Source organism: Streptomyces sp. NPDC059788 (assembly GCF_042732265.1).
Taxonomy (GTDB): domain Bacteria; phylum Actinomycetota; class Actinomycetes; order Streptomycetales; family Streptomycetaceae; genus Streptomyces.
Genome location: NZ_JBHWHY010000061.1, coordinates 1 through 57,671 on the forward strand (window position 1 = coordinate 1; position 57,671 = coordinate 57,671).

Annotated in this window: 46 protein-coding genes; 30 read left to right on the plus strand and 16 right to left on the minus strand. The window is 72.0% G+C overall.

Annotated elements, in window-relative coordinates; translation table 11 throughout:
• Positions 1 to 119 precede the first annotated feature (119 nt).
• The 3 genes from ACFV57_RS37045 to ACFV57_RS37055 are packed head-to-tail and all read right to left on the minus strand — an operon-like array spanning position 120 to position 3,758.
• Complete coding sequence (locus ACFV57_RS37045) at positions 120 to 731, minus strand: TetR/AcrR family transcriptional regulator (RefSeq protein WP_385241734.1); 612 nt, start codon at positions 729 to 731, stop codon at positions 120 to 122.
• 35 nt (positions 732 to 766) lie between these two features.
• On the minus strand, positions 767 to 2,974 hold the full coding sequence (locus ACFV57_RS37050; RefSeq protein WP_385241736.1) for a YhgE/Pip family protein: 2,208 nt from the start codon (positions 2,972 to 2,974) through the stop codon (positions 767 to 769).
• The gene (locus tag ACFV57_RS37055; protein WP_385241738.1) at positions 2,946 to 3,758 is read right to left on the minus strand and encodes an ATP-binding cassette domain-containing protein; all 813 of its coding nucleotides are present in this window, start codon (positions 3,756 to 3,758) and stop codon (positions 2,946 to 2,948) included. The genes ACFV57_RS37050 and ACFV57_RS37055 overlap by 29 nt, the downstream gene beginning before the upstream one ends.
• A 227-nt stretch (positions 3,759 to 3,985) precedes the next feature.
• Here ACFV57_RS37055 and ACFV57_RS37060 point away from each other — a divergent pair, with 227 nt between their 5' ends.
• From ACFV57_RS37060 to ACFV57_RS37070, 3 genes are all read left to right on the plus strand, one after another.
• Positions 3,986 to 4,471 (plus strand): SAV_6107 family HEPN domain-containing protein, encoded by a 486-nt coding sequence (locus tag ACFV57_RS37060; protein WP_385241740.1) that lies wholly within the window; start codon positions 3,986 to 3,988, stop codon positions 4,469 to 4,471.
• Positions 4,472 to 4,657: 186 nt separating this feature from the next.
• Positions 4,658 to 5,413, plus strand: a complete 756-nt coding sequence (locus ACFV57_RS37065) for a methyltransferase (protein WP_385241742.1) — start codon at positions 4,658 to 4,660, stop codon at positions 5,411 to 5,413.
• A gap of 259 nt (positions 5,414 to 5,672) precedes the next feature.
• A complete protein-coding gene (locus ACFV57_RS37070) occupies positions 5,673 to 6,086 on the plus strand; it encodes a DUF3040 domain-containing protein (RefSeq protein ID WP_385241744.1) in 414 nt (137 codons plus the stop codon).
• A 404-nt stretch (positions 6,087 to 6,490) separates the two neighbouring features.
• Here the strand turns inward: ACFV57_RS37070 and ACFV57_RS37075 are convergent, their stop codons facing one another.
• From ACFV57_RS37075 to ACFV57_RS37090, 4 genes are all read right to left on the minus strand, one after another.
• Positions 6,491 to 9,028 carry a transglutaminaseTgpA domain-containing protein gene (locus tag ACFV57_RS37075; RefSeq protein WP_385241746.1) on the minus strand — a complete coding sequence of 846 codons (2,538 nt, stop codon included), beginning with the start codon at positions 9,026 to 9,028 and terminating at the stop codon, positions 6,491 to 6,493.
• Entirely contained in the window at positions 9,025 to 10,461 is a 1,437-nt protein-coding gene (locus tag ACFV57_RS37080) for a DUF58 domain-containing protein (RefSeq protein WP_385241749.1), read from the minus strand. The genes ACFV57_RS37075 and ACFV57_RS37080 overlap by 4 nt, the downstream gene beginning before the upstream one ends.
• Complete coding sequence (locus ACFV57_RS37085) at positions 10,461 to 11,519, minus strand: AAA family ATPase (RefSeq protein WP_385241752.1); 1,059 nt, start codon at positions 11,517 to 11,519, stop codon at positions 10,461 to 10,463. The genes ACFV57_RS37080 and ACFV57_RS37085 overlap by 1 nt, the downstream gene beginning before the upstream one ends.
• A gap of 318 nt (positions 11,520 to 11,837) precedes the next feature.
• On the minus strand, positions 11,838 to 12,395 hold the full coding sequence (locus ACFV57_RS37090; protein ID WP_385241755.1) for a beta-class carbonic anhydrase: 558 nt from the start codon (positions 12,393 to 12,395) through the stop codon (positions 11,838 to 11,840).
• Positions 12,396 to 12,888: 493 nt separating this feature from the next.
• Here ACFV57_RS37090 and rsmH point away from each other — a divergent pair, with 493 nt between their 5' ends.
• The 16 genes from rsmH (at position 12,889) to ACFV57_RS37170 (ending at position 31,187) form a co-directional block, all read left to right on the plus strand.
• On the plus strand, positions 12,889 to 13,848 hold the full coding sequence (gene rsmH / locus ACFV57_RS37095) for a 16S rRNA (cytosine(1402)-N(4))-methyltransferase RsmH (protein ID WP_385241758.1): 960 nt from the start codon (positions 12,889 to 12,891) through the stop codon (positions 13,846 to 13,848).
• Complete coding sequence (locus tag ACFV57_RS37100) at positions 13,845 to 14,492, plus strand: septum formation initiator family protein (protein WP_385241761.1); 648 nt, start codon at positions 13,845 to 13,847, stop codon at positions 14,490 to 14,492. Before rsmH ends, ACFV57_RS37100 begins: the two co-directional genes overlap by 4 nt.
• Positions 14,493 to 14,590: 98 nt before the next feature.
• Positions 14,591 to 16,732 carry a peptidoglycan D,D-transpeptidase FtsI family protein gene (locus tag ACFV57_RS37105; RefSeq protein ID WP_385241764.1) on the plus strand — a complete coding sequence of 714 codons (2,142 nt, stop codon included), beginning with the start codon at positions 14,591 to 14,593 and terminating at the stop codon, positions 16,730 to 16,732.
• 18 nt (positions 16,733 to 16,750) lie between these two features.
• A complete protein-coding gene (locus ACFV57_RS37110; protein ID WP_385241767.1) occupies positions 16,751 to 18,454 on the plus strand; it encodes a UDP-N-acetylmuramoyl-L-alanyl-D-glutamate--2,6-diaminopimelate ligase in 1,704 nt (567 codons plus the stop codon).
• A gap of 62 nt (positions 18,455 to 18,516) precedes the next feature.
• Complete coding sequence (murF, locus tag ACFV57_RS37115) at positions 18,517 to 19,950, plus strand: UDP-N-acetylmuramoyl-tripeptide--D-alanyl-D-alanine ligase (RefSeq protein WP_385241770.1); 1,434 nt, start codon at positions 18,517 to 18,519, stop codon at positions 19,948 to 19,950.
• A gap of 5 nt (positions 19,951 to 19,955) precedes the next feature.
• Entirely contained in the window at positions 19,956 to 21,020 is a 1,065-nt protein-coding gene (gene mraY, locus ACFV57_RS37120; RefSeq protein WP_385241773.1) for a phospho-N-acetylmuramoyl-pentapeptide-transferase, read from the plus strand.
• Positions 21,017 to 22,438 carry a UDP-N-acetylmuramoyl-L-alanine--D-glutamate ligase gene (gene murD, locus ACFV57_RS37125; protein WP_385241776.1) on the plus strand — a complete coding sequence of 474 codons (1,422 nt, stop codon included), beginning with the start codon at positions 21,017 to 21,019 and terminating at the stop codon, positions 22,436 to 22,438. Before mraY ends, murD begins: the two co-directional genes overlap by 4 nt.
• 58 nt (positions 22,439 to 22,496) lie before the next feature.
• Positions 22,497 to 23,834: a putative lipid II flippase FtsW gene (gene ftsW / locus ACFV57_RS37130; RefSeq protein WP_385241779.1), complete on the plus strand. Its 1,338-nt coding sequence runs from the start codon at positions 22,497 to 22,499 to the stop codon at positions 23,832 to 23,834.
• A gap of 6 nt (positions 23,835 to 23,840) precedes the next feature.
• Complete coding sequence (murG, locus tag ACFV57_RS37135; RefSeq protein WP_385241782.1) at positions 23,841 to 24,926, plus strand: undecaprenyldiphospho-muramoylpentapeptide beta-N-acetylglucosaminyltransferase; 1,086 nt, start codon at positions 23,841 to 23,843, stop codon at positions 24,924 to 24,926.
• A 63-nt stretch (positions 24,927 to 24,989) separates the two neighbouring features.
• Positions 24,990 to 25,892 carry a cell division protein FtsQ/DivIB gene (locus tag ACFV57_RS37140; protein WP_385241784.1) on the plus strand — a complete coding sequence of 301 codons (903 nt, stop codon included), beginning with the start codon at positions 24,990 to 24,992 and terminating at the stop codon, positions 25,890 to 25,892.
• 275 nt (positions 25,893 to 26,167) lie between these two features.
• On the plus strand, positions 26,168 to 27,397 hold the full coding sequence (gene ftsZ, locus ACFV57_RS37145; protein ID WP_385241787.1) for a cell division protein FtsZ: 1,230 nt from the start codon (positions 26,168 to 26,170) through the stop codon (positions 27,395 to 27,397).
• A 13-nt stretch (positions 27,398 to 27,410) separates the two neighbouring features.
• On the plus strand, positions 27,411 to 28,160 hold the full coding sequence (gene pgeF / locus ACFV57_RS37150; RefSeq protein ID WP_385241790.1) for a peptidoglycan editing factor PgeF: 750 nt from the start codon (positions 27,411 to 27,413) through the stop codon (positions 28,158 to 28,160).
• 3 nt (positions 28,161 to 28,163) lie between these two features.
• On the plus strand, positions 28,164 to 28,898 hold the full coding sequence (locus tag ACFV57_RS37155) for a YggS family pyridoxal phosphate-dependent enzyme (protein WP_385241793.1): 735 nt from the start codon (positions 28,164 to 28,166) through the stop codon (positions 28,896 to 28,898).
• Positions 28,899 to 29,022: 124 nt separating this feature from the next.
• Positions 29,023 to 29,643 (plus strand): cell division protein SepF, encoded by a 621-nt coding sequence (locus ACFV57_RS37160; RefSeq protein ID WP_030024677.1) that lies wholly within the window; start codon positions 29,023 to 29,025, stop codon positions 29,641 to 29,643.
• A gap of 70 nt (positions 29,644 to 29,713) precedes the next feature.
• Positions 29,714 to 30,007 (plus strand): YggT family protein, encoded by a 294-nt coding sequence (locus tag ACFV57_RS37165; RefSeq protein ID WP_030676138.1) that lies wholly within the window; start codon positions 29,714 to 29,716, stop codon positions 30,005 to 30,007.
• Between the two features lie 49 nt (positions 30,008 to 30,056).
• A complete protein-coding gene (locus ACFV57_RS37170) occupies positions 30,057 to 31,187 on the plus strand; it encodes a DivIVA domain-containing protein (RefSeq protein WP_385241796.1) in 1,131 nt (376 codons plus the stop codon).
• A 420-nt stretch (positions 31,188 to 31,607) separates the two neighbouring features.
• On the opposite strand, the gene ileS is transcribed toward ACFV57_RS37170, so the two are convergent.
• Positions 31,608 to 34,748 (minus strand): isoleucine--tRNA ligase, encoded by a 3,141-nt coding sequence (gene ileS / locus ACFV57_RS37175; protein WP_385241799.1) that lies wholly within the window; start codon positions 34,746 to 34,748, stop codon positions 31,608 to 31,610.
• Positions 34,749 to 35,360: 612 nt separating this feature from the next.
• Here ileS and ACFV57_RS37180 point away from each other — a divergent pair.
• The 4 genes from ACFV57_RS37180 to ACFV57_RS37195 all read left to right on the plus strand — a co-directional run bounded on the left by ACFV57_RS37180 (position 35,361) and on the right by ACFV57_RS37195 (position 39,881).
• Entirely contained in the window at positions 35,361 to 36,263 is a 903-nt protein-coding gene (locus ACFV57_RS37180; protein WP_385241802.1) for a TraR/DksA C4-type zinc finger protein, read from the plus strand.
• Between the two features lie 160 nt (positions 36,264 to 36,423).
• Complete coding sequence (lspA, locus tag ACFV57_RS37185) at positions 36,424 to 37,107, plus strand: signal peptidase II (protein ID WP_385241805.1); 684 nt, start codon at positions 36,424 to 36,426, stop codon at positions 37,105 to 37,107.
• 80 nt (positions 37,108 to 37,187) lie between these two features.
• Positions 37,188 to 38,129 carry an RluA family pseudouridine synthase gene (locus ACFV57_RS37190; RefSeq protein WP_385241808.1) on the plus strand — a complete coding sequence of 314 codons (942 nt, stop codon included), beginning with the start codon at positions 37,188 to 37,190 and terminating at the stop codon, positions 38,127 to 38,129.
• Positions 38,130 to 38,279: 150 nt separating this feature from the next.
• The gene (locus ACFV57_RS37195; RefSeq protein ID WP_385241810.1) at positions 38,280 to 39,881 is read left to right on the plus strand and encodes a Na+/H+ antiporter; all 1,602 of its coding nucleotides are present in this window, start codon (positions 38,280 to 38,282) and stop codon (positions 39,879 to 39,881) included.
• Positions 39,882 to 39,918: 37 nt separating this feature from the next.
• Here the strand turns inward: ACFV57_RS37195 and ACFV57_RS37200 are convergent, their stop codons facing one another.
• Positions 39,919 to 41,034, minus strand: a complete 1,116-nt coding sequence (locus tag ACFV57_RS37200) for a mechanosensitive ion channel family protein (RefSeq protein WP_385241813.1) — start codon at positions 41,032 to 41,034, stop codon at positions 39,919 to 39,921.
• 105 nt (positions 41,035 to 41,139) lie between these two features.
• Between ACFV57_RS37200 and ACFV57_RS37205 the strand changes: the two genes are divergently transcribed.
• Positions 41,140 to 41,754: a dienelactone hydrolase family protein gene (locus ACFV57_RS37205; protein ID WP_385241816.1), complete on the plus strand. Its 615-nt coding sequence runs from the start codon at positions 41,140 to 41,142 to the stop codon at positions 41,752 to 41,754.
• 25 nt (positions 41,755 to 41,779) lie between these two features.
• Here ACFV57_RS37205 and ACFV57_RS37210 read toward each other — a convergent pair whose 3' ends face one another.
• From ACFV57_RS37210 to ACFV57_RS37230, 5 genes are all read right to left on the minus strand, one after another.
• Positions 41,780 to 43,423 carry an alkaline phosphatase D family protein gene (locus ACFV57_RS37210; RefSeq protein ID WP_385241818.1) on the minus strand — a complete coding sequence of 548 codons (1,644 nt, stop codon included), beginning with the start codon at positions 43,421 to 43,423 and terminating at the stop codon, positions 41,780 to 41,782.
• A 105-nt stretch (positions 43,424 to 43,528) separates the two neighbouring features.
• Positions 43,529 to 44,383 (minus strand): thioredoxin domain-containing protein, encoded by an 855-nt coding sequence (locus ACFV57_RS37215; protein ID WP_385241821.1) that lies wholly within the window; start codon positions 44,381 to 44,383, stop codon positions 43,529 to 43,531.
• Between the two features lie 317 nt (positions 44,384 to 44,700).
• Positions 44,701 to 45,540 carry a thioredoxin domain-containing protein gene (locus tag ACFV57_RS37220; protein WP_385241824.1) on the minus strand — a complete coding sequence of 280 codons (840 nt, stop codon included), beginning with the start codon at positions 45,538 to 45,540 and terminating at the stop codon, positions 44,701 to 44,703.
• 61 nt (positions 45,541 to 45,601) lie between these two features.
• Positions 45,602 to 46,261 (minus strand): hypothetical protein, encoded by a 660-nt coding sequence (locus tag ACFV57_RS37225; RefSeq protein ID WP_385241826.1) that lies wholly within the window; start codon positions 46,259 to 46,261, stop codon positions 45,602 to 45,604.
• An 89-nt stretch (positions 46,262 to 46,350) separates the two neighbouring features.
• Positions 46,351 to 47,694, minus strand: a complete 1,344-nt coding sequence (locus tag ACFV57_RS37230; protein WP_385241829.1) for a DUF2252 domain-containing protein — start codon at positions 47,692 to 47,694, stop codon at positions 46,351 to 46,353.
• A 315-nt stretch (positions 47,695 to 48,009) separates the two neighbouring features.
• Between ACFV57_RS37230 and dnaE the strand changes: the two genes are divergently transcribed.
• Together dnaE and ACFV57_RS37240 are read left to right on the plus strand one after the other, a co-directional pair.
• Complete coding sequence (gene dnaE, locus ACFV57_RS37235) at positions 48,010 to 51,552, plus strand: DNA polymerase III subunit alpha (RefSeq protein WP_385241832.1); 3,543 nt, start codon at positions 48,010 to 48,012, stop codon at positions 51,550 to 51,552.
• A 191-nt stretch (positions 51,553 to 51,743) separates the two neighbouring features.
• Complete coding sequence (locus tag ACFV57_RS37240; RefSeq protein ID WP_385241835.1) at positions 51,744 to 51,989, plus strand: hypothetical protein; 246 nt, start codon at positions 51,744 to 51,746, stop codon at positions 51,987 to 51,989.
• Between the two features lie 84 nt (positions 51,990 to 52,073).
• Here ACFV57_RS37240 and ACFV57_RS37245 read toward each other — a convergent pair whose 3' ends face one another.
• On the minus strand, positions 52,074 to 52,250 hold the full coding sequence (locus ACFV57_RS37245; protein ID WP_385241838.1) for a hypothetical protein: 177 nt from the start codon (positions 52,248 to 52,250) through the stop codon (positions 52,074 to 52,076).
• A 275-nt stretch (positions 52,251 to 52,525) separates the two neighbouring features.
• On the opposite strand from ACFV57_RS37245, the gene ACFV57_RS37250 reads away from it, so the two are divergent.
• The 4 genes from ACFV57_RS37250 to ACFV57_RS37265 all read left to right on the plus strand — a co-directional run bounded on the left by ACFV57_RS37250 (position 52,526) and on the right by ACFV57_RS37265 (position 56,738).
• Complete coding sequence (locus ACFV57_RS37250; protein WP_385241841.1) at positions 52,526 to 53,857, plus strand: NYN domain-containing protein; 1,332 nt, start codon at positions 52,526 to 52,528, stop codon at positions 53,855 to 53,857.
• A gap of 123 nt (positions 53,858 to 53,980) precedes the next feature.
• Entirely contained in the window at positions 53,981 to 54,988 is a 1,008-nt protein-coding gene (locus ACFV57_RS37255; RefSeq protein ID WP_385241854.1) for an ABC transporter ATP-binding protein, read from the plus strand.
• The gene (locus ACFV57_RS37260) at positions 54,985 to 55,896 is read left to right on the plus strand and encodes an ABC transporter permease (RefSeq protein WP_385241844.1); all 912 of its coding nucleotides are present in this window, start codon (positions 54,985 to 54,987) and stop codon (positions 55,894 to 55,896) included. Before ACFV57_RS37255 ends, ACFV57_RS37260 begins: the two co-directional genes overlap by 4 nt.
• A 149-nt stretch (positions 55,897 to 56,045) precedes the next feature.
• Positions 56,046 to 56,738, plus strand: coding sequence for an ABC transporter permease (locus ACFV57_RS37265; RefSeq protein ID WP_385241847.1), 693 nt, complete (start codon positions 56,046 to 56,048; stop codon positions 56,736 to 56,738).
• A gap of 390 nt (positions 56,739 to 57,128) precedes the next feature.
• Here the strand turns inward: ACFV57_RS37265 and ybaK are convergent, their stop codons facing one another.
• Positions 57,129 to 57,659 carry a Cys-tRNA(Pro) deacylase gene (ybaK, locus tag ACFV57_RS37270; protein ID WP_385241849.1) on the minus strand — a complete coding sequence of 177 codons (531 nt, stop codon included), beginning with the start codon at positions 57,657 to 57,659 and terminating at the stop codon, positions 57,129 to 57,131.
• Between the last annotated feature and the right edge of the window lie 12 nt (positions 57,660 to 57,671).

Here is a 57,671-nt window from a genome sequence, read left to right on the forward strand (position 1 = left end):
CTCCGCCGGCGGCCCCCCCCCCCCCCCCCGCCCGCGGGGGCCCCCGCCCCGCCCCCCCCCCCCCCCGCCGCTGTGTCGCGCCGCTGTGTCGCGCCGCCCGGAGGAGGGCGCACAGTCGCCTACGGGTGCCCGCTCACCCGGCCCTGGAGCAGGCGCGACAGGGAGGCGTGCACGTCGTCGATCGACCGGTGCGGCTGGTACGACTGCCAGTCCAGCGCCGCCACCAGCACCATCCCGAACAGCGCGGACGCCGTCAGCGGGATGTCGATCTCCTCGCTCAGCTCGCCGGCCGCCACCGCCTCCCGGAGCACGCCCTCCACGACCGTGATCGCCCGCTCCCGCACCACCATCAGCGTCGACTGCCAGGCCCGGTTCGTCCGCCACAGCTCGGCGACGTAGAGCTGGGTCAGCGCCGGGTAGCGGGCGATGAAGTCCAGCCCGGCCCGGATCATCGCGTCCAGCGCGTCCACCCGGGTGCCGCCCCGGGCCGCCGCCCCGTCCGCGGCCTCCTGGAGGGAGGTGGCCAGCAGCTCGATGCCGTGCCGCAGCAACTCCTCGAAGAGCTCGTTCTTGCTCGCGAAGTTGTAGTACACGGTGCCCTTCGCGACACCGGCGCGCTCGGCGATCTCGTCCACCGTCGTCGAGGAGAAGCCCTGTTCGGCGATGAGCGTGACCGCGGCCTCGAAGAGCTTGCGCCGGGTCGCCCCGCGGCGCGTACTGGAGCTGTCCATGAGGGAGATTCTGCCGTCCCCGGCGGCCCGCGCGCTCACAGGCGCAGCTCCGGATGGAGGTCCTTCAGCCGCAGGACCTGCTTCCCGCGCGCCGCCCAGGCGGTCAGCGCGAGCGCCGCCGCGGTGAAGGCGAGCAGGACGACGCCGCCCTGCCATACGGGCGCGAGGTCGCCGCCCGTGATGAGCCGCCGCAGCCCTTCGACGATGTAACTCATCGGCAGGAACGGGTGGATGGCGTTGAAGAAGCCCGGACTGGTCTGCACCGGGTACGTGCCGCCCGCCGACGTCAGCTGGAGCATCAGCAGCGCCAGCACCAGGATGCGCCCGGCCGGCCCGAAGCGGGCGTTCAGCCACTGCACGATCGCCGCGAAGCACGCCGTGGCCAGCAGCAGGAATCCGACCGTGCCGGCCGGCCGCTCCATCTGGAGGCCGAGCCCGAAGTGCAGTACGGACATCAGCGCGGCTGTCTGCAGCACCCCGAGGGCGAACACCGGCAGCCACCCGGAGACCGCGATCCGCCAGGCGCCCGCGCCCATCACGAGCGCGCGCCGGTTGAGCGGCGGGATCAGCATGTAGGCGACCATCGCGCCGACCCAGAGGGAGAGCGGGATGAAGTACGGGGCGAAGCCGGTGCCGTAGTTGGGCGCGCGGTGCGCCGCCTGGGAGGCGAGCTGCACCGGGTCGGACATCACGCGCGTACGGGCGTCCCGGTCCTGCTTGCCGTAGTCGGGGATCTGCCGTACCCCGTCGTGCAGGCCGCCCGCCAGCTTCTCCGAGCCGTCGGAGAGTTTGAACATGCCGCCGTACAGGGTCTGCGCGCCGTCCTTCAGCTTGCCGACGCCCCGGTCGAGGTCGCCCGCACCGGACGCGGCGCGTCCGGCACCGTCGTGCAGCTTCCGGGCCCCGTCGGCCGCCCGGTCCGCGCCGTCCGCGAGCTTCCCGGTCCCGGCCGCCAGTTTGCCGGCGCCCGCGGAGACCTGGTGGGCGCCCTCGTTGAGCTGGTTGATCTTCTTGACCGCGGCGTCCAGGTCGGCGCCGAGGTGCGGACCGCGCCGCGCCAGTTCGCCCGCCAGCCGGTGCAGCGTGTCCAGGTCGCGGGCGAGCCGGTCGAGGTTCTTCTGGTCGTGGACGTAACCGCTGACCTCTTCGGCCTTGTCCGCCGCCGCGGCCGCCTGCTCCTTGAGCCGCCGCAGTTCGGCGCAGGAGGCGTCGGGCCGCGCCCCGTCGCCGCACCGCTGCCGGTAGAACGCCGCGAGGTGGTCGGACATCCCCCGGGAGAGCCTCGCGCCCGCGTCGGCCGCGCGCGGCAGCTTGTCCAGGTTGTCGCGTACGGCCTGCGAGCCGTCGGCGACCACCTGGGCGATCCGGCCGATTTCCGCGCCGTGTGCCCGGATGAAGGGGCCCACCTGGCCGGCCACGCCGTTGACCTTGTCGGCCAGCTGCTGGGTGCCCTGGGCGACCTGGCCGGAACCGCCGGCCAGCTGGGACGCGCCGCGGGAGGCGGCGCTCGCGCCGCGGGACAGCTCGGCGGTGCCCGAGGAGAGGCGCCCGGCGCCCGCGTCGAGGTCCTCCAGGCCGGTGACCAGGGCGCCGCTGCCGTCCTTCGCCGTACCCAGCCCGTCCTTGAGTTTTCCGGTGCCGTCCTGGGCCTGCCCGATGCCGTCCTGCAGTTTGCCGGCGCCGTCCGCGGCCTGCTGGGTCTTGTCGTGGAGCGTCGAGAAGGAGACGAAGATGTTGTCGTAGAAGGAGCGCGAGGACTTCACGGAGGCCGCCGAGCGCACCTCGGAGAAGACCGTGCGGGAGATCTGCCCGACGATGTAGTTGTTGGCGTCGTTGGTGCGCACCCGGAGGGCGCCGGTCTCCGGGTGGTCACCCGAACTGGACGCGATCCGCTTGCTGAAGTCCTCGGGGACGGTCAGCGACAGGTAGTACGAGCCGTCCTCGACGCCCTTGCCCGCCTCGTCGGCGTCCACCTCGTGCCAGTCGAAGGTGTGGCTGTCGCGCAGTCCGGCGACGATGCTGTCACCGGCCGCGATCTTTTTGCCCTTGGCCTCGGCGCCCGTGTCCTCGTTGACGAGTGCGACGGGGATCTTGTCCAGGCGCCCGTACGGGTCCCAGAAGGAGAACAGGTACAGCGCGCCGTACAGGAGCGGCAGCAGCAGGAGGGCGATCAGTGCCGCCATCGGCAGCTTGCCCCTCCCGAACCGTTTCAGCTCAAGCGCGGCCAGCCTCGGCGAGCGCATCCGCCGCCCCCTTCCCGTCGTCGCGGGTGTCCGTGGTGTCGCTCTTGCCGTCGGCGCCGTGCGGGGCGGCGGTACGCACCACCACCGCGCCGTCCGGCACCCCGCCGCACACGGCGAGCACGGTCGTCCCGGACTCCGCCAGGGCGCGCAGCGTCGCCCAGACGTCCGCGCGTTCGGCGTCGGAGAGCTTCAGGTCGGTGTCGTCGACGGCGAGCAGGCGGGGCCGGCCGATCAGCGCCAGGGCGATCGACAGACGCAGCGCCTCCGGCCGCTCCAGGTCGCGTACGGCCGTGCGGTCGCCCTTGGGCAGGGTGTCCAGGTCCAGACCGGCCGCCTCCAGGGCCGCGTCGATCCGGGCGCGGGCCGCTGCGGTACGCTCCCGGCGCGGACGCAGCAGCGCGCTGGGGGAACCTCCCAGCGGCAGCCGGGGGAGAGGCGCGAACCGGCGCTGGAGCAGGGTGCGTTCGCGCAGGTGCTCGGCCACGGTCAGGGCGGGTTCGAGATCGGTGACACCGGGTACGTGCGCAAGTGCGGTGACCGCGCGCACCGCCGCCTTCTTCTTCGGCAGCGGCAGGCCCGCGACCTCGGCGGTGCCCGCGGTGGCGGCCATCCGGCCGGTGAGCGCGAGCAGCAGGCAGGTGCGTCCCGAGCCGGACGGGCCCACCACGGCGATCAGCGAACCCGGCTGTGCCGTGAAGCCGATGTCCCGGAAGGCCCAGCCGCGGGGGCCTTGGACGCCGTAGCCCGTGGCGGTGACGGCCGCCCCGTGCGGGGTGCTGTGCACGATCCCCTCCCTTGAACTGACCAGTCAGTTCAAAAAAGTATGCGCAGTCTTGTCATGTCTCCGCAAGGGGGGCTGGTGCATCCGCCCGCTTTCCGGTGAAAGCAAGGATCTCCCCGAATTACCCCGCCCGGCCGGGGAAAGAGCAGGTCAGAGCCGATTGTCAGTGGTGTGCCGCACGATGGCCCCATAACGGTCCTGAACCGTCATGCGACGACAGGAGGTTCGTCATGGCAGCCAGTTCGGCCGCGGGCAGCTCCGCGGCGTACGGCCCTCCGGGCGATGTCCACCCCGTCCTGCGCCGGGCCGCCGCGCCGCCCGCCGCCCTCGACCTGCTCGCCCAGGCACAGCGCGGTGTCGACGAGGCCCGCAGCCTGGAAACCCCCAACGAGCGCTACGCCACCGCCCACCTCGCCGCGCTGCGCACGGCGGCCGCCGTCCTCGCCGTGCGCGGCCGCCCGGAGACGAGCCTGCGCCGCAGGCAGCGCATCCGCAGCGCCTGGGAGGTCCTGCCCGAAGTCGCTCCCGAACTCGCCGAGTGGAGCGAGCTGTTCGCCTCGGGGGCCCAGCGCCGCGCCCGCGCCGAGGCCGGCATAGCCGGCGCGGCCGGCCCGCGGGATGCCGACGACCTGATCCGCGACGTGGCGATGTTCCTGCGCCTGGTGGAACGGATGCTCCTCCTCCAGCCGGTGCTGCCGTCCCAGCGGGCGGGGTGAGGCGGGGAGCGCGGGGCGGTCCGCGGTGCCGGTCCTGGATGCCGGTCCGGGGCGGCCCTGCCCGTCTCCCGGCCGCGTCCTGGCCCCGTCCCGGCTCCTGGTCAACCGTCCTCGGCAGGGGCGCGGCGTGGGACGCAATAGGGTGGTACCCATCAGTTTCATGCCCCCGTCGAGGAGCCACCCGCCGTGTCTGACCCGCTGCGCCCGCGCGCATCCCTTCGTACCGCCGTGGTCTGGGAGGTTCTCAAAGACGCCCTGGAGCGCCGGGCCGAGGACGCCGGGCGGGACGCCCTCGACGTGCTGGACACCGGCGGCGGCACGGGCAACTTCGCCGTGCCGGTCGCGCGCCTGGGCCACCGCGTCACGGTGGTGGACCCCAGCCCCAACGCCCTGTTCGCCCTGGAGCGGCGGGCCGCCGAAGCCGGCGTCGCCGACCGGGTGCGCGCGGTGCAGGGCGACGCCCACGGGCTGTTCGACGTGGTCGAGCCCGGCGGCTACGACGCCGTGCTGTGCCACGGCGTGCTGGAGTACGTGGACGACCCGGCCGAGGGCGTCCGCAACGCGGTCGGCGCGCTGCGCCCGGCCGGCACCCTGAGCCTGCTCGCCGCCGGACTCGGCGGCGCCGTCCTCGCCCGCGCACTGGCGGGCCACTTCACCGAGGCCAGGACCGCCCTGACCGACCCGGCGGGCCGCTGGGGCGACGGCGACCCGGTGCCCCGGCGGTTCACCGCCGAGCAGCTCACCGGGCTGGTCTCGGACACCGGTCTGAAGGTCGGCGCCGTGCACGGCGTACGGGTCTTCGCCGACCTGGTCCCCGGCGTGCTCGTGGACACCGAGCCCGGCGCCATGGACGCCCTGCTGAAACTGGAGGCGGCCGCCGCCGAGCAGCCCGCGTTCCACTCGGTCGCCACCCAGCTGCACGTGCTCGCCGAGCGAGGCTGACGCCTCCGGCCTGCCGCGTCCGGTGCGTGCAGTCGGCCACAGGCCACCCGATCAGCCGCTTCGCCCCGTATGATCGGGGTACAGCGTCCGGCATGACGGATCGGCGGGTGGGGAATGCAGCCTGCAAGCACCACCGACCGCCGTGGCGGCCCGGACAGTGAATTGGCGTAGAGGGGCGGGTTTCACGGGGGCGATTCCCTGCCTATCCTGAAAGGGTCGCACCCGGTCGCCCCCCGCGACCGACGAGTAGGAGGACTCCGTGCCGCTCTCGGAGCACGAGCAGCGAATGCTCGAGCAAATGGAGCGAGCGCTGTACGCCGAAGATCCCAAGTTCGCGACAGCGCTTGAGGGAAGCGGGCTGCGTACGTACACCCGGCGACGGGTCTACCAAGCGGTCGCGGGCTTCCTGGTAGGTATCGCGCTCCTCATGGCCGGAATGGTCGCACAGCAGATCTGGGTCAGCGTGGTGGGCTTCCTGGTCATGCTGGGCTGCGCGGTGCTCGCGGTCACCGGATGGCGCAAGGCCCCCAAGCCGGGCGAGCAGCAGGCCGCGGCAGGCGGCCGCGCGGGACCCGGTGGCACCTCCGCCCGCCGCCAGGCCAGGCAGCGCCGCTCGATGATGGACCGGATCGAGAGCCGCTGGCAGCGCCGCCGCGACGAACAGGGCCACTGAGACGAACCAAGGGCCACCAAGACGAACAGGGCCGTCCAGACGGACAGAGCCACTGAGACGAACAAGGGCCATTGAGCGGCCCGCGGATTTCCTCCTCGTCCGCACCCCGAAGCAGGCAGCTTCACCAGCGCGGCCGTCCGGAAGCGGACGGCCGCTTTGCGTGTCCGCAAGCCGCCCGGGGGCGCGCCCCCGGGCCCCGGCCGCCTTCGCCCTTTTGCAACCGCGAGAGCAGAACGCGAGAGCAAATGCGAGAGCGGAACCGGCCCTCTCCCGGACGCCGTGAGCCCCAGCCACGGGACAGGCCGGGCTCCCCACCGCTGCCCGGCCTGCCGGGCCCTGGCAAAGCCCCGCCCGACGACTGCGCCCTACTTCCGCTACCTGCGTCCGTCCCCTGCGTCCGCTACCTACGTCCGCTCCCGGGACAGCCGCAGGGCGCCTGCCGCGCGGCGCACCGCGGCGGCCGGCGGACTCGCCGAACAGCGGGCCAGGAAGGCCGACCAGCGCAACGAGACGGCCCACAGCGCCCGCGCCGCGGAACGCGGCGCCAGGAGAGCACGCAGGCGCAGGCGCCGGGACGCGGCGTCCCGCAGGCCCGTACGGACCCGGTGCACCTCGTCGGCGAGACCGGGCGCCGGGCGCGGGTCCGGCGCGTAGAGAACCTGTTCCACCGAGGCCGCGACGCGGTGGGCCGCTTCCGCCGCCGAGCCGTGCAGCTCGCCTATGCGGACGATGCGCTCCGCCGCCCTGCGCGGGGACAGCGACTCGTCCGGCAGGATGCCGTAGTCCCAGCCGGAGTCGACCAGTTCCCGCCAGACCGCGAGCGTACGTGCCGTGCCGTACTGTCCGGTAGGCACACGGCCCGGGGACTTCGGCAAGTCGTCGCGATCCCAGGCGGCGGGGCCGTCCCGTTCCGGCTGTGCCGTGAGCGTGCGTGCCGGGGCGGCGCCCGGCCCCGGACGGCCGCCGCGCAGGCGCCGGGAACGGGCCCGCAGCCGCCACAGCAGCGGCAGCACCGGCACCAGCAGCAGGACCAGCACGCCGACGGCGATACCCGCGACGGCCCAGGGCGGGGTCCCGTCGTCGGCCGGACCGCTCGTCGACTGCGCGGGCGGCGTCCAGCAGGGACCGACGCGCCGCTCGGCGGGCGCGCAGCTCTGCGAGGGCGACGGTCCGGCGGGCACCGCCGCCGAACGCGACGGCTGCGGCACCGGGGTGTTCGCACCACCGGTGGACGGGGTGTCGGCGAGGGTGTAGTCGGGCAGCGTGCCCCGGCTCGGCGTCGGCTCGAAGCGCGTCCAGCCGATCCCCTCGAAATACAGCTCGGGCCAGGCGTGCGCGTCCTTGAGGCCGATGGAGGTCGAGCCGTCGCTCTGCCGGGTGCCGGGGGTGAAGCCGACCGCCACCCGGGCCGGTATGCCCAGCGTGCGTGCCATCGCCGCCATCGAGAAGGCGAAGTGCACGCAGAAACCCTCCTTCTGCTCCAGGAACCGGGCGATGGCCTCCGTACCGCTGCCGGCCCGCACTTCGGTGTTGTACGTGAAGCCGCCGTTGAGCGAGAACCAGTCCTGGAGGCGGACCGCCTTGTCGTACGCCGTGCGGGCGTCCCGCGTCACCTGCTGCGCGGTCTCGCGCACCACCGGGGGCAGCGAGTCGGGCACCTTCGTGTACTCGCGCGTCAGCTCGGCCGGCGGCGCGGGCGACGCTTCGAGCTGCCGCGCGGTGGGCCGCACCAGCAGGCTCTCGACCTGGTACTGCACACCACGGGTGTTCTGCCCGCGGTCGCCGACCAGCGTGCGGCCCTCCGGCTCGTAGCGCCAGCGCCCGGCGATGTCCACGCGGGAGGCGGGGTAGGGGAGCGGCAGCCAGTTCTGCGCGTACCAAGGAGCGGTGGAGACGGAGGTGTTGACGGTGGTGACGTCCACCTCCGGGCTCAGCCCCGCAGGGCTGGGCAGCCGGTCGGGGACGTCCTTGACGGCACGCTCGGACGGCTTCCACGCCGTACCGTCGAACTGGTCGAGGGCGACGATGCGCAGATACAGATCACGGGTGTCCGAGGACGTGGTGCGGTAGTTGAGGACCTGTTTGTCCTCCGGCTGGTTCAGGCTGTTCTGCAGGGAGACCAGAGGGTTCACCGCGGAGATCGTGCCGCCGCCGCCCGGCCCGCGGCCGGCCACGGCCTGACCCAGCAGCCCACCGCCGAGGGAGGGCAGCACCGCGGGCACCACCAGGGCGATGCCCAGCACCGCCGCGCCGATCCGGCGGCCCGTACGGACCGGGGCCTGCGCCGGGCCGCCTGCCGTCGCGGCGTAGCTCTGCCCGGTGGCGATGCGCGGCCGCTCAGGGCCCCGGCCGCCGAACACCCGCCCCCACTGCGAGAGCCGGTCCCGGCCCTCGGCCAGGAGCAGCAGCAGATAGCCGGCCCCCGCGACCAGGAACCACAGCCAGCCCGCCCCGCCCTGGGAGAGGCCCGCCGCCACCGAATACAGCGCGAGCAGCGGCAGTCCAGCGGGCGCCGCACTGCGGTACGTCACGGCCAGCGCGTCCACGATCAGGCCGACCACCACCACCCCGCCGACCAGCAGCAGGCGGATGCCCGCCGTCACCGGGGCCGGTATGGCGTAGCGGCTGACGTCGGCGACGCCCTCCTGCATCAGCTCGCCGAACTCCCGGAACGCGTCGGGTCCCGGCAGCACCCCGGCGATCGCCTGGTCGTGCGTGAAGAGCACGGTGAGCAGCAGCAGCGCCACCACGGCCTGCGCCGCGACGGTCAGCGGGCGCGCCAGCGGCACCCGGCGGGTCAGCGCGCCCACCGCGGACACCAGCACCAGCAGGACCACCGCCTGCATCATCCAGCCGACCGGGTCCACCAGGGGCAGCAGCGCGCAGGACGCGCTGAGCGTCGCCACCGCCGCGCACACCGTCAGCCGCGCCCGCCCGCTCATGTCGCCGCTCCGCTTCCCGGCGCCGCGACCGGCCCGGCAGCGCCGGACCACGCGGACACCCCGCTCACCGGGGCCGGCCCGCCGCCGTCCGCCGGGCCCTGCCGGACCCCGGTCGCCCCGTCCGCCTGCCGCCACAGCGCCGCCAGGGAATCCCCCGGGGACACCGGCAGCGCCTTCCAGCCCGCCTCGCGGAGCATCCGCAGGCGCTCGTCGAGCGGCAGCCGTGCCGGTGCGCCGGCGGCCCGCAGCCCGTCGTGGCCCCTCGACCAGGCGTCGCCGTCCAGGACGAAGGCGACCGCCGTCCCGCTGCGCTGCCGCATCCGCCCGGCCACCGCGGCCTGTTCCTCGTCCAGGTCGCCGAAGAACGCGACCAGCAACCCCTCGTTGCCACCGCGCAGGACGTCGTACGCCCGCGCCAGGCCCGGCTCGGGGGAGTGCTCCACCACGGCCAGGGTGTCCAGCAGCAGCCCGGCGGTGTCGGCGGACTCGGTGCCGCCCGCCCAGCCGCCGGACCCGTCGGGGCCCGGTACGGACGTGCCCGTGTCGGTGAGGAAGCGCACCGAGAAGCCGCGCTCCAGCAGATGGACCGCCACCGAAGCGGCACCCGAAACCGCCCATTCGAACGCCGAATCCGGCCCGGCACCCTGGTGGGCCGTGTCCCGCGTGTCCAGGAGAACCGTGCACCGCGCTTTCTGCGGCTGCTCCTCACGGCGGACCATCAGCTCGCCGTAGCGCGCGGTGGAGCGCCAGTGGACCCGGCGCAGGTCGTCGCCGTGCCGGTAGCCGCGGGGAATGACGTCGTCCTCGCCTGCCAGCGCGAGGGCGCGCTGCCGCCCGTCGCCGTAGCCGGAAGCCTCGCCCGTGAGCCGGGCCGGCGGCAGCGGTTCGACCCGCGGCACCACCGTCAGCGTGTCGTGGTCGCTGAAGGAGCGGGTCAGCTCGCACATGCCGAACGGGTCGGACAGCCGCAGCTGCAAGGGGCCCAGCGGATAGCGGCCGCGCAGATCGGAACGGACCCGGTAGGACACCTCGCGGCGGCCGCCCGCCTCGACCCGGTCCAGCACGAACCGGGGCCGCGGACCGAGCACGTACGGCACCCGGTCCTGGAGCATCAGCACTCCGGTGGGCAGCCGCGAGACGTTGTCCACCCGCAGCAGGACCCGCGACTCGGCCGCCGCCGGCACCCGGGCGGGGGAGAGGGTCCGGGCTCCCGCGACCCGGTAGCGGGTGCGGTGCAGCACGACCGCGCACACCAGGGGCAGTGCGGCGAGCAGCAGCCCGACCCGGAGCAGGTCCGTCTGCCCGAGGGCGTACGCGCACACGGCGGCCGCCACACCCGCCGCCAGGAAGGACCGGCCGCGCGTCGTCAGCCCCGCGAAGGCGGCCCGCAGCCCGCTCCGCTCCGGCGCGCCCTCGATCCCCCCGGCCGTCATCAGTACCCCCGGACGCCGGGCGGCTGCTGTCCGCGCGGACGCGGCCACTGCTGGGCCGAGGGGTCGGGCACCGGCGTACGGCGCAGGATCTCGGCGACGACCTGCTCGGCCGTACGGCGGTTCAACTGGGCCTGCGCGGTCGGCAGCAGCCGGTGGGCCAGCACCGCCACGGCGAGCGCCTGCACGTCGTCCGGAAGGGCGTACTCCCGGCCGGCCAGCGCCGCGGCGGCCTTCGCCGCGCGCAGCAGATGCAGCGTCGCCCGCGGGGAGGCACCGAGCCGCAGCTCCGGATGGTTACGGGTGGCGGCCACCAGATCCACCGCGTATCTGCGCACCGGTTCGGCGACGTGGACCGTGCGCACCGCGTCGATGAGCTTCAGTATCTCGTCGGCGTGCGCGACCGGCTGGAGGTCGTCCAGGGGGGAGGCGGCGCCGTGCACGTCCAGCATGCGCAGCTCGGCGTCCGGGCTGGGGTAGCCGATCGAGACCCGCGCCATGAAGCGGTCGCGCTGCGCCTCGGGCAGGGGGTACGTGCCCTCCATCTCGACCGGGTTCTGGGTGGCGACGACCATGAACGGGGCGGGCAGCTCGTACGTCTGCCCGTCCATCGTGACCTGGCGCTCCTCCATCGACTCCAGCAGCGCCGACTGGGTCTTGGGCGAGGCGCGGTTGATCTCGTCACCGATGACGACCTGGGCGAAGACGGCGCCGGGCTTGAACTCGAAGTCCCGCCGCTGCTGGTCGAAGACGCTCACGCCCGTGATGTCCGACGGCAGCAGGTCGGGGGTGAACTGGATGCGCCGCACCGAGCAGTCGATGGACCGGGCCAGCGCCTTGGCGAGCATCGTCTTGCCCACGCCCGGCACGTCCTCGATGAGCAGATGGCCCTCCGCGAGCAGCACGGTCAGCGAGAGCCGTACGACCTCCGGCTTGCCCTCGATCACACCCTCGACCGACCTGCGGACCCGCTCCGCCGTGGCGGTCAGATCTCCCCGTGCGCCCGGTTCGGCTCGCACGGGGGGACCCCCAAGGCTCGCTTGCTCGTCATAGGTCGTCACCCGGCCCTCCTCGGCCCATTCCCGCGCTCCGCGGAGCGCGGGATACCCCATTGCGGGCGCACGTCCTTCGTACGGACCGGCCCTCCCCGCCGTGCGCCGCCGGACCTTTCGGCACCGGCGACGTCACGTACGCATTCTCGCCGCCCACGCCGCTTCGCGTCATGGCCTGTGGATAACTCACGCGCCGGCCCGTGCCGCACGGCACCGCCGGCCCGGCGGACAGGCCGTGGAGCAGGGCGGACGCCCCGCCCTGCGCCACGACGACAGCGCACAGCTCCACGGCCCCGCGGCCGCGGATCATCCCCGTACCCCCGGCACCTACCGCGGGTCGATCTCCCGCAGCAGACCCGTCGTCACATCGAAGACGAAGCCCCGCACATCGTCCGTGTGCAGCAGGAAGGGCGAGGTCCGCACCCGCTGCATGGACTGCCGGACGTCCTCGTCGAGGTCCTTGAACGCCTCGACCGCCCAGTTGGGCCGCTGGCCGACCTCGGCCGCCAGGTCGTGGCGGAAGTCCTCGGTCAGGCTGAGCAGACCGCAGCCGGTGTGGTGGATGAGCACGACCGAACGGGTGCCCAGTGCGCGCTGGCTGATCGTCAGGGAGCGGATGATGTCGTCGGTGACGACGCCGCCCGCGTTGCGGATGGTGTGGCAGTCGCCGAGCTCCAGGCCCAGGGCGTCGTGCAGGTCGAGGCGTGCGTCCATGCACGCCACGACGGCCACCTTGAGGACGGGCCGGGCGTCCATGCCCGGGTCGGTGAAGGCGGCGGCGTAATCCTGGTTGGCCTTGACGAGGCGGTCGGTGACCGTGCCGCCCGCGGGGGCCACGGCGCTGTCGGTGGAGGGGGGCAGCGGCTGCGAGGCAGGTATCGACATGGCAACACGGTAAGGCGCACCGGCCGGTAAGGCTGCACGTGGGGACGGGCATAGGGGGCACTCCGGCGCCTTGTGACGTTTTCCACACGCCCTCACCGGGTGCCGCCGATCGGGTGAAAACGGCCTTTTCGCCCCTGCCGTGGGCCGCGGTACGAGCCGTTCCACGGTCCTCCCGGGCCACTCGAAAACCATCCGAAAACGCCCCGGAGGCCGGTGCGGGACGCGCGGAACCGGTTGATTGACCCCGCGCGGCAGTGGACTAAAGTGGCGCGAAGTGGGAGGCGTGACGCTCTCCTTGGATCCCGAATCTTTCGCGTGCGATCTGCACGTACGGCTCGGCCTCCTCCCGCTCCAACCGGTCCGCCGACGGCACTTCCCCGTCGTCGGAGGGCCACTTCCCCTTCAGAGCGGGCGGGGACCAAGCGGTACGTGCGGCATTCCCCCAGCCAGCGGCCGGGGGGACCCACCTGCCGCCCACCCCATCGGAAGGCGCATGAGCAGCAACGATCGCCACGTACCCGTCATGCTCCAGCGGTGTCTGGACATGCTCGCCCCCGCGCTCGCCGAGCCCGGCGCGGTCGTCGTCGACTGCACGCTCGGCCTCGGAGGGCACAGCGAGGCGCTGCTCGCCACGTTCCCGGCCGCCCGCCTGATCGGCCTCGACCGCGACCCGGCGGCACTGGAACTGGCGGGCGAGCGCCTGGCCCCCTACGGGGACCGCGCGACCCTCGTGCACGCCGTCTACGACGAGCTGCCGCAGGTCCTGGACCGCCTGGGCATCCCGCGCGTCCAGGGCGTCCTGTTCGACCTCGGCGTCTCCTCCATGCAGCTCGACGAGGCCGACCGCGGTTTCGCGTACGCGCAGGACGCGCCGCTCGACATGCGCATGGACCAGACGACCGGCATGAGCGCCGCCGAGGTCCTCAACACCTACCCGCCCGGCGAACTGGTCCGCATCCTGCGCGCCTACGGGGAGGAGAAGCAGGCCAAGCGGATCGTCGAGGCGGTCGTACGGGAACGGGCCAAGGAACCCTTCACGCACAGCGCGCGCCTGGTGGAGCTGATCCGCGACGCCCTGCCGCAGGCCGCCAAGCGCACCGGCGGCAACCCCGCCAAGCGCACGTTCCAGGCGCTGCGCATCGAGGTCAACGCCGAACTGGCCGCCGTGGAGAACGCCGTGCCGGCCGCCGTACGGGCCCTCGCGGTCGGCGGGCGGATCGCCGTGCTGTCGTACCAGTCCCTGGAGGACCGGATCGTCAAGCAGGTCCTCGCGGCGGGCGCCGCCAACACCGCGCCGCCCGGCCTGCCGGTCGTCCCCGAGCAGTACCAGCCGCGCCTGAAGCTGCTCACCCGCGGCGCCGAGCTGCCGACCGACCAGGAGATCGCCGAGAACCGGCGCGCGGCCCCCGCCCGGCTGCGCGGCGCCGAACGCATCCGCGAGGACATCGCGTGAACCGGCCGGGGCGCACGCGCGGGGGGCCGGGACGGCTCTCGGGCCTGTTCGCCCCCGGTACGGGGGGCACGGCGGCACGTACGCCGTTCGTGATCCTCGTGGTCGTGCTGCTCGGCTCCGGCCTGATCGCGCTGCTGCTGCTCAATTCGGCGCTCAACCAGGGCTCCTTCGAGCTGAGCAAGCTGGAGAAGCGGACCAACGAGCTGACGGACGAGCAGCAGGCGCTCCAGCAGGAGGTGGACGCCTTCTCGGCGCCGGGCGCACTGGAGAAGCGCGCCCGGGAGCTGGGCATGGTCCCGGGCGGCAGCCCGGCGTTCCTGGAGCCGGACGGCACGGTACGCGGCAAGCCGGGGCCGGCACCGGGCGGCTCCGGCCCGATGAGCGCGCCCGTCCCGTCGCGGACCGCCGGGCCCGAGCCCCGTCCGGCGCCGGGCCGCATCGCCGGACCGGCCTCCGGCCCGCGGCCGTCCGCCGCGCCCGCCACCTCGGACGCCCCGCTGCCCGATCACCCGATGCCCTCCCTGGCCGTGCCCGGCCGCCCCCTGCCCGGCGCACCGGGCGCCGGCGGCCGGAAGGCGGCCGGGTCCGCGCACCCGGCTCCCGGCGCGGCGCCCGGCTCCGCCCCGACGACCTCCGGCAGGTGACCCGTGACGTACGAGAACGCCGAAGCCCTGCCAGGGGGCGTCCGCGATCCCGGGACGGGCCCGACGGCCGTCGTCCCGGCACCGGAGGAGGACGCCGCATGACCGACCCCAAAGGGCCGCGTTCCGGCAGCGGCTCCGGATCGAGCGGCGCCGGCCCCAAGAGCTCCGGTTCCGGCTCCCGCTCCGGCACGGGCGCCAAGGCCACCGGCGCCAAGGCCACGGGCCCCAAGCCCTCCGGCGCCAAGCCGTCCGCCTCCCCGGACCCCCGCCGCCGCGTCCCCCGCCCCACCCCGGCCGGCGGCCGGCCCCAGCGCGGTACGGCCCAGAGCCGCCCCGCGCCCCAGCGCTCCACGACCACCAAGCGCGCCCCGTCCGCGCGCCCGCCCCGCCCCCGCTCCGGCACCTCGACCCTGCGCCTCGGCAGCCCGCGCCCCCGGTTGCGCCTGGTCTCCCTCGGCCTGACGCTGATCATGCTGGTCTTCGTGGTGCGGCTGTTCCAGGTGCAGGCCGTGGACGCCGGCGCGTACGCGGCCAAGGCCAACGTCAACCGCTACGTCCCGGTCAAGCTGGCCGCCGAGCGCGGCGCGATCACCGACCGGGACGGCGTGGACCTGGCGACGACGGTCGACGCGTACGACATCACCGCCGACCCCAGCCTGCTCGCGCCCGACAAGATCAAGATCGAGGACGCCCCGCAGCGGGCCGCAGCGCTGCTCGCGCCGATCCTGGGCGAGGACCGGGCCGCGCTGGCCAAGAAGCTCGCCGCGCCCGGCTCGCGCTACGTACGGCTCTCCCGGCAGCGGACCCCGCAGGTCTGGAAGCAGATCAAGGACTTGCGCAAGTCGCTGGACGCCAAGGCGGCCAAGGCACCCAAGAGCAAGCCGCGGCCCAACGTGCTGGTCGGGATCTTCGCGGACAAGCACAGCAAGCGCGTCTACCCGAACAAGGACCTGGCCTCCGGTGTCCTGGGCTTCGTCAACAGCGAGGGCCGGGGCGGCGGCGGTCTGGAGGCCCGCCTCGACAAGCAGCTGGCGGGCAAGGACGGCAAGCTGGTCTACGCGCAGTCCGGCGGGCGCCGCGTGCCCACCGCCGACACCCAGGAACACCCGGCCGTCCCGGGCACCGACGTCGAGCTGACCCTGGACCGCGACATCCAGTGGATGGCCCAGCAGGCCATCACCAAGCAGGTCGCCGAGTCCCAGGCCGACCGGGGCTACGTCGTCGTACAGGACACGAAGACCGGCGAGATCCTGGCCCTGGCCAACGCCCCCGGCTTCGACCCCAACGACATCGCGAAGGCCGACCCGGAGGCGCTCGGCAACGCCGCCCTCACCGACGCCTTCGAACCCGGCTCCACCAGCAAGCTCATGTCGATGGCCGCCGTCCTGGAGGAGGGCGCCGCGACCCCGGCGACCCGCGTCACCGTCCCGAACCGGCTGCACCGCGGCGACCGCAACTTCTCGGACGACATCGACCACCCCACCTGGCACCTGACCCTCAACGGCGTCCTGGCCAAGTCCAGCAACATCGGCACCATCCTGGCCACCGAGCAGCTCGGCAAGACCCGCCAGGAGGCCAACCAGGTGCTCTACTCCTACCTGCGCAAGTTCGGGATCGGGCAGCCCACCGGACTCGGCTTCCCCGGCGAGACCCCCGGCCTGCTGGCCAAGCCCCAGAAGTGGAGCACCTCGCAGCAGTACACGATCCCCTTCGGGCAGGGCCTGTCGCTCAACGCCGTCCAGGCCGCTTCGGTCTACTCGGCCATCGCCAACGGCGGCGAGCGCGTCGCCCCCACGCTCGTACGGGGCAGTACGGGGCCGGACGGCCATTACCAGCCGGCGCCGAAGCCGCGGAAGAACCGGGTCGTGAGCGAGAAGACCGCCCGGACGCTGGCCACCATGCTCGAATCGGTGGTCGACGACAAGGAGGGCACCGGCGCCAAGGCGAAGATCGACGGGTACCGCGTCGGCGGCAAGACCGGCACGTCCAACCGGGTGGACCCCAAAACGGGCCGGTATCACGGTTACACCGCCTCCTTCGCCGGTTTCGCGCCCGCCGACCAGCCCCGCATCACCGTCTACTGCGCCGTCCAGAACCCGACCAAGGGGAGCTACTTCGGCGGCCAGGTGTGCGGCCCGATCTACCAGCAGGTCATGGAGTTCGCGCTCAAGACGCTCCAGGTCCCGCCGAGCGGCGCCCAGCCCCCGCGCCTGCCCGTCACCTTCAAGCCAGGCGAATGAAAACGAGGCAGCACCGCCGTGACGACCATCACCCCCGACCCCGGGAACCGCTCCAGCACGCGGCCCTCACTTCGCCCCGAGGGCGCCGCGCCCGGTACGCTCACCGCCGTGTCACACGCTGATCAGTCCCACAACGCCCAGAAGGACGCCCCCGGTAACTTTCCGGGTGCGCCCCGCCCAGAGCGGGTCCGTCCCACCCCCCTCGCGGACCTCGCCGAGCAGTTGGGCACCTCGGTGCCGGCCGCGTCCGACGCCGCCGTCACCGGCATCACCCACGACTCGCGGGCCGTGCGCCCCGGTGACGTCTACGCCGCGCTGCCCGGCGCCCGCTTCCACGGCGCCGACTTCGCCAACCAGGCCGCCGATCTCGGCGCCGCCGCGGTCCTGACCGACCCGGCGGGCCGCGAGCGCGCCGCGGCGACCGGCCTGCCCGTGCTGGTCGTGGACGAGCCGCGGTCCCGGATGGGGGCGCTCGCCGTCTCGATCTACGGGGACCCGGGCCGGGACCTCCTCCAGATCGGCATCACCGGTACCTCCGGCAAGACCACCACCGCGTACCTCGTCGACGGCGGCCTACGCGCCGCGGCCGAGAAGTCCGGCGGCGGACTGACCGGGCTGATCGGTACGGTCGAGTCCCGGATCGGCGACGAGCGCCTGAAGTCGGAGCGCACCACTCCCGAGGCCACCGACCTCCAGGCCCTGTTCGCCGTCATGCGCGAGCGGGACGTGCGGTCGGTGACGATGGAGGTCTCCAGCCACGCGCTGGTCCTCGGCCGCGTCGACGGCTGCGTCTTCGACGTCGCGATCTTCAACAACCTCAGCCCGGAGCACATGGAGTTCCACTCCGGGATGGAGGACTACTTCCAGGCCAAGGCGCAGCTGTTCACCAAGGCGCGCAGCAAGGCCGGCGTGGTCAACATCGACGACGAGTACGGCAAGCGGCTGGCCGCCGGCGAGTCCGAGGTGCCGGTCACCACGTTCTCCGCCGAGGGCCACCCGGACGCCGACTGGCGCGCCGCGGACGTCGAGGTCGGCACGCTCGGCTCCACCTTCACCGTGCTGGGCCCCGACAGCGTGTCCGTACGCGCCGCCTCGCCCATCCCGGGCCCGTTCAACGTCGCCAACGCGCTCGCGGCGATCACGGCCCTGGTCGTGGCCGGCGTGGACCCGCAGACCGCCGCCGACGGCGTCGCCGCGGTCCCCGGCGTGCCCGGCCGCCTGGAGCGCGTCGACGCGGGCCAGGGCTACCTGGCGGTCGTCGACTACGCCCACAAGACCGACGCGGTCGAATCGGTCCTGCGCGCCCTGCGCAAGGTCACCGAGGGCCGTATCCACGCCGTGCTGGGCTGCGGCGGCGACCGCGACCCGCACAAGCGCAAGCCGATGGGCGCGGCGGTCGCCCGCCTCGCCGACACCGCCGTACTGACCTCGGACAACCCCCGCGGCGAGGACCCCCTCGCGATCCTCGCCACCATGCTCGCGGGCGCCGCCGAGGTGCCCGTGCACGAGCGCGGCACCGTGCTGGTCGAGGAGGAACGGGCCGCCGCCATCGCGGCCGCCGTCGCCCGCGCCGAGCCCGGTGACACCGTGATCGTCGCGGGCAAGGGCCACGAGCAGGGCCAGGACATCGCCGGAGTGGTCCGCGCCTTCGACGACCGCCAGGTGCTGCGCCGGGCCATCGAGGCTTCGTTGACACCGCAGCAGCCGAACCACCAGGGATGACACACCGCCATGCGCGCAAAACCCTTCGAACGGCATCACCTGCCCACGGCCGGGGGTGAGCAGTGATCTCCCTGTCCCTCGCCGAGATCGCGAGCATCGTCGGCGGGCAGCAGCACGACATACCGGACCCGGATGCCCGGGTCACCGGCCCCGTCGTGTTCGACTCCCGTGAGGTCCGCCCCGGCAGCCTCTTCGCGGCCTTCGCCGGCGAACGCGTGGACGGCCACGACTACGCCGGACGCGCCGTGGAGGCGGGCGCGACGGCGGTTCTCGCCGCCCGCCCCGTCGGCGCCCCGGCGATCGTCGTGGACGACGTGGTGGCCGCCCTCGGCGCGCTGGCCCGCGCCGTCGTCGGCCGCCTGGGCACCACCGTCGTCGGGCTGACCGGCTCGGCCGGCAAGACCAGCACCAAGGACCTGATCGGCCAGCTGCTGGCGCGCAGCGGGCCGACCGTGTGCCCGGTGGGCAACCTCAACAACGAGATCGGGCTGCCGGTGACCGCGCTCCGCGCGGACGCCGACACCAGGTTCCTCGTCCTGGAGATGGGCGCCCGCGGCATCGGCCACATCCGCTACCTGGCGGAGCTGACCCCGCCGCGGATCGGTGTGGTGCTCAACGTGGGCTCCGCGCACATCGGCGAGTTCGGCGGCCGGGAGCAGATCGCGCAGGCCAAGGGCGAGCTGGTCGAGGTGCTGCCGACGGCCGAGGAGGGCGGCATCGCCGTCCTGAACGCGGACGACCCCTTCGTACGCGCCATGGCTTCCCGTACGAAGGCCCGCACGGTCTTCTTCGGCGAGTCCGCCGAGGCCGACGTACGTGCCGAGAATGTCCGGCTCACCGGACTCGGGCAGCCCACCTTCACGCTTCACACACCCTCCGGGTGCAGCGACGTGACCATGCGGCTGTACGGTGAGCACCACGTGTCGAACGCGCTTGCCGCGGCCGCCGTCGCCCACGAGTCGGGCATGTCCGTGGACGAGATCGCCGAGGCGCTCTCCGAAGCCGGCACGCTCTCCCGCTGGCGTATGGAGGTCACCGAGCGCGCGGACGGTGTGACGGTCGTCAACGACGCCTACAACGCGAACCCGGAATCCACGCGGGCGGCGCTTCGCGCGCTCGTGGCGATGGGCGAAGCCTCCAAGGAAACGGGGGGCCGTACGTGGGCGGTGCTCGGAGAGATGGCCGAGCTCGGCGGGGAGTCACTCGCCGAACACGACGCGGTCGGGCGCCTGGTCGTCCGGCTCAACGTCAGCAAGCTCGTGGCGGTCGGCGGCAGGGAAGCGGCCTGGCTCGACATGGGCGCCAAGAACGAGGGTTCGTGGGGTGAGGAGTCGGTGCACGTGTCCGACGCGCAGGCGGCGGTCGACCTGTTGCGCAGCGAGCTGCGGCCGGGAGACGTCGTGCTGGTGAAGGCGTCCAGGTCGGTCGGCCTGGAACGGGTCGCCGCGGCATTGCTGGGCGACGACGGTGTCAAGGGCGGGGCCGCCACCCGATGAACTCGATGAAGCAGATCCTCTTCTCCGGAATGATCGGACTCTTCCTCACGCTGATCGGCACCCCGCTGCTGATCAAGCTGCTGGCCAGGAAGGGCTACGGGCAGTTCATCCGTGACGACGGCCCGCGCGACCACCACAGCAAGCGCGGTACGCCCACCATGGGTGGCATCGCCTTCATCCTGGCCACGCTCATCGCCTACGCGCTGACCAAGGTCATCACCAGCAGCGACCCCAGCTTCTCGGGCGTACTGGTGCTGTTCCTGATGGCCGGCATGGGCCTGGTGGGCTTCCTCGACGACTACATCAAGATCGTCAAGCAGCGTTCGCTGGGCCTGCGGGCCAAGGCGAAGATGGCCGGCCAGCTGATCGTCGGCATCGCCTTCGCGGTGCTCTCGCTCCAGTTCGCCGACCTGCGCGGCCAGACCCCGGCCTCCGACCGGCTGTCCTTCACCCAGGACTTCGGCTGGCAGATCGGCCCGGTGCTCTTCGTCATCTGGGCACTGTTCATGATCCTGGCGATGTCCAACGGCGTGAACCTCACCGACGGCCTGGACGGCCTGGCCACCGGCGCCTCGGTGATGGTCTTCGGCGCGTACACCTTCATCGGGATCTGGCAGTACCAGGAGTCCTGCGCCAACCCGCTCAGCGCCGGACCGGCCTGTTACGAGGTCCGGGACCCGCTCGACCTCGCGGTCGTCGCCTCCGCCCTGATGGGCGCCTGCTTCGGCTTCCTGTGGTGGAACACCTCGCCCGCCAAGATCTTCATGGGCGACACCGGCTCGCTGGCCCTGGGCGGCGCGCTGGCCGGCCTGGCCATCTGCTCCCGTACGGAGCTGCTGATGGCCGTCCTCGGCGGCCTGTTCGTCCTGATCACCATGTCCGTGGTCATCCAGGTCGGCTCCTTCCGGCTCACCGGCAAGCGCGTCTTCCGGATGGCGCCGCTCCAGCACCACTTCGAACTGAAGGGGTGGTCCGAAGTCCTTGTCGTGGTCCGGTTCTGGATCATCCAGGGCATGTGCGTGATCGTCGGTCTGGGCCTCTTCTACGGCGGCTGGCAGGCCGCCAAGTGACCGGCCCCGACCTCGCCGGACAGCACGTGACCGTGGCCGGCCTCGGCGTGAGCGGCGTTCCCGCCGCGCGCGCCCTGGCCGGCCTCGGCGCCGTCGTCACCGTCGTCAACGGCAGCGACGGCGAGCGCGAGCGCGCCCAGGCCGCCCCCCTGGAGGAGCTGGGCGTCACCGTCCGCCTCGGCGACGGCGACACCCTCCCCGAGGGCACCGAACTCGTCGTCACGACCCCCGGCTGGAAGCCCACCAGCCCGCTCTTCCAGGCCGCCGAGGCGGCCGGCGTGCCCGTGTGGGGCGACGTGGAGCTGGCCTGGCGGCTGCGCGGCCCGGACGCGCCGCCCTGGCTCGCGGTCACCGGCACCAACGGCAAGACCACGACCGTACGGATGCTGGCCGCCATCCTGGAGGCCGAGGGGCTGCGCACCGCGGCCGTCGGCAACATCGGCGTTCCCCTGGTGGACGTGGTCCTGGAGCCGGACGGCACGTACGACGTCCTGGCCGTCGAGCTCTCCAGCTACCAGCTGCACTGGGCGCCCTCCGTACGAGCCCACTCCGCCACGGTCCTCAACCTCGCCCCGGACCACCTCGACTGGCACGGCTCCATGGAGGCGTACGCCGCCGACAAGGGCCGCATCTACGAGGGCAACACCGTGGCCTGTGTCTACAACGTCGCCGACCAGGCGACCGAGGACCTGGTGCGCGAGGCCGACGTCGAGGAGGGCTGCCGTGCCATCGGCTTCACCCTCGGCACCCCCGGCCCCTCGCAGCTCGGCGTCGTCGAGGGCATCCTCGTCGACCGGGCCTTCGTGGAGAACCGGCAGCAGCACGCGCAGGAACTCGCCGAGATCTCCGACGTGACGCCCCCGGCCCCGCACAACATCGCCAACGCGCTCGCCGCCGCGGCCCTCGCCCGCGCCTTCGGCGTGCGCCCGCAGTCCGTACGCGACGGCCTGCGCGCCTTCCACCCGGACGCGCACCGCATCGAGCACGTCGCGGACATCGCCGGGGTCGCGTACGTCGACGACTCCAAGGCCACCAACACCCACGCCACCGAGGCGTCGTTGGCGGCGTACGAGCACATCGTGTGGATCGCCGGCGGCCTGGCCAAGGGCGCCACCTTCGACGACCTCGTACGGAAGTCGGCAAACCGGCTGCGCGGCGCGGTCCTCATCGGCGCCGACCGCGCGCTCATTCGAGAGGCCCTGGCGCGACACGCCCCGGATGTGCCGGTGGTCGACCTCGACCGGACCGACACTGGGGCGATGTCCGAAGCCGTCCGGGAAGCGGCGCGTCTGGCCCGGCCGGGCGATACGGTCCTGCTGGCCCCGGCCTGCGCCTCGATGGACATGTACCTGAACTACAACAAGCGGGGCGAGGCCTTCGCCGACGCGGTCCGCACGCTGACCGCCCAGGAACAGTAGTCCGTACGTCCCCGCCGTCGAGGACACACGGCGCAGCCCACCCGTGGAGGGGACGAGGATGACGGCCCGATCGGCGAAGGCCGCGCCGCGCCCGGCACGGCGCACCGGCCTCGGCCCGCGCCCGCCGCGCGGCGGCGCCACCCGCGGCCCGCGGGGCCTGTACACCCAGGTCCGGCGGGCCTGGGACCGGCCGCTGACCGCGTACTACCTGGTGGTCGGCGGCAGTCTGCTGATCACCGTGCTGGGCCTGGTGATGGTCTACTCGGCCTCCCAGATCAAGGCGCTCCAGCTCGGCCTGGCGCCGACGTACTTCTTCCGCAAGCAGCTGCTGGCGGCGGTGCTCGGCGGCATCCTGATGCTGGTGGCGGCCCGCATGACGGTACGGGTGCACCGCACGCTGGCCTACCCGCTGCTGGCCGTCTCCGTCTTCCTGATGACCCTGGTGCAGATCCCCGGGATAGGGGTCGCGGTCAACGGCAACCAGAACTGGATCAACCTGGGCGGCCCCTTCCAGATGCAGCCCAGCGAGTTCGGCAAGCTGGCGCTGGTCCTGTGGGGCGCCGACCTGCTGGCACGCAAACAGGACAAGAAGCTGCTCGCGCAGTGGAAGCACCTGCTGGTGCCGCTGATCCCGATGGCCTTCCTGCTGCTCGGCCTGATCATGCTCGGCGGTGACATGGGCACCGCGATCATCCTCACCGCGATCCTCTTCGGCCTGCTGTGGCTGGCCGGCGCCCCCACCCGGCTCTTCGTGGGCGTGCTCGGCGCGGCCGTCGTCATAGGGGCGCTGCTGATCAAGACCAGCGCCAACCGGATGGCCCGGCTCGCCTGCATCGGCGCGACCGACCCCGGACCGCAGGACCAGTGCTGGCAGGCCGTACACGGCATCTACGCGCTGGCCTCCGGCGGCTTCTTCGGTTCGGGACTCGGCGCCAGTATGGAAAAATGGGGTGAACTCCCTGAACCGCACACCGACTTCATCTTCGCCATCACCGGGGAGGAACTGGGGCTTGCGGGGACGCTGTCGGTGCTCGCCCTCTTCGCGGCTCTAGGCTATGCGGGTATCCGCGTGGCCGGACGCACGGAGGACCCCTTCGTGAGGTACGCAGCGGGAGGCGTGACCACCTGGATCACGGCCCAGGCCGTGATCAACATTGGTGCGGTGCTCGGTCTGTTGCCGATCGCCGGAGTCCCGCTGCCGCTGTTCTCCTTCGGAGGTTCCGCCCTGCTGCCGACGATGTTCGCCATCGGTCTGCTGATCGCCTTCGCGCGAGACGAGCCCGCTGCACGGGCGGCACTGGCCATGCGGCAGCCTGTTTTCGGCAGGAAACCGGCTGGGGTGAGACGGAAGACGATGAGACGGCGCGTCAAGAAGCGACCGTCCGGAGAGCGGTGAATTTCGGTGCATGTCGTACTCGCCGGTGGGGGGACCGCCGGCCACATCGAGCCCGCGCTCGCCCTCGCGGACGCCCTGCGCAGGCAGGACCCGACCGTGGGGATCACGGCACTCGGCACGGAGAAGGGGCTGGAGACCCGGCTGGTGCCGGAGCGGGGTTACGAGCTGGGACTGATTCCGGCCGTACCACTGCCGCGCAAGCCCACGCCCGAACTGATCACCGTCCCCGGGCGGCTGCGCGGCACGATCAAGGCCGCCGAGCAGATCCTGGAGCGCACGAAGGCGGACTGTGTCGTCGGCTTCGGCGGCTATGTGGCGCTGCCCGGCTATCTGGCCGCCAAGCGGCGCGGCGTGCCGATCATCGTGCACGAGGCCAACGCACGCCCCGGACTGGCCAACAAGATCGGCTCGCGCTACGCCAAGTACGTCGCGGTCAGCACGCCGGAGAGCAAGCTGCGCGACGCCCGGTACGTGGGCATCCCGCTGCGCCGCTCCATCGCGACCCTCGACCGTGCTGCGGTCCGCCCCGAGGCGCGCGCCGCCTTCGGCCTGGACCCCAACCTGCCCACGCTGCTGGTCTCCGGCGGCTCGCAGGGGGCCCGGCGCCTCAACGAGGTCATCCAGGCCGCCGTGCCGGCCCTCCAGCGCTCCGGCATCCAGGTGCTGCACGCGGTCGGCCCGAAGAATGAAATGCCGCATGTGGACAACATGCCCGGGATGCCCCCGTATGTACCGGTACCGTACGTGGACCGGATGGACCTCGCGTACGCCGCGGCCGACATGATGCTCTGCCGCGCGGGCGCGATGACCGTCGCCGAGCTGTCCGCCGTCGGGCTGCCGGCCGCCTACGTACCGCTGCCCATCGGCAACGGCGAACAGCGGCTGAACGCCCAGCCGGTGGTCAACGCCGGCGGCGGACTGCTGATCGACGACGCGCAGCTGACGCCGGAGTGGGTGCAGGGCCAGGTGCTCCCGGTGCTCGCCGATCCGCACCGGCTGTACGAGATGTCCCGCGCGGCGTCCGAGTTCGGCCGCAGGGACGCGGACGAGCTGCTGGTCGGCATGGTGTACGAGGCGGTCGCGGGCCGCTGACGGAGTGTTCGGCCGTGCTGCCCCGGGGTGATCCCCGGGGCGGCGGCCGGAGGGAGAGGGAGCGTGGCCGGACCGACGACCGCCAGACGCGGCGAGAAGAAGCCCGCGCGCTCCGGCCCGCTCTCTTCCGGGACGCCCCGGACATCCAAAAAGACCGGCAAGCCCGGTAAGTCCGGCAGCGGAAAAGGGCCGAAGAAGTCCGCGAAGCGCGGCGGGTCCGGCCCGGGGGGCGGCTGGTCCGGTCTGCGCGCCCGCTTCCGGGTGCCGCCCCGCCGTACTCTGATCATCACACTGGCGGGCGTCGTGGCGCTGGCCGGTTTCGGCGCCTGGGCCCTGTACGGCTCCACCTGGCTGCGCACGGAACACGTCAAGGTGGGCGGTACCGGCGTGCTGACGGCCGATGAGGTCGTACGGACCGCGGCCGTACCGATGGACACTCCCCTCGCCTCCGTGGACAAGCAAGCCATCGCCGAGCGGCTGCGCGCGAAACTCCCGCGCATCAAGTCCGTTGAGGTCACGCGCTCCTGGCCGCACACGGTCAGCTTGAAAGTGACCGAAAGGCAGCCGGAACTCGTTATTCAAACGGGCGGAAAGTTCGTCGAAGTGGACTCCGAAGGGACGCGTTTCGCCACGGTCGCCACCGCCCCGAAGGGCGTGCCGCTTCTGGAAATGGCCGTACCGGACGGCCCGGGTCTGCGCCGGTTCGGCGCGGAGCGGCTCCGGCGCGCGGCCGGCACCGTCGTCACCTCCCTCCCCAAGGCGCTCCACCAGGACGTTCGCGCCGTCGAAGTGCGCTCCTTCGACTCCATCACCCTCAAGCTGACGGGTAGCCGTACCGTCGTATGGGGGAGTGACGAACGCAGTACGGCGAAGGCCAAGGTGCTCACCGCCGCGCTGAAAGCGGCGCGTGACGCGCGCCACTTCGACGTGAGTGTGCCCACCGCTCCCGCCGTCTCGGGGAGTTGACGTGCGTACCCGCAGGCCAGCACCCTGGATGGCTACCACTATGGGTGATCACATAGGGTGAAAAGAAAAACGGGAGGTTCGGCGTGTTCGTTGAACGTGCGCCACTTGTCGACTTAGTGTCTCGTTCCAAAGAGTCCCAGGAACACAGGCACTGGTAACCCTAAACTTCAGCGTTAGGGTTCGGGTCGGCACTACGAACCGTCCCAATCGGCATCAGTCGACGTCCGCACCCCGGTGCGGCGGCGACACGTAACTCGAGGCGAGAGGCCTTCGACGTGGCAGCACCGCAGAACTACCTCGCAGTCATCAAGGTCGTCGGCATCGGCGGCGGTGGCGTGAACGCCATCAACCGGATGATCGAGGTCGGGCTCAAGGGCGTCGAGTTCATCGCGATCAACACCGATGCACAGGCCCTGCTGATGAGCGACGCCGACGTCAAGCTGGACGTCGGCCGGGAACTCACCCGTGGTCTGGGCGCAGGCGCCAACCCCGACGTCGGCCGCAAGGCGGCCGAGGACCACCGCGAGGAGATCGAGGAGGTCCTCAAGGGGGCCGACATGGTCTTCGTGACCGCGGGAGAGGGCGGCGGCACCGGCACCGGCGGCGCCCCCGTCGTCGCCAACATCGCCCGTTCGCTCGGCGCCCTGACGATCGGTGTGGTCACCCGCCCGTTCACCTTCGAGGGCCGTCGCCGCGCGAACCAGGCCGAGGACGGCATCGCCGGCCTGCGCGACGAGGTCGACACCCTCATCGTGATTCCCAACGACCGACTGCTGTCCATCTCTGACCGCCAGGTGAGCGTGCTCGACGCGTTCAAGTCCGCGGACCAGGTACTGCTGTCGGGTGTCCAGGGCATCACCGACCTGATCACCACCCCGGGTCTGATCAACCTCGACTTCGCCGACGTCAAGTCCGTGATGTCGGAGGCCGGCTCGGCCCTCATGGGCATCGGCTCGGCGCGCGGCGACGACCGCGCGGTGGCCGCGGCGGAGATGGCGATCTCCTCGCCGCTCCTGGAGGCGTCCATCGACGGCGCGCGCGGCGTGCTGCTGTCCATCTCCGGCGGCTCGGACCTCGGCCTGTTCGAGATCAACGAGGCCGCGCAACTGGTCAGCGAGGCGGCCCACCCCGAGGCGAACATCATCTTCGGCGCGGTCATCGACGACGCGCTGGGCGACGAGGTCCGGGTCACCGTCATCGCCGCGGGCTTCGACGGCGGCCAGCCGCCGGCCCGTCAGCAGACCGTGCTCGGCAGCCAGAACAACGGCAAGCGCGAGGAACCGGCCCCGGCACCCAGCCGCCCGGCCCCGCAGGCCGAGCCGCGGTCGTCGTCCTTCGGCGGCCTGGGCTCGGTACCGGTACGGGACGAGGAGCCGGCCCCGGCCGACCCGTCCCCGCTCGGTGAGGTGCCGCCGCCCCCGACCGCCTCGCCGCAGGTTCCGCCGGCCCGTCCGTACTCGGACACCGCGGCCGAGGAGCTGGACGTCCCCGACTTCCTGAAGTAACCGAAGTCCCGACGTGATAGGGCAGCAGCACCCGGTGCTGACGAACGAAACGAGCGGCGCGCACTTCGCCTTCACCGACCGGTGGGGCGGGGTGAGCGCCGCTCCGTATGCCGAGCTCAACCTCGGCGGCGCGGTCGGCGACGACCCCGGAGCGGTACGGACCAACCGCGAACTGGCGGCCAAGGCGCTGGGTCTGGACCCGGCCTCGGTCGTGTGGATGAACCAGGTGCACGGCCGGGACGTGGCCGTGGTCGACGGGCCGTGGCGCGACGACGCCGAGATCCCTTGCGTGGACGCGGTGGTGACGGCCCGCCGGGGCCTGGCCCTCGCCGTCCTGACCGCCGACTGCACCCCGGTGCTCCTCGCCGACCCGGTGGCCGGGGTGACCGGCGCGGCCCACGCGGGGCGTCCGGGCCTGCTGGCCGGGGTGGTTCCGGCGACCGTCGAGGCGATGACCGCGCTCGGCGCCGACCCGGCCCGCGTCATCGCCCGCACCGGGCCCGCGGTCTGCGGCCGGTGCTACGAGGTGCCCGAGGCGATGCGCGCCGAGGTCGCCGCCGCGGTGCCCGAGGCGTGGGCCACCACCTCGTGGGGCACGCCCGCGGTGGACATGGCCGCCGGGGTCCGGGCCCAACTCGCCGCGTACGGCGTGCAGATGCGTGAGCATTCCCACATCTGCACGCTGGAGTCGGCGGACCACTTCTCGTACCGGCGCGACCGCACCACCGGGCGGCTCGCGAGCTATGTATGGCTGGGATGCTGAGCTGTGACGGAGCGTAGGAACGAACTGGCCGAGAACCTGGCGCGGGTGGAGGAACGAATCTCCACCGCCTGCGCCAAGGCCGGCCGCGCGCGTGAAGAGGTGACCCTCATCGTGGTCACCAAGACCTACCCGGCGAGCGATGTGCGGCTGCTCGCGGAACTGGGTGTCCGCCATGTGGCGGAGAACCGCGACCAGGACGCGGCTCCGAAGGCCGCCGCGTGCTCGGATCTGCCCCTTACCTGGCACTTCGTCGGTCAGTTGCAGACCAACAAGGTGCGGTCTGTGGTCAATTACGCCGATATCGTGCAGTCGGTCGACCGCGCCAGGCTGGTCACCGCACTCTCCAAGGAAGCGGTGCGGACCGGCCGTGAGCTCGGCTGCCTGATCCAGGTGGCACTTGACGCCGAGTCGGCTGACCAGCAGCACAAGGAGACCGGTGACCGCGGCGGGGTGGCCCCGGCCGGGGTGGCGGCGCTCGCCGACGCGATCGCCGGCGCCGAAGGGCTGCGGCTGGGCGGACTGATGACGGTCGCTCCGCTGGCCGGCCCTTACGCCGGACGTCAAACGGCCGCTTTCGAGCGTTTGATGGAAATCTCATCCGGCCTGCGCGTGAACCATCCTGCTGCGAACATGGTGTCGGCAGGGATGAGCGCGGACCTCGATGAAGCCGTGGCCGCCGGGGCGACACATGTGCGCGTCGGCACTGCGGTACTCGGAGTCCGACGACGGCTCGGGTAACGTCGCCAAGCAAGTCGGACCACAGCACAAAATATGGTCATTGCCCCCAAAAGGAGGGCAGACCGCGTGGATCCAAGGCGCCCGGTGACGGAGCCGATCCACCACAGAGCGGAGGACGCAGAGAATGGCCGGCGCGATGCGCAAGATGGCGGTCTACCTCGGCCTCGTGGAGGACGATGGGTACGACGGCCGGGGATTCGACCCCGACGACGAGTTCGAGCCCGAGCTTGACCCGGAGCCCGAACGGGGGCGGCGACAGCAGACCCAAGTACCCACCGAGCCGCACCCGGAACGGGACGAACCCGTCCGAGTCGCCCAGCCGCCCGCGCAGCGTGAGTCCGCTCCCCTGGCTGCCGAAAGCGGACGACCCGCCCGAATCGCCCCCGTGGCGTCCATCACACCCGACCGTCCGAATCTGGAGAAGAACGCACCGGTGATCATGCCCAAGGTTGTGTCCGAGCGGGAGCCCTACCGCATCACCACGCTGCACCCCCGGACCTACAACGAAGCCCGTACCATCGGGGAACACTTCCGTGAGGGCACTCCGGTGATCATGAATCTCACGGAGATGGACGACACGGACGCGAAGCGACTTGTCGACTTTGCGGCCGGACTCGTCTTCGGCCTGCACGGCAGCATCGAGCGGGTGACGCAGAAGGTGTTCCTGTTGTCGCCTGCTAACGTCGATGTCACGGCGGAGGACAAGGCCCGCATCGCAGAGGGCGGGTTCTTCAACCAGAGCTGAGACGCAACACCGGGCACACCGGGCCGAAAGGCCCAACACGACAGCATGGCAAGGGGAGAGGGCACCGCAGATGAGCATCGCTGGACAGGTGATCTACATCGCGTTGTACTGCTTCCTCATCGTGTTGATCTTCCGGCTGGTGATGGACTATGTCTTCCAGTTCGCCCGTTCATGGCAACCCGGCAAGCCAATGGTGGTCGTTCTGGAGGCCACCTACACTGTCACTGATCCGCCACTCAAGCTCTTGCGGCGGGTCATTCCGCCGCTGCGTCTCGGGGGCGTGGCGCTCGACCTGTCCTTCTTCGTATTGATGATCATCGTCTACATCCTGATCACCGTCGTGAGGTCGGTGTTGTTGGTGTGAACGATACGGTCTTGCCGATTGCCGACGACTACGTTGAGGTGAAGTAGAGATGCCGTTGACCCCCGAGGACGTGCGGAACAAGCAGTTCACGACCGTCCGCCTCCGAGAAGGCTATGACGAGGACGAGGTCGATGCCTTCCTCGATGAGGTCGAAGCCGAACTGACCCGTCTGCTGCGGGAAAACGAGGACCTGCGAGCCAAGCTGGCCGCCGCGACGCGAGCCGCCGCGCAGAACCAGCAGCAGAACATGCGCAAGCAGCAGGACCAGCAGCAGCAACAGGACCAGCAGCAGCACCAGCAGGGCAGGCCCGGCGCTCCTGTGCCCGCCGCCATATCCGGACCGCAGCCGGTGCCGCCGCAGCAACAGCAGCAACAGCAGCAGTTGGGCGGCCCACCGCAGCTGACCGGAGGAGCGCCGCAGCTCCCGGCCGGGCCCGGTGGCCACGGCCCCGGCCCGCAGGGCCCGCACGGTCCCGGCCCGATGGGTCCCGGCGGTCCGCTGGGCGGCCCGATGGGCGGTCCCGGTGGGCACGGCGGCCCGCAGCTGCCGCAGCCGGGCCAGGGTCCGGGCGGCGACAGCGCCGCCCGCGTGCTCTCGCTCGCACAGCAGACCGCCGACCAGGCGATCGCGGAGGCCCGTTCCGAGGCCAACAAGATCGTGGGTGAGGCGCGCTCGCGTGCGGAGGGTCTGGAGCGGGACGCCCGTGCCAAGGCGGACGCGCTGGAGCGGGACGCGCAGGAGAAGCACCGCGTCGCGATGGGCTCGCTGGAGTCGGCCCGCGCCACGCTGGAGCGCAAGGTCGAGGACCTGCGCGGCTTCGAGCGCGAGTACCGTACGCGGCTGAAGTCCTACCTGGAGAGCCAGCTGCGCCAGCTGGAGAACCAGGCCGACGACTCGCTGGCACCGCCGCGGACGCCGGCGACCGCCTCGCTGCCGCCGTCGCCGTCGATGGCGTCGGCCGGTGCGGGGTCCATGGGTGGCAACCACTCCATGGGCGGCGGGCAGTCGATGGGCGGTCACGGTGGTGGCTCGGGCAGCGCTCCGTCGTACGGCGGGCAGCAGCAGATGTCGCCGGCCATGACGCAGCCGATGGCTCCGGTGCGGCCGCAGGGTCAGCAGCCGATGCAGCAGGCGCCGTCGCCGATGCGTGGGTTCCTCATCGACGAGGACGACAACTGAGCGGAGGCGCGCTTCGCGCGTAGTCGTCCGCGCGTGGTGCGTAGTCGGCAATCAGGGCCGGGTCCCCGGGGAGTTTCCCCCGGGGGCCCGGCCTTTTGCGTTGGTCTGGCCTGGTGCTGTGGGGGTGCGCGTTGTGCGCTGTCGGTTCGGTGGGTGGGGGGCTCGGGTCCCCGCAGGGGTCACTCTCCCCAGCCTTCGGCCGGGGGCGCCCCCACGACACCGTGTACGTCATCGGTGACGTAGTAGTGAACCCAGATACCCGGCTGCTCTGCGGGGAGACCCCTGCGTGGACCCGAGCCCCGCGCCGTGGGGCGGCTTTCCGTGTCATTTGGGCTGGTGTGTCATGGAAACGCCGTACGGGTACGTGAACGGCCCCCGACACGCAGCGTGTCGGGGGCCGTTTCGTGCCTGTGTGTGTTGTTACGCCTCCGTCTTCCGCAGGCGGAAGGTCAGGGCCAGGGCCTCGTCCTCGAAGGCGGGGCCGTACGTGTTGTCGGCCTCCTCCTGGGTGAAGTCTGTGGCCAGGACCTCGTCGGAGATGAGGGACCGGTGGTCGGTCAGGGCGGTGCGGACCTCTTCGTCGGTGGTCTGCCAGCGCAGGGCGATTCGGTCGGCCACGTCCAGGCCGCTGTTCTTGCGGGCCTCCTGGATGAGGCGGATCGCGTCGCGGGCCAGGCCGGCGCGGCGCAGGTCCGGGGTGATTTCCAGGTCGAGGGCGACGGTGGCGCCGGCGTCGGAGGCCACCGACCAGCCCTCGCGCGGGGTCTCGGTGATGATGACCTCGTCGGGGGTGAGGGCGACCGTTTCGCCGTCGACGGTGACGGTTGCCGTGCCCTCGCGCAGGGCGAGGGAGAGGGCTGCCGCGTCGGCCGCGGTGATGGCCTTGGCCACTGCCTGGACGCCCTTGCCGAAGCGCTTGCCGAGGGCCCGGAAGTTGGCCTTGGCCGTGGTGTCCACCAGGGAGCCGCCCACCTCGGAGAGGGAGGCGAGGGTGGAGACGTTCAGTTCCTCGGTGATCTGGGTGCGCAGCTCGGGGGAGAGGGCTTCGAAGCCGCTGGCCGCGACCAGGGCGCGGGAGAGGGGCTGGCGGGTCTTGACGCCGGACTCCGCGCGGGTGGCACGGCCCAGTTCCACCAGGCGCCGTACCAGGAGCATGTGCTTCGACAGCTCGGGGTCGATCGCCGACCGGTCCGCCTCGGGCCACGTGGAGAGGTGCACCGAGTCGGGGGCGTCGGGGGTGACCGGGACGACCAGGTCCTGCCAGACCCGTTCGGTGATGAACGGGGTGATGGGGGCCATCAGGCGGGTGACCGTCTCGATGACCTCGTGGAGGGTGCGCAGGGCCGCCTTGTCGCCCTGCCAGAAGCGGCGGCGGGAGCGGCGTACGTACCAGTTGGAGAGGTCGTCGACGAAGGAGGACAGCAGCTTGCCGGCGCGCTGGGTGTCGTAGCTTTCGAGGGCTTCGGTGACGCCCTGGGTGAGGGCGTTCAGTTCGGACAGGAGCCAGCGGTCGAGGAGCGGGCGGTCGGCCGGGGCGGGGTCGGACGCGCTCGGGGCCCAGTTGGAGGTGCGGGCGTACAGGGCTTGGAAGGCGACCGTGTTCCAGTAGGTGAGGAGGGTCTTGCGGACCACTTCCTGGATGGTGCCGTGGCCTACGCGGCGGGCCGCCCAGGGGGAGCCGCCCGCCGCCATGAACCAGCGGACCGCGTCGGCGCCGTGCTGGTCCATCAGCGGGATCGGGTCGAGGGTGTTGCCCAGGTGCTTGGACATCTTGCGGCCGTCCTCGGCGAGGATGTGGCCCAGGCAGACGACGTTCTCGTAGGAGGACTTGTCGAAGACGAGGGTGCCGACGGCCATCAGGGTGTAGAACCAGCCGCGGGTCTGGTCGATGGCCTCGGAGATGAACTGTGCGGGGTAGCGCTTCTCGAACAGTTCCTTGTTCTTGTACGGGTAGCCCCACTGGGCGAAGGGCATGGAGCCCGAGTCGTACCAGGCGTCGATGACCTCGGGGACGCGCGTCGCGGTGCCCTGGCAGGTGGGGCAGGGGAAGGTGACGGCGTCGATGTACGGGCGGTGGGGGTCCAGGCCGGACTGGTCGGTGCCGGTGAGGTCGGTGAGCTCGGCGAGGGAGCCTACGCAGGTGAGGTGGTCCTCGGCGCAGCGCCAGATGGGGAGCGGGGTGCCCCAGTAGCGGTTGCGGGACAGGGCCCAGTCGATGTTGTTGTTCAGCCAGTCGCCGAAGCGGCCGTGCTTGACCGACTCGGGGAACCAGTTGGTGTGCTCGTTCTCGCGCAGCAGGGCGTCCTTGACCGCGGTGGTGCGGATGTACCACGACGGCTGGGCGTAGTAGAGCAGGGCGGTGTGGCAGCGCCAGCAGTGCGGGTAGCTGTGCTCGTAGGCGAGGTGGCGGAAGAGCAGGCCGCGGGCGTCGAGGTCCGCGACGAGGTGCTCGTCGGCCTTCTTGAAGAACTGGCCGCCGATGAGGGCGAGGTCCTCCTCGAAGGTGCCGTCCGGGCGCACCGGGTTGACGACCGGCAGGCCGTAGCCGCGGCAGGTCTTGAGGTCGTCCTCACCGAAGGCCGGGGCCTGGTGGACCAGGCCCGTACCGTCCTCGGTGGTGACGTAGTCGGCGTTGACGACGAAGTTGGCGTCTTCCAGCTCGACGAGGTCGAAGGGGCGGCGGTAGGCCCAGCGTTCCATGTCGCGGCCGGTGAAGGTCCGGCCGGTCGTGGTCCAGCCTTCGCCGAGGGCCTTTTCGAGGAGGGGCTCGGCGACGACCAGGTTCTCCCGGCCGTCGGTGGCCACGACGTAGGTGACGTCGGGGTGGGCGGCGACCGCCGTGTTGGAGACCAGCGTCCAGGGGGTGGTCGTCCAGATGAGGAGGGCCGCCTCGCCGGCCAGCGGGCCCGAGGTGAGGGGGAGGCGGACGAAGACGGAGGGGTCGACGACGGTCTCGTAGCCCTGGGCCAGCTCGTGGTCGGAGAGGCCGGTGCCGCAGCGGGGGCACCAGGGGGCGACGCGGTGGTCCTGCGCCAGCAGGCCCTTGTCGAAGATCTGCTTGAGGGACCACCAGACCGACTGGATGTAGTCGGGGTCCATGGTGCGGTACGGGTCGTCCAGGTCCGTCCAGTAACCCATCCGGGTGGTGAGCTCGGCGAAGGCGTCGGTGTGGCGGGTCACCGACTCGCGGCACTTGGCGTTGAACTCGGCGATGCCGTACGCCTCGATGTCCTTCTTGCCGTTGAAGCCCAGCTCCTTCTCGACGGCCAGCTCGACCGGCAGGCCGTGGCAGTCCCAGCCGGCCTTGCGGCCGACGTGGTAGCCCCGCATCGTGCGGAAGCGGGGGAAGACGTCCTTGAAGACGCGGGCTTCGATGTGGTGGGCGCCGGGCATGCCGTTCGCGGTCGGCGGGCCTTCGTAGAAGACCCATTCGGGCCGTCCCTCGGACTGCTGGAGGGTACGGTCGAAGACCTTCTGCTCGCGCCAGAAATCGAGCACCGCGTGCTCAAGGGCGGGCAGGTCTACCTGGGCGGGCACCTGGCGGTACTGAGGCTGTGACATCGGGGCGTTCCTCCGGCGGACACCTGCTGAGTTCTCCGTCCGGAGGGACGAGAGCCTCGGCTCCCGCGGTACCACCCTCCTTGGCGGTGCGCGCTCCACCGCCCCCTCATTGGGGTCGCGAGGCCGGTTCTACTCGCCGGCGGGCCGTCTGCGGGGCCCGTGGCTTTCTTCCGGCGGCTCCGGGGTGATCTTCACATCGCGCTTGCCTCCGGGCTCGCACCGTCCCCGGATCGCTCATGGCCGCGTACGACGCTACTCGTCCCATCCACGCCTTTCGCTCGGCCCAGTGTACGGGGCACCGACGGTGCGGACCGACCGGTTTCACGGGCTGCGCCGAGTGAGGTAGCGGGCGCCGAGGGCGTGACCCGAATGGCGATACGCAGGGCGCGGGAGTCGGCGGCCGCGTGGCGGGCGTCCGGCGGCGGCGTCCGCGCGGGCCGTGGGCTGCCGGATTACCGGGCGGGCAGGGGGGCACAACGGATGCAGACCGGGCTCCCGCGGGGGAGACCGGGTGGGAAAGGGCGGTGCGTCCCGTTGCCGCGTGCCTTGAGGCGATTTATCGTTCCGGTCACGATTCGCGAGCATGATCACATACGTGAAGGGGTCGCGGCCATGGTGGCGAAGAAGACCGCCGCGGAGCACAGCACGGCGGATGCCGGGAAGGCCGCGGCCCAGAAACCAGGGCCCGCGGCGAAGAAACGGGTGTCCGCCGCGACGGCGATGAGCACGCAGGCCGTTCCGGATGCCCCGGACGGGGTGGCGGAGGAGCCGCCCGCCGGGAAGACGGCAGCCGGGAAGACGGCAGCCGGGAAGACGGCCGGGAAGTCGTCGGCGAAGAAGGCACCGGCGAAGAAGAAGGCGCCGGGCAAGAAGGCCGCGGCGAAGAAGACGGTGAAAGCGGTGACAGCGGCCGCGGAGCCCCCTGCGGACGGCGGGCCCGCGGCCCGGAAGGCCGCTCCCAGGAAAGCGGCCAAGAAGACCGCACCTGCCGAGAAGGCGGTGCCCGCGAAGAAGACGGGAGCCAAGACGGTGGTGGAGAAGCAGACTCCGGGCGGCGCGCCGACCGCCGAGGCGGAGCAGGCCGGCCGGGCCGGTCCGGTGCCCAAGGCCCGTTCCGCGCAACCGGGCGAGCTGGCCGTACGGCCCGGCGAGGACCCCTGGACGCCGGCCGAGGTCGCCGAGGCCCGCGCGGAACTGGACGACGACATCGCCAGGCTGCGGACGGAGATCGAGGCGTCCGAGGACGCGCTCGCCGGTCTGATGCGGGACTCCGGCGAGGGCACCGGCGACGAGGCCGACACCGGCAGCAAGAACATCACCCGCGAGCACGAGATGGCACTGGCCTCCAACGCGCGCGAGATGCTGCTGCAGACCGAGCGCGCGCTGGAGCGGCTGGAGGCGGGCACGTACGGCCTGTGCGAGAACTGCGGCAAGCCGATCGGCAAGGCCCGGATGCAGGCGTTCCCCCGGGCGACGCTGTGTGTGGAGTGCAAGCAGAAGCAGGAGCGCCGGTAGGGACCGCGGGCCGCCCGACGGTCGGGCCGGGACGCCCCGTGGGGAATCTCCGCGGCGGGCGGCCCCCTTACCGGCGGTGTCCGTACGCCTGTGCCGTACCCTCGTGCTCAGCCGGGGGCGGCCTGGCGTGCGGGATTCGACGGGCTGAGGGGCTCACAACGTGGCAGAGGCGGAGCGCATCACCGGTACGCCGGAGACCGGGCCGGATTCCGAGCCGAGATCGGCGGCGGTACCGGCGACCGGGGGGAACGCCGAAGGGACGGCGTCGCGGGAGCGGCGGCCGGACGACGAGGGCCGTGCCGAAGGCGCGTCCGGCGAGGCGGGCGCGAGCGCCGCCGAGAGCCCGGCCAAGGGCAGGGGCAAGCGGCGGATCGGCACGCTGTTCCTGGTCGCGGCCGTCGTCTACCTCCTCGACCTGGGCAGCAAGGCGCTGGTCGTCGCCAAGCTGGAGCACCACGCCCCCATCGAGGTGATCGGCTCGCTGCTGCGGCTGGAGGTGATCCGCAACCGTGGTGCCGCCTTCAGCATCGGCGAGGCACTGACGATCTTCCTCACCATCATCGCGGCGATCGTGATCGTGGTGATCATCCGGATCGCCCGCAAGCTCTACAGCCTGCCGTGGGGCATCGCGCTCGGTCTGCTGCTGGGCGGCGCCTTCGGCAACCTCACCGACCGGATCTTCCGTACGCCCGGCGTCTTCGAGGGCGCGGTGGTGGACTTCATCGCGCCCACCCACTTCGCGGTCTTCAATCTCGCGGACTCGGCGATCGTCTGCGGCGGCGTCCTGATCGTGATCCTGTCCTTCCGCGGTCTGGACCCGGACGGCACGGTCCACAAGGACTGACGGGCGGGCCCGGGTGCCGTACGGGCTCCCGGCGACCGGGGCCGGCCGAGTTGTCACAGCGGGCTGACATACTCGGTGATGTGAGCACGATTCCCGAGATCCGCACCCTGCCCGTACCGGACGGCCTGGAGGGCGAGCGCGTCGACGCCGCGCTGGCCCGCATGTTCGGCTTCTCCCGTACGAAGGCCGCCGAGCTGGCGGCCGGCGGGAAGGTCCGGGTGGACGGCGCCGAAGTCATGAAGTCCGAGCGGGTGCACGGCGGTGCCTGGCTGGAAGTGGAGATGCCGCAGGCCGCGCCGCCGGTGGAGATCGTCGCCGAGCCCGTCGAGGGCATGGAGATCGTGCATGACGACGACGACATCGTGGTCATCGTCAAGCCGGTCGGCGTCGCCGCCCACCCGAGCCCCGGCTGGACGGGCACCACCGTCATCGGCGGGCTGGCCGCGGCGGGCTTTCGCATCTCGACCTCCGGCGCCGCCGAGCGCCAGGGCATCGTGCACCGCCTCGATGTCGGCACCTCCGGTCTGATGGTGGTGGCCAAGTCCGAGCGCGCGTACACCCTGCTCAAGCAGCAGTTCCGGGAGCGTACGGTCGACAAGCGCTACCACGCGCTGGTGCAGGGCCACCCGGACCCGATGAGCGGCACGATCGACGGCCCCATCGGCCGCCATCCGCAGCACGACTACAAGTGGGCGGTGACCGCCGACGGCAAGCCGTCGGTCACGCACTACGACCTCATCGAGGCGTTCCGGGCGGCCAGCCTGCTGGACATCAAGCTGGAGACCGGCCGCACCCACCAGATCCGGGTCCACATGTCCGCGCACCGCCACCCGTGCGTCGGCGACCTGACATACGGCGCCGACCCGACGCTCGCCAAGCGGCTGGGCCTGACCCGGCAGTGGCTGCACGCGATGCGGCTGGGCTTCGAGCACCCGGCCGACGGCCAGTGGGTGGAGTTCGAGAGCGCCTATCCGGACGACCTCCAGCGCGCCCTGGACCGGGTGCGCGCCGAGAGCGCCTGAGCCCGACGCCGCCGGGCGGGCGGCCAGGGCGACCGGCCCCGGTAGACCAGACGGCCGAGCGGCCGGACCGCTCGTCCGAGCGGTTTTTACGCGCTTCATGGCAGGCTTGTGTCGGAACGTGATCGATTTCGACCCCGGAGTGCAGCCACCGTGGACCAGCTGGCCCTGATGTTCGTCCTACTTCTCGGGGCCGTGGTCATGGTCCCGGTCGGTGACCGGCTGGGCCTGCCGTCGCCGGTCCTGATGACGCTCGCGGGCGCGGTGCTGGCACTGCTGCCGTTCGTGCCGAACGTCGAGGTACCGCCGGAGTTCATCCTCCCGCTGGTCCTGCCACCGCTGCTCTACGCCGCCGTGCAGCGCACCTCCTGGCGGCAGTTCACGGCCAACATCCGGCCCATCTTCCTGCTGGCGGTGGCCCTGGTCTTCGCGACCACGGCCGCCGTCGCCGCGGTGGCGCACGCCATCGTGCCCGGTATGCCGATCGCCGCCGCGGTGGTGCTCGGCGCCCTCGTCGCGCCGCCCGACCCGGTCGCCGCGACCGCCGTCGCCGGCAAGCTGGGGCTGCCCCGCCGCATGGTCTCCATCCTGGAGGGCGAGGGCCTGTTCAACGACGTCACCGCGATCGTCCTCTACCACGTCGCGCTCGCCGCCGCCGTCAGCGGCTCCTTCTCGGTGCCCTCCGCGGTCGGCTCGCTGGTGCTGTCCGCGGTGGTCGCGATAGCGGTCGGGCTGGTGCTGGGCTGGGCCACCAACAAGCTGATGGGACTGCTGGGCGACCCGACGCTGCAGATCGGCCTGACGCTGCTGGTGCCGTTCGTCGCGTACGTCCTCGCCGAGGAGTTCGAGGGCTCCGGGGTGCTGGCGGTGCTGACCACCGCGCTGTTCATCGCCGAGTACGCGGTGGACGCCGACGACGTGATGGGCCGGCTGGCCGGCTACACCTTCTGGGAGATCGTCGACACCCTCGTCACCGGCGTCGCCTTCGGGCTGATCGGCCTGGAGCTGCACAACGTGATCAAGGTGGCCTCCGGCCGCTGGGGCGAGATGCTCGGCGTCGGGGCCGCCGTCGTGGTGGTCGTGGTGGGCGTCCGGCTGCTGTGGCTGCTGCCGGCCGCCTGGCTGGCCAAGCGGATGCACAAGCGCCGCGACTTCGACGAGGACATCCCGCTGAGCTGGCGGGAGACCCTGATCATGTGGTGGTCCGGGATGCGCGGAGTGGCGTCCGTCGCGCTGGCGCTGGCCATCCCGTACACGATCGACGGCGGCGCCGACTTCCCGGCCCGCGACGAGATCCTCTTCATCGCCTTCGCCGTGGTGCTCTCCGGGCTCGTCATCCAGGGCCTGTCGCTGCCCACGCTCGTCAAGAAGCTGCGGGTACGGGCCGACTCGGAGGCCGAGGAGAAGCTGGAGCACGAGCTGGCGCTGCGGGTGATCAAGGCCTCCAAGCGGCGGCTGAAGGAGATCCTGGAGGTCGAGGAGCTGCCGGAGGAGATCAGCGAGCAGCTCACCCGGCGCGCGTACGACATGGGCGCGCGCATCGCGCCGGACATCGTGGACGACGACCGGCGGGAGAACTTCGAAAAGCGCATCACCCGGATGAAGAAGGTGCAGCGCATCCAGAGCGAGATGCTCTCGGCGGCCCGCCACGAGGTGCTGTCGGCGCGCAGCGAGCCGGGCGCCGACCCGGAGATCGTGGACCGGGTGCTGCGCCAGCTGGACATGCGCAGCCTGCGGGGCGCGCCGCTGCCGTAGGCCCGGGAGGCGGGGTGCGGTATCGCGCCCCGCCCCGTCAGCCGTCCAGGCCGGGCCCCTTGTCCAGCGTCCCCGGGCGCCGTTCCCCGTCCGTCAGCCGGGCGGTGTCCTGCCCGCCGTCGGGGGCGACGCTGGTGGCGACCCGCGGCAGCGCGTACGGGTGCTCGGCGCGCAGCCAGTCGATCATCCGCTCGCGGACCTCGCAGCGCACCGACCAGATGGCGTCCGAGTCCCGGGCGGTGACCAGGGCGCGCACCTGGATCGTGGTGGGCGTGGTGTCGGTCACCACCAGGCTCCAGCCGCGGCCGTCCCAGTCGGTGCTGTTCTGCAGGATCTCGTGCAGCCGCTGCCGCATCTTCTCCACCGGCGCCGCGTGGTCGAGGTGGAAGAAGACCGTGCCGGTCATCTGCGCGCCGCCGCGCGACCAGTTCTCGAACGGCTTGCTGGTGAAGTACGACACGGGCATGGTGATCCGCCGCTCGTCCCAGGTCCGTACGGTCAGGAAGGTCAGGGTGATCTCCTCGACCGTGCCCCACTCCTTGTCCACGACCACCGTGTCACCGATGCGGACCATGTCGCCGAAGGCGATCTGCAGGCCCGCGAAGAGGTTGCCGAGCGTGGACTGCGCCGCCACACCGGCGACGATGCCGACCAGCCCGGCCGAGGCCAGCATGGACTGGCCGACGGTCTGCATCCGGGGGAAGGTCAGCAGCATCGAGGCCGCGGCGACGACGATGACGACCGCCGTGACCACCCGCTGGATCAGTGTGACCTGCGTACGCACCCGCCGGACCCGGGCGGCGTCCCGCGCGCCCGCCGCGTAGCGGGAGTACGAGGACTCCACGATGGCCGCCGACGCGCGGATGGCGAGCCAGGCGGTGGCCGCGATCAGTATCAGGGAGAGGATCTGGCCGAGCCCGGCCTCGTGGTCCTCGATGAACTCCAGGCCGGTCCGGTCGTAGAAGCCGCGCAGCAGGGCGGTCACCATGACCACTTGCAGGGGGACGCGGCAGCGCCGCAGCAGGCCCCACAGTGGCGTGTCCGGGCGGGCCGTGTCGGCCCGGCGCAGTGCCAGATCGGCCAGCCAGCCCAGGATGAGCGTCACGACTATCGAGCCGCCTACGACGATGAGCGGACGAAGCACGTCCTCCATGGACACCGCGGTCCTCCTATTTTGTGGTCAGCTTCGTGCCGGTTCCTACTGACCGTAACTGGCACGATGGTGGAAGTGCGATCCAATGACAGGGAAGTGAATCCAGTGGCCTCTTCGCCCGCCTCGTCGTCCGTGCCCTCCGCGGCGCCCTCGACGGTTGTCCTGTTCCACTCGGTGTGCGGTCTGCGGCCCGCGGTGCACGCCGCCGCCGGCCGGCTGCGCGAGGCCGGGCACGAGGTCGTCGTACCGGATCTGTTCGATGGGCGGACCGCGGAGACCGTCGAGGACGGCATGGCGGTCAAGGACGAGATCGGCAAGGACGAACTGCTGCGCCGCGCGGTGACCGCCGCCGCGCCGTACTCCGACCGCGGCGTGGTCTACGCGGGCTTCTCCTTCGGCGGCGCGGTCGCCCAGAACCTCGCGCTGGGGGACGAGAAGGCGCGCGGGCTGCTGCTGATGCACGGCACCTCGGACATCGCCGACGACGCGGCGGTCGACGAGCTGCCCGTACAGCTGCACGTCGCCGACCCGGACCCGTTCGAGCCGCACGACTGGCTCAACGCCTGGTACCTGCGGATGGGGCGGGCCGGAGCGGACGTGGAGGTCTACCGCTACCCGGGGGCCGGGCACCTGTTCACCGACCCCGGGCTGCCGGACTACGACGAGGAGGCCGCCGAGAGCGCCTGGAAGGTCGCCCTCGGCTTCCTCGGCTCGCTGTGACGGCGCGTGACGGGGCGCCGGGCGGTCAGCCCGCCGGCCGGCGCACGCGCTCCACCCGCTGGGTCCCCGAGCGGGTCCGGTAGGAGCGTGCCAGGGACGTGGTCGCGTGCGGGTCGGTCCGGTCGGAGACGGTGAAGTAGTCCATCTGCGTGCGCTCCGCGCTCACGTCCAGGACGCCGTAGCCGTGCGAGTCCATGTCCAGCCACTTCACATGGCGGTTGGCCGCCCGGATCGCGGCGACGCCGACCAGTGAGACGGTGTGCGGGGCGACGTGCAGGAAGTCGTCCACGTTGTCGGAGGTGACCGAGGTGACGACGAACTCGGTGGCGACCGGCGGCGTGGCCGGGTAGGTGGCGGCCCGCACCGGCACCTCGTTGGCCCAGGCCATGTGGATGTCGCCGGTCAGGAAGACGGTGTTGTCGATACCGCGGTCGCGCAGGTGGGTCAGCAGTTCGCGCCGGTCGTCGGTGTAGCCGTCCCACTGGTCGGTGTTGACCGCCAGGCCCTCCTTCGGCAGGCCGAGGAGTTCGGCGAGCGGCGCCAGCAGATGGGCCGGTACGGAGCCGAAGGCGACCTGCGAGATCATCACGGAGGTGCCGACCAGCCGCCAGGCGGTGTCCGAGCGCTCCAGCCCGGCCTTGAGCCAGTCCAGCTGGGCCCGCCCGGTGATCGTGCGGTCCGGGTCGTCCACCTTCCCGCTGCCCGGCTTGGCCTGTTCGTCCCGGAAGGTCCGCAGGTCGAGCAGGTGCAGGTCGGCCAGCTTGCCGAAGCGCAGCCTGCGGTAGGTGGTGCCCGCCGTGGAGGTCCGTACGGGCATCCACTCGAAGTAGGCGCGCTTGGCGGCGGCCATCCGGTCCGCCCAGTCGCCCTCGGTGCCGGGGGTGTGGTTCACGGCGCCGCCCGACCAGGCGTTGTCCGCGAACTCGTGGTCGTCCCAGATCGCGATGAGCGGGTGCGCGGCGTGTATGGCCCGGAGGTCGGGGTCGGTCTTGTGGATGCCGTGCCGGGTGCGGTAGTCGGCGAGCGTGATGATCTCGTGCGTGGGGGAGTGCCGCCGTACGGCCTTGCCCGCGGCGGCGAAGGCGCCGGTGGCGTACTCGTAGAGGTAGTCGCCGAGGTGCAGCACCGCGTCCAGGTCGCGGCGGGCCGCCAGATGCCGGTACGCGGAGAAGTAGCCCGCTTCCCAGTTGGCGCAGGAGACCACGCCGAAGCGGATGTTGGGGGCCTTCGCGTCGTGCGCGGGGGCGGTACGGGTGCGGCCGACCGGCGAGTGGGTGCCGTCGACGGTGAAGCGGTAGTAGTAGGCGGTGGCGGGCGCCAGGCCGCGGACGTCGGCCTTGACGGTGTGGTCGGCCGCGGCCGTGGTGATCGCGGTTCCCCGCGCGACCACCGAGCCGAAGTCCCGGTCCGCCGCCACTTCCCAGGCCACCGTGGTGTCCGGGCCGCGGCCGGAGCCGGGCACCGCCCCGGGCTCGGGGGTGACCCGGGTCCACAGCAGGACGCCGTCCGGGAGCGGGTCGCCGGAGGCCACGCCGTGCTGGAAGACCGGTGGGTCCGTGCGGGTCTGGGCGGCGCGGGCGGGGCCGGTGGCGGCGAAGGGCAGCAGGGCGGCGGAGGCCGCTGCGGCCGTAACAGCGGTGCGACGTGATATCTGGTCATGATCGGTCACGGCCGATCACCATACTGTCGCGTAACGCACTACGGGAGGGCTCGCGTGTACTGTTCGCCCTCCCGTAAACAGCTGTCCGCCGGGCCGGTGCCCGCCCTCCCGCCGCTACTTCTTCGCGTCCTTCGCGGGGCCGAACTCGTCGTCGATCATCTTGTTGAAGTTGGCCGTGGCGAGTTCGTAGTACTGCTCCTTGGTCATCTGCTTCTGCGGGACCTGGGGCAGCTTCAGCTTCTTGTCGCCGTGCAGGAACGCCGGTGTCCCGGTCACGCCCTTGCGGCCGAAGAGCGCCGTCATGTCCATCGTCCACCGGTCGTAGGTGCCGTTCTTGACCGCGGCCCGGAACTTCTCGTTGTTCTTCAGCTCCGGCACCTGGTCGGCCACCTCCAGCAGCTTGGCGTCCTTGGCGTAGGCGTCGTCCGCTTCCTCGGGGTGGTTCTTCTCCGCGTACAGCGCGGTCTTGTACTTGAGGAACGCCTCCGGGCCGACGTCCAGGGCCGCGCCGAGCGCGCTGAGCGCGTTCTTGGAGCCCTCGCCGCCCTGGCCGCCGTCGATGAACGTGTACATGGTGAAGCGGATCTTGTAGCGGCCGTCCTCCATGCCCTTCAGGAGGGCCGGGCCCGCGCTCTGCTCGAAGCCCGCGCAGGCCGGACAGCGGATGTCCTCGAAGACCTCCAGGGTCTCCTTCGCCGCCGGCTTGCCGATGACGATCTCGGTGCCGCCCTTGCCGCCGGTGTTGGCGGGTTTGGCCAGGTCGGCCTCCTTGGCCGCCTCCCAGCCGGTGGGCTCGTTCGCCTTCATGATGCCGAAGCCGATGCCGCCGGCTATGACGAGGACGCCGACCACCGAGCCCGCCACGACGAGCTGCCGGCGGATACGTTCCTTCTTCTTCTGCCGCTCGCGCTCGGCGCGGATACGCTCACGGGCCGCCTGCTTGCCCGCCTGGCTGTCGCGGTCGCTCATGGTGCCTACCGACTCCCTGTCCCGATTGCCGTGGTGCGTGCCGTGGTGAACCCCCGCTGTACGGGCAGCGGCGGACCGCTCCGTACGACGCGGTGCCCGGGCCGGGGAGCGGCCGGAGCCGGGGGAGACGACGTACCGGCCGTGCCCGGTCCGCTCCATGCCCGGAGTCTGCCATGAGCACGGCGATTCGCCGGGTCAAGATTTGGCATCGGCGCACCGGCGGCCGGGGGTACGGCAACGGCCGGCGTGCGGTGCGCACGCCGGCCGTGGGAGCCGTCCGCCCGGGCCCCGCAGCGGGGCCCGGGCAGCGGCGCGGATCAGCCCTTGATGGCCTTGTCGACGGCCGCGTTGAACGCGTCCGGTGTGGACGGGGCGGCCTTGCCGTTCGCGGTGTCGGTGCCCAGCACCGTGTCGTCCAGCTTGACCGTCGGCGTGCTCTTGACGTCCTTGAAGCCGTTGAAGGCCTCGGACATCTCCATCGCCCAGCGGTTGTACGTACCGGCCTTCACGGCGTCCTGGAACTTGGCGTTCCCCTTCAGGGCGGGCACCGTGTCGGCGACCTTGAGCAGGTAGTCGTTGTCCGCGAACTTGTCCTGCCGCTCGTCGGGGTGGAACTCCTTCGAGAACAGCGCTTCCTTGTACTTCAAGAACGCGTCCGGCCCCACGTTGAGCGCGGCGCCCATCGCGCTGAGCGCGTTCTTGGAGCCGGTGCCCTGGAGGTTGTTGTCCAGGAAGGTGCCCAGGTGGATGGAGGCCTTGTACTTGCCGTCCTTCAGGTCCTTCTGGATCGTCTCGCCGACGTTCTGCTCGAAGCCCGCGCAGCCGGGGCAGCGGGCGTCCTCGAACAGGGACAGCGTGTGCTTGGCGTCCTTCTTGCCGACGACGATGTCCGTGCCGTTCTTGCCGGAGGTGTTGGCCGGCTGGACCAGCTTGGCGCTCGCGGCCTTGGCCCACGTGTCGGAGCCGCCACTGCCGGAGTCGCCGCCCGACTTCGCCACGGCCACACCGATGCCGCCCGCGATGGCCAGTACGGCGACGATCGCGCCGCCGACGGTCAGCTGCCGGCGGACCTTCTCCTTCTTCTTCTGCCGCTCGCGCTCGACGCGCAGCCGCTCGCGGGCTGCCTGCTTGTTGGCCTGGCTGTTGCGGTTGCTCATGACTGTCCTGCTCCTGAGAAAGGTGTGAACGGGTACCTGTCCGAAAGCCGCGGCCCGAAGGCTACGCGGCGAGGGAGCAGGGCGGTCCACGCCGTACGACGCAGTGCACGAGCAGGGGGACCGCCCGCGGGCCCGGAACGGTGCGCGCGGGCCGGGAAGCCGGGCGGTGCGGCACGGGCAGCGCCCGGACCACCGCCACCGCCAGCAGCAGCGGCCGGAACGCGAACGCGGTCACCGCCCCCAGCAGCTGGGCCAGCGCCGCCTCGCCCCGCCGCAGCCAGGCCGCCGCGAGCAGCCCCACGGCCACGTGCGCCGCGAGCAGCAGCAGCCAGGTCGAGACGGGCGCCGGATCGTCCCCGGACAGGTGCGCCAGGGGAGCGCCCACGTTGCCGCCGCCGCACAGCAGGTCCACGCCCAGGGACCGCAGCGGCCCGGCGACCGGGCCGCCGGCCCGCCCGTAACACGTGTGCTGACCGGCGCTGAAGACCGTGTCGGCCGCCAGCTCCAGCGGGACGAGCAGCGCGGCGATGCGCCAGAAGCCGCGCTCCCGGCCGGCCAGCGCGTAGGAGACGGCGAAGACGGCGGCCGAGAGGGCGGCGACGGTGGTCAGCGGCAGCGGCATCCGGGACAGCAGCACATGGCCGGCGGACGACAGCGTCACGCACAGCGCCGTGAAGAGCGCCGCGCGCAGTGCCCGCAGGTGTGCCGCCGAGATGTCCATTGGAGCGAGTCTGCCACGGCCCGGTGTAAGTGGGGACTAAGAGGACCGGAACACGTCGGGTCCCCGCCGTCCGCACCCGGTGGTGTGGCTCACAGGCCGGGGATACGGCCGTTGCGGAAGAGGTCCACGAACGTCTGGTGGTCGGCGCGGGCGCGGGCGCCGTACGCGTGGGCGAAGTCCACCAGCAGCCGGCCGAAGCCGTCCTCGTCGGCGGCGATGGCCGCGTCGATGGCGCGCTCGGTGGAGAACGGCACCAGGGAGTGGCCGCTCTCGTCGTCCGCCGCGGCGTGCATCGTCGCCGTCGCCCGGCCCAGGTCCGCGACGACCGCCGCTATCTCCGCCGGGTCGTCGATGTCCGACCAGTCCAGGTCGACCGCGTACGGGGAGATCTCGGCGACGAGCTGGCCGGCGCCGTCCAGCTCGGTCCAGCCCAGCCACGGGTCGGCGTGGTCCTGGAGGGCGCGCTGCGAGATCACCGTGCGGTGGCCCTCGTGCTGGAAGTAGCCGCGCACCCGCGGGTCGGTGATGTGCCGGGAGACCGCCGGGGTCTGCGCCTGCTTCATGTAGATGACGACGTCGTTCTCCAGGGCGTCGCTGTTGCCCTCCAGCAGGATGTTGTACGAGGGCAGGCCCGCCGAGCCGATGCCGATGCCGCGGCGCCCCACCACGTCCTTGACGCGGTAGGAGTCCGGGCGGGTCAGGCTGGACTCGGGCAGCGTCTCCAGATAGCCGTCGAAGGCCGCCAGGACCTTGTAGCGGGTCGCGGCGTCCAGCTCGACCGTGCCGCCGCCCGCGGCGAAGCGGCGCTCGAAGTCGCGGATCTCGGTCATCGACTCCAGCAGGCCGAAGCGGGTCAGCGAGCGGGCCATGCGCAGCGCGCCCAGCAGCGGGCCCTCGGCCGTGTCCAGGGTGAAGGGCGGCACGTCGTCGTCCTTGGCGCCGGTGGCCAGGTCGTGGATGCGCTCGCGGTAGGCGGCGGCGTATATCCCCACCAGCTCGCTGATCTGCTCGTCGCTCAGCGCCTTGGCGTAGCCGATCAGGGCGACGGAGGCGGCGAAGCGCTTCAGGTCCCAGGTGAAGGGGCCGACGTAGGCCTCGTCGAAGTCGTTGACGTTGAAGATCAGCCGGCCGGTGGCGTCCATGTACGTGCCGAAGTTCTCGGCGTGCAGATCGCCGTGAATCCACACCTGGCCGGTCCGCTCGTCCTCGTACGGACCGCTGCCGGGGCCGCCGCCCGACGCCTGGAGGTCGTGGTAGAAGAGGCAGGCCGTGCCCCGGTAGAAGGCGAAGGCGGAGGCGGCCATCTTGCGGAACTTGACCCGGAAGGCCGCCGGGTCGGCGGCGAGCAGCTCTCCGAAGGCGGTGTCGAAGACGGCGAGGATCTCCTCGCCGCGCTGAGCGGCGTCCGGCGCCGGGACGAGCTGGGACGACATCGCGGGGTGCCTCCTGGGGCGGATGATTCAGACGGGTGTGCCATCACTTCCAACGGCCGAGGCTACTCATCCGTGCCCGCCCGCCCGTCACCCGTCCACCGCCCCTCATCGAGGCGACGCGCGCCGCAGTGCTCCTCGTCCGTCACCCGACCACCGCCCCTCATCGAGGCGCCGCGCGCCGCGGCCCGCCGCGTCCGCCGTGTCCGCGCCCCGCCGCCACCGGGCTCGTGCGCCGACCCTCGGGTTGTCGGTGGAGGGTCGTAGACTTCGAGACCGTCGAAACCCTGCCGCCACCTTTCCCGGAGGTCTCCCACCGTGGCCAAGCCGCCCTTCACGCATCTGCATGTGCACACCCAGTACTCGCTGCTGGACGGTGCCGCGCGGCTGAAGGACATGTTCGAGGCGTGCAAGGAGATGGGGATGACCCACATCGCCATGTCCGACCACGGCAACCTCCACGGCGCCTACGACTTCTTCCACAGCGCCCAGAAGGCCGGGGTCACGCCGATCATCGGCATCGAGGCGTACGTGGCGCCCGAGTCGCGGCGCACCAAGCGCAAGATCCAGTGGGGCCAGCCGCACCAGAAGCGCGACGACGTCTCCGGTTCCGGTGGTTACACCCACAAGACGATCTGGGCGGCGAACAGCACCGGGCTGCACAACCTCTTCAAGCTCTCCTCGGACGCGTACAAGGAAGGCTGGCTCCAGAAGTGGCCCCGGATGGACAAGGAGACGATCTCCCAGTGGTCCGAGGGCCTGATCGCCTCCACCGGCTGTCCTTCCGGTGAGCTGCAGACCCGGCTGCGCCTCGGCCAGTTCGACGAGGCGCTGAAGGCCGCCTCCGAATACCAGGACATCTTCGGCAAGGACCGGTACTTCCTGGAGCTGATGGACCACGGCATCGAGATCGAGCGCCGGGTCCGCGACGGCCTGCTGGAGATCGGCAAGAAGCTCGGCATCCCGCCGCTGGTCACCAACGACTCGCACTACACGTACGCGCACGAGGCGACCGCCCACGACGCCCTGCTGTGCATCCAGACCGGCAAGAACCTCTCGGACCCCGACCGCTTCCGGTTCGACGGCACCGGCTACTACCTGAAGTCCACGGACGAGATGTACGCCATCGACTCCTCGGACGCCTGGCAGGAGGGCTGCCGCAACACCCGCCTGGTCGCCGACCAGATCGACACCGCCGGCATGTTCGAGAAGCGCGACCTGATGCCGAAGTTCGACATCCCGGAGGGCTTCACCGAGGTCACGTGGTTCAAGGAGGAGGTCCGGCGGGGCATGCTCCGCCGCTACCCCGGCGGGGTCCCCGACGACCGGCAGCGGCAGGCCGAGTACGAGATGGACATCATCCTGCAGATGGGGTTCCCGGGGTACTTCCTCGTGGTCGCGGACTTCATCATGTGGGCGAAGAACAACGGCATCGCGGTGGGTCCGGGCCGAGGCTCCGCGGCCGGTTCGATCGTCGCGTACGCCATGGGCATCACCGACCTCGACCCGATCACCCACGGACTGATCTTCGAGCGGTTCCTCAACCCCGAGCGCGTCTCCATGCCCGATGTCGACATCGACTTCGACGAGCGCAGGCGCGTCGAAGTGATCAGGTATGTGACGGAGAAGTACGGCGCCGACAAGGTCGCCATGATCGGCACGTACGGCAAGATCAAGGCCAAGAACGCGATCAAGGACTCGGCCCGGGTCCTGGGCTACCCGTACGCCATGGGCGACCGCCTCACCAAGGCCATGCCCGCCGACGTCCTCGGCAAGGGCATCGACCTCTCCGGCATCACCGACCCCCAGCACCCGCGCTACAGCGAGGCCGGCGAGATCCGGGGGATGTACGAGAACGAGCCCGACGTGAAGAAGGTCATCGACACCGCCAAGGGTGTGGAGGGCCTGGTCCGGCAGATGGGGGTGCACGCGGCCGGCGTGATCATGTCCAGCGAGCCGATCGTCGACCACGCCCCGCTGTGGACGCGGCACACCGACGGCGTGACCATCACGCAGTGGGACTACCCGCAGTGCGAGTCGCTCGGCCTGCTGAAGATGGACTTCCTGGGCCTGCGCAACCTCACCATCATGGACGACGCCGTCAAGATGGTGGAGGCCAACAAGGGCAAGAAGCTGGAGCTCCTGGAGCTCCCGCTGGACGACCCCAAGACCTATGAGCTGCTCTGCCGCGGTGACACCCTCGGCGTCTTCCAGTTCGACGGCGGCCCGATGCGTTCGCTGCTGCGCCAGATGCAGCCCGACAACTTCGAGGACATTTCCGCCGTATCGGCCCTGTACCGCCCGGGTCCGATGGGCATGAACTCCCACATCAACTACGCGGAGCGCAAGAACGGCCGCCAGGAGATCACGCCGATCCACAAGGAGCTGGAGGAGCCGCTCAAGGAGGTCCTGGGCCTGACCTACGGCCTGATCGTCTACCAGGAGCAGGTCCAGAAGGCCGCCCAGATCGTCGCCGGTTACTCCCTCGGCGAGGCGGACGTCCTGCGCCGCGTGATGGGCAAGAAGAAGCCCGAGGAGCTGGAGAAGAACTTCGTCCTCTTCCAGGCCGGTGCCCGCAAGAACGGCTTCAGCGACCAGGCGATCCAGGCCCTGTGGGACGTGCTGGTCCCCTTCGCCGGCTACGCGTTCAACAAGGCGCACTCCTCCGCGTACGGACTCGTCACGTACTGGACCGCCTACCTGAAGGCGAACTACCCGGCGGAGTACATGTCCGCGCTGCTCACCTCGGTGCGCGACGACAAGGACAAGTCGGCGGTCTACCTGAACGAGTGCCGCCGCATGGGCATCAAGGTGCTCCCGCCGAACGTGAACGAGTCCCTGGCGAACTTCGCCGCCCAGGGCGACGACGTGATCCTCTTCGGTCTCACCGCGGTCCGAAACGTCGGTCAGAACGTCGTCGACTCGATCATCCGCTGTCGCAAGGCCAAGGGGAAGTACAGCTCCTTCCCCGACTACCTGGACAAGGTCGACGCGGTCGTGTGCAACAAGCGCACCACCGAATCGTTGATCAAGGCGGGCGCGTTCGACGAGATGGGGCACACCCGCAAGGGCCTGACCGCGCACTACGAACCCATGATCGACAACGTGGTGCAGGTCAAGCGCAAGGAGGCCGAGGGGCAGTTCGACCTCTTCGGCGGCATGGGCGACGCGGCCGACGACGACGGCCCCGGCTTCGGCCTGGACGTCGAGTTCTCCGACATCGAGTGGGACAAGACGTACCTGCTCGCGCAGGAGCGCGAGATGCTCGGTCTGTACGTTTCCGACCACCCCCTGTTCGGTCTGGAGCACGTCCTGTCCGACAAGGCGGACGCGGCGATCTCCCAGCTGACCGGCGGCGACTACTCCGACGGCTCGATCGTGACCATCGGCGGCATCATCTCCGGCCTCCAGCGCAAGATGACCAAGCAGGGCAACGCCTGGGCCATCGCCACCGTCGAGGACCTGGCCGGCTCCATCGAGTGCATGTTCTTCCCCGCGACCTACCAGCTGGTCTCCACCCAACTCGTCGAGGACACCGTCGTCTTCGTCAAGGGCCGGCTGGACAAGCGCGAGGACATCCCGCGGCTGGTCGCCATGGAGATGATGGTCCCCGACCTCTCGGAGGCCGGTGCCAACGCGCCCGTGACGATCACGATCCCCACGGTCAAGGTCACCCCGCCGCTGGTGGAGAAGCTGGGCGAGGTGCTCACCAGCCACCGCGGCGCGACCGAGGTGCGGATCAAGCTCCAGGGGGCGCGCAAGACGACGGTGCTGCGGCTGGACCGGCACCGGGTGACACCGGACCCGTCGCTGTTCGGCGACCTGAAGGTGCTGCTGGGGCCGTCCTGCCTGGCGGGCTGAGCCGGTGCGGGGGTGCCGGGGCGGCGTGCCCCGGCATCCCCGGCACCGGGCACCGGCGCCGCTGCCGGCCGATTTTGTACAACCGCGAAACTAATTTGCCCAAGCGGTGAAAAGCCATGGCGTAAACCGGACATCTACGCGAGTAGCGTTCCCAATGGAACGAACTTTCGCGTGAGGGATGGTTTCGTCAAATGAACGCAGCAGTGATCAGCAAGGCCGTCTTCCTCCTGAGGGACGCCCACCTCTCGCCCCTCCAGGCCCGCCGCGGCCTGGCCGCCTACTTTCCGGACCTCGGCATGACCGACCGGGTGCGGCATGTGCAGGCCGCGTACGACATCGTCAGCGGCGGCCACCCGGCGGGCCGCGTCAGGGCGTCCGATCTGACGCAGCCCCGCTATTTCGCGGCGGCCCACGAGCGGCACGGCTTCACGGACTGAGACCCGCCGCCGTCCAGCGGCGCACGAAGCGCAAGAGGGGCGCACCCGGAACGGGTGCGCCCCTCTACTGCTGTGCGGCGGTGGTCAGTTGTGACCGAAGCGGCGCTGGTGCTTACGGGCGACATCACTCGGCGTGGCCTCCACGGACTGGGCCGATGCCTGCGACTCCATCGCCGACCGCTCGGCGTCCTGGCGGTTGCGCTCAGTGGTCTGCGCGCCCTTCTGTTGCTGATTACGGTCGCGATTCTTGTTCTTGGCCATGATCGTGCCTCCTGAGGGGGATCCTGGGATCGGGGCCGTGACCAGGCTTACACGCGCCGTTGCTCCGCGCATGTCGGGCAATTACCGTGAGTAATATGCCGCGTCACGTGGTGCGTTCGCTTCTGGTACCGAATCCGCCACGCCGATGATCGAGTTCGGGCAGTTAACCCCCGTACGGTCGGGCAGACTCGAAGGTGAGCAGCAGGAGAAAACCTCGTGCCACAGGCCGAGCCGGGGGGCGTCCGACTTCAGCACCTCAGGAAAGAGGGTGGAACGTGGATCGCTGCGTCGTCCTGGTGGACGCCGGATACTTGCTGGGCGCCGCCGCGAGCCTGCTCGCCGGAGAGCCCACCCGCTCCCGGATCACTGTCGATCACGCCGCGCTCATCCAGGGCCTGCGCCAGCGCGCCGAGGCCGACACGGAGCGGCCGTTGCTGCGCATCTACTGGTTCGACGGCGCGCCCGACCGGGTGCCGCAGCCCGAGCACCGGCGGCTGCGCGTCATGTCGCGGGTCACGGTCCGGCTCGGCGCGCTGACCCGCAGCGACGGCCGCTGGGCCCAGAAGGGCGTGGACGCCGCGATGCACGCGGAGTTGACCGAGCTGGCCCGCAACCGGGCCTGCTCCGACATCGTGCTCGTCACCGGCGACGGCGACCTGCTGCCCGGCCTGATGTCGGCCAAGGAACACGGCGTCGCCGTGCACCTGTGGGCCGTACAGGCCGCCGACGGCGACTACAACCAGTCCGAGGACCTGGTCGCCGAGGCCGACGAGCGGCGGGTGCTGGACCGGTCGTGGATCACCCGCGCCGTACGCCTGAAGGAACTCGGCGGGCCCTGCGCGCCGCCGCCCGTACCGCGGCCGGAGATCGCCGCCATCCTCTCGGCGCCACTGCCCGAATCCGCCGTCGCCGCGGCCGCGGCCGCCGCGTCCGCCGCCCACGACGCGGACCGGGCGGCGGCCCGCGAGCACAATGGTTCGAACGGCGCCGCCCGGCCGGCGCCGACGCCCGCGGAGCGCGCCGGGAGCACGGGGGCCTGCGCCCGTACGGGTACGGGCTCGCGCGACGGCGAGGGCGCCGGGCCCGGCGGCAAGGGCGCGCCCGCCGTCCCCACCCCCAAGGACCTGGCCGACCTGAACCGCGGCCCCGGCGGCCAGCCGGCCCCCACCCCCGCCCCCGTGCCCAGCGCGACGCTGCGCTGGTCCTCCGACAAGGGCTGGGTCGAGCGCGGCGGCCCGGTCGGCGAGCCGCCCGAAACGGCCTCGCTGCCGACGCTGGCCCAGCTCACCAGCGCGGAGCAGCGCTGGGCGGACCGTGAGGAGGACATCACGGCCGTCAGCGGCGACCCCTTCGAAGTGGGCCAGGTCTTCGCCCGCCGCTGGACGGAACGGTTGTCCGACGCGGCCCACCTCCAGCAGATCTCCACGGAATACCCCCGGATTCCGCACCGCATCGACGGTGAACTCCTCCGTTACGCCGCCCGCTTCGGCCTCCTCGCCCACAAGGACGACCAGATCGACGAACACGACCGCTATGCGATCCGCGCCGGATTCTGGCGTGAAGTCGATCTCCGCACGGCCGCGGAGCACGCGCCGGTCGGCGACTAGTTCCGGCCGGGACGCACGAGCCGGGCCGCAGGCGGCCCCTCGGCTCCGGGCTCCCCGCCCGCCACGCACAGGGGGTGAGGACAGCCCTGGGCGCGGAGGCGCGTACGCTCGTTGCTCGTGAGGATGGGTGCGAAGCGGGTGGAGTGCGGCGAGCTGGTGTGTGCCGTGCGGGACCTGGTCAAGACGTACCCCGCGGTACGCGGGCGGCGGGGGACGGCGGGGGCGCCGGCCGTGCGGGCCAGTGACGGCATCAGCCTGGACGTACGCCGGGGGGAGATCTTCGGGCTGCTCGGGCCGAACGGAGCGGGCAAATCCACGCTGGTGCGGCAGCTCACCGGGCTGCTGCGCCCCGACTCCGGCAGCGTCACCGTGCTCGGCCACGACCTCGTCCGCCACCCGGAGCGCGCCGCACGCCTGCTCGGATACCTGGGCCAGGAATCGAGCGCCCTGGACGAGATGACGGTCGCCCTGGCCGTGGAGACGACCGGCCGCCTGCGCGGGCTGACCGTGCGCGAGGCGCGCGCCGAGCGCGACGCGGTCGTGGCGGAGCTGGGTCTCGACGGCATCGCCGGGCGCCCCCTCAAGCGGCTCTCCGGCGGGCAGCGCCGCCTCGCGTGCTTTGCCGCCGTACTGGTCGGCGAGCGGCCGCTGCTGGTCCTGGACGAGCCGACCACCGGCATGGACCCCGTGGCGCGCCGCGCCGTGTGGGCCGCCGTGGACCGCCGCAGGGCGGAGCGCGGCGCCACCGTGCTGCTGGTGACGCACAACGTGATCGAGGCGGAGAGCGTCCTGGACCGGGTCGCGGTGATCGACCGCGGCAAGGTCATCGCCTGCGACACGCCCGGCGGGCTGAAGGATCTGGTGGGCGAAGAGGTACGGCTGGAACTGGTGTGGCGGGAGCGGGCGCCGCTGGACGTGCCCGAGGTGGCCGCGCTGGGCGAGGCGGCGCGGGCCAGCGGGCGCCGCTGGACGCTGCGGCTGCCGCCGGACCGGGCACGCGAGGCGGTGGCCGCCGTGACGGCGGGCCCGGCCTTCGCGGCGCTGGACGACTTCACGTTCGCGACGCCGAGCCTGGAAGATGTGTATCTCGCGCTGGGGGGCCGTACGGAGGAAGGCTTGGTGAAGGCGTGAGTGTGGTTCCCGCCGAGGCGGATACGGCGGCGAAGCCGGACATGGCGGTGCGGGCGACGGCGGAGGTCTCGACGCCCGCCGGGGCCGTGGCCGGGGCCGTGACCGGGCCCGGCAGCACGGCGGCCCCGCGGCCGGACACGGACGCCATGGCCGTCGCGCCGCTGGCGCCCGCGGCCCGCCTGCTGCCCGCCCTCGGCGCCGTGTACCGGGCCCAGCTGTCGCGGGCCCGCGTCGCCCGCATCCCGCTGCTGTTCGTGGCCACCTTCCAGTCGATCGGGATCATGGTCCTGATGCGCGGCGTGGTCGACGGGGGCGACGCCGCGCGGGCCGTCGTCGCCGGCTCCAGCGTGCTGGTCGTCGCCTTCGTGGCGCTGAACCTGCTGGCCCAGTACTTCGGGCAGCTGCGCGCCAGCGGCGGGCTCGACCACTACGCCACGCTGCCGGTGCCGCCGGCCGCCGTGGTGCTCGGCGCCGCCGCCGCGTACGCCTCGTTCACCGCGCCGGGCACCGTGGTCACGGCCGTGACCGGCTGTCTGCTGTTCCAGCTGCCGATGGCGAACCTGTGGGTACTGCTCGCGGTGATCCCGCTCGCCGGAGCGGCCCTCGCCGGGCTCGGCGCCGCGCTGGGCCTGCTCGCGCCGCGCCCGGAACTGGCCACGCTCTGTGGCCAGTTGGGCATGTCCGCGGCCCTGCTGCTGGGCGTGCTGCCGGCCTCCGGGCTGCCCGCGCCCCTTTCGTACGCCCGGGACCTGCTGCCGTCGACGTACGGGGTCGAGGCCATGGCGCGCGGTTTCGACGCCCGCCCCGACTGGCTGGCGGTCCTCGCGGACCTGGGGGTCTGCGCGGCCGTCGGCGTCCTGTCGCTGGCCGTGGCGACGTGGGCGTACCGCCGGGCGGCCGTACGGTGACGGAACCAGGACCGGCGGGGCCAAACCCCTCCGGAGCGCCGGACGGCCTGCCGCACGACGCGCCGGACGGGTCCGGGCAGACCGGCCGGAACCGGCCGCGCGGCCGTCCTGCCCACAGCGGCACCGTGCCCACCTGGCACGATGACAGGGTGACCGCACCGCAGACGCCGCACGACGACCAGCCGCACGACAACCGGCCGCCCGAGCAGCCGCACCACCCCTGGGCCGCGCCGTCCGGGGCGCCGTCCGCCGATCCGACCCCCGGGGGGTCCGCCGTGCAGGACCGGGCCGAACTCCGCCGTGAACTGCGCGAGGCGGCGCTGATCGCGCTCGTGGTGACGGTGTGCGGCGCGCTGCTGGGCGCCCTGTGGGTGTGGCTGGCGCCGCGCGTCCCGCTGATCGCGGACGGCAGCGGCAACGTCTACCTCAAGAACATCGAGGGCGAGGAGTCCGTCGGCGGGGACGGCACCTTCATCCTGATGGCCCTCGGCTTCGGGGTGGTGTGCGCGGCGGCGGTGTTCCTCATCCGCAGGGCGGGGGGCATTCCGCTGGTGGTGGCGCTGGTGGTGGGCGGACTGCTCGGTTCCGTGGTGGCCTGGCGGCTGGGTGTGTGGCTGGGGCCGACCTCGGATCTGGCCGCACGCGCCGCGGAGGCCGGCAAGGGCGTGACCTTCGACGCGCCGCTGCGCCTCCAGGCCAAGGGCGCGCTGCTCGCCTGGCCGGTCGCCGCCATGGTCACCCATCTGCTGCTGACCGGCTTCTTCGGTCCCCGCGACCCGGAGCCGCCGGAGGCGGACTGGGCCGCCGGACCGCGGCAGGCCCCGCCGCCGTCGGACGGCTGACAGCGGTACGGAAAGCGGATCGGACCGGGCCGGGCCAGGCGCCTTGCCGAGGCGCCCGGCCCGGTTCCGTCTTGTGCCGTCTTCGGGAACTGCCCGCGGGCGTCACGCCGCGCGCCGGGGGCCGCCCCGGTCGCTCAGGCGGGCCGCTTTCCGTGGTTGGCCTTGCCCTTCTTGATGCGCCACTTCCGCTTACGGGTCTTCTTCGACATGGGCGTACCTCCTCCACGGGTCCTAGCGGAGGACGGGGGAGGCGTAAAGGCCCGGCGTCGTGACGGCCGGGGCGCACGGGGTGTATTCGGCCGCGTGCGATCGTTGCGGGCGCGGGCGCGGGCGCGGGCGCGGGCGCGGGCGTGGCTTCGGCCCGGTCCCGCGCGTTCGCCGCGGACCGTGTCAGTCCCGTGCGATCGCCGCGAGCGTCGCTCCCGTGAGCTTCTGGAGGTCGGCGGGGGCCAGCTCGACCTCCAGCCCGCGGCGCCCGGCCGACACGCACACCGTCCCGTGGGTGGTCGCCGACGCGTCGATCACCGTACGCAGGCGCTTGCGCTGGCCGAGTGGGGAGATGCCGCCGCGTACGTAGCCGGTGCTGCGTTCGGCCGCGGCCGGGTCGGCCATCGCGGCGCGCTTGCCGCCGGCCGCGGCGGCCAGGGCCTTGAGGTCGAGCGAGCCGGAGACCGGTACGACGGCGACGGTCAGGGCGCCGTCCACCTCGGCGAGGAGCGTCTTGAAGACCTGCTCGGGGGAGACCCCGAGGGCTTCGGCGGCCTCCTCGCCGTAGGAGGCGGCGGCCGGGTCGTGCTCGTAGGCGTGGAGGGTGAAGGCGACGCCCGCCTCGGTGAGGGCGACCGTCGCCGGGGTGCCGCCGGCGCCGGCCGGCTGCTTGCCGTTCTTGGACTGCTTGGGCTGCTTCGGCTTCTTGGACAAGGTCGTCGTGCC

What these genes read in the sequence shown, in the direction of transcription:
- ACFV57_RS37045 (WP_385241734.1), bottom strand. Translation starts at nt 731, where the DNA reads ATGGACAGCTCCAGTACGCGCCGCGGGGCGACCCGGCGCAAGCTCTTC.
- ACFV57_RS37050 (WP_385241736.1), bottom strand. Translation starts at nt 2,974, where the DNA reads ATGCGCTCGCCGAGGCTGGCCGCGCTTGAGCTGAAACGGTTCGGGAGG.
- ACFV57_RS37060 (WP_385241740.1), top strand. Translation starts at nt 3,986, where the DNA reads ATGGCAGCCAGTTCGGCCGCGGGCAGCTCCGCGGCGTACGGCCCTCCG.
- ACFV57_RS37075 (WP_385241746.1), bottom strand. Translation starts at nt 9,028, where the DNA reads ATGAGCGGGCGGGCGCGGCTGACGGTGTGCGCGGCGGTGGCGACGCTC.
- ACFV57_RS37080 (WP_385241749.1), bottom strand. Translation starts at nt 10,461, where the DNA reads ATGACGGCCGGGGGGATCGAGGGCGCGCCGGAGCGGAGCGGGCTGCGG.
- ACFV57_RS37090 (WP_385241755.1), bottom strand. Translation starts at nt 12,395, where the DNA reads ATGTCGATACCTGCCTCGCAGCCGCTGCCCCCCTCCACCGACAGCGCC.
- rsmH (WP_385241758.1), top strand. Translation starts at nt 12,889, where the DNA reads ATGAGCAGCAACGATCGCCACGTACCCGTCATGCTCCAGCGGTGTCTG.
- ACFV57_RS37105 (WP_385241764.1), top strand. Translation starts at nt 14,591, where the DNA reads ATGACCGACCCCAAAGGGCCGCGTTCCGGCAGCGGCTCCGGATCGAGC.
- mraY (WP_385241773.1), top strand. Translation starts at nt 19,956, where the DNA reads ATGAAGCAGATCCTCTTCTCCGGAATGATCGGACTCTTCCTCACGCTG.
- ftsW (WP_385241779.1), top strand. Translation starts at nt 22,497, where the DNA reads ATGACGGCCCGATCGGCGAAGGCCGCGCCGCGCCCGGCACGGCGCACC.
- ACFV57_RS37160 (WP_030024677.1), top strand. Translation starts at nt 29,023, where the DNA reads ATGGCCGGCGCGATGCGCAAGATGGCGGTCTACCTCGGCCTCGTGGAG.
- ACFV57_RS37165 (WP_030676138.1), top strand. Translation starts at nt 29,714, where the DNA reads ATGAGCATCGCTGGACAGGTGATCTACATCGCGTTGTACTGCTTCCTC.
- ACFV57_RS37170 (WP_385241796.1), top strand. Translation starts at nt 30,057, where the DNA reads ATGCCGTTGACCCCCGAGGACGTGCGGAACAAGCAGTTCACGACCGTC.
- ileS (WP_385241799.1), bottom strand. Translation starts at nt 34,748, where the DNA reads ATGTCACAGCCTCAGTACCGCCAGGTGCCCGCCCAGGTAGACCTGCCC.
- ACFV57_RS37180 (WP_385241802.1), top strand. Translation starts at nt 35,361, where the DNA reads ATGGTGGCGAAGAAGACCGCCGCGGAGCACAGCACGGCGGATGCCGGG.
- ACFV57_RS37200 (WP_385241813.1), bottom strand. Translation starts at nt 41,034, where the DNA reads ATGGAGGACGTGCTTCGTCCGCTCATCGTCGTAGGCGGCTCGATAGTC.
- ACFV57_RS37215 (WP_385241821.1), bottom strand. Translation starts at nt 44,383, where the DNA reads ATGAGCGACCGCGACAGCCAGGCGGGCAAGCAGGCGGCCCGTGAGCGT.
- ACFV57_RS37220 (WP_385241824.1), bottom strand. Translation starts at nt 45,540, where the DNA reads ATGAGCAACCGCAACAGCCAGGCCAACAAGCAGGCAGCCCGCGAGCGG.
- ACFV57_RS37225 (WP_385241826.1), bottom strand. Translation starts at nt 46,261, where the DNA reads ATGGACATCTCGGCGGCACACCTGCGGGCACTGCGCGCGGCGCTCTTC.
- ACFV57_RS37230 (WP_385241829.1), bottom strand. Translation starts at nt 47,694, where the DNA reads ATGTCGTCCCAGCTCGTCCCGGCGCCGGACGCCGCTCAGCGCGGCGAG.
- ACFV57_RS37240 (WP_385241835.1), top strand. Translation starts at nt 51,744, where the DNA reads ATGAACGCAGCAGTGATCAGCAAGGCCGTCTTCCTCCTGAGGGACGCC.
- ACFV57_RS37245 (WP_385241838.1), bottom strand. Translation starts at nt 52,250, where the DNA reads ATGGCCAAGAACAAGAATCGCGACCGTAATCAGCAACAGAAGGGCGCG.
- ACFV57_RS37255 (WP_385241854.1), top strand. Translation starts at nt 53,981, where the DNA reads ATGGGTGCGAAGCGGGTGGAGTGCGGCGAGCTGGTGTGTGCCGTGCGG.